Source organism: Candidatus Zixiibacteriota bacterium (assembly GCA_035574315.1).
Lineage (GTDB): Bacteria > Desulfobacterota > Binatia > UBA9968 > UBA9968 > DATLYW01.
Genome location: DATLYW010000030.1, coordinates 1 through 57671, shown reverse-complemented (window position 1 = coordinate 57671; position 57671 = coordinate 1). Strand labels below are relative to the sequence as shown.

General features: G+C 65.9%; 52 protein-coding genes (1 of these 52 running past the window's edge). 18 read left to right on the top strand and 34 right to left on the bottom strand.

The genetic code is table 11. The features are described 5' to 3' along the window. The 4 genes from VNN77_10115 to VNN77_10100 all read left to right on the top strand — a co-directional run. On the top strand, positions 1–580 hold the 3' portion of the coding sequence (locus VNN77_10115) for a tripartite tricarboxylate transporter substrate binding protein (protein HXG51747.1). The gene continues 407 nt to the left of window position 1, outside the view; the window shows 580 of its 987 coding nt (coding positions 408–987); the start codon falls outside the window, past its left edge; the stop codon is at positions 578–580. A gap of 1 nt (position 581) precedes the next feature. Continuing rightward, complete coding sequence (locus VNN77_10110) at positions 582–1061, top strand: tripartite tricarboxylate transporter TctB family protein (GenBank protein ID HXG51746.1); 480 nt, start codon at positions 582–584, stop codon at positions 1059–1061. Between the two features lie 3 nt (positions 1062–1064). Beyond that, positions 1065–2582, top strand: a complete 1518-nt coding sequence (locus tag VNN77_10105) for a tripartite tricarboxylate transporter permease (GenBank protein HXG51745.1) — start codon at positions 1065–1067, stop codon at positions 2580–2582. 340 nt (positions 2583–2922) lie between these two features. Then, complete coding sequence (locus VNN77_10100) at positions 2923–3456, top strand: hypothetical protein (GenBank protein ID HXG51744.1); 534 nt, start codon at positions 2923–2925, stop codon at positions 3454–3456. A gap of 41 nt (positions 3457–3497) precedes the next feature. On the opposite strand, the gene VNN77_10095 is transcribed toward VNN77_10100, so the two are convergent. Further along, positions 3498–4346 (bottom strand): polysaccharide deacetylase family protein, encoded by an 849-nt coding sequence (locus tag VNN77_10095; protein HXG51743.1) that lies wholly within the window; start codon positions 4344–4346, stop codon positions 3498–3500. Between the two features lie 217 nt (positions 4347–4563). Between VNN77_10095 and VNN77_10090 the strand changes: the two genes are divergently transcribed. Both VNN77_10090 and VNN77_10085 read left to right on the top strand, forming a co-directional pair. Continuing rightward, entirely contained in the window at positions 4564–5784 is a 1221-nt protein-coding gene (locus VNN77_10090; GenBank protein ID HXG51742.1) for a VOC family protein, read from the top strand. Positions 5785–5827: 43 nt separating this feature from the next. Then, positions 5828–6649 (top strand): DUF3891 family protein, encoded by an 822-nt coding sequence (locus tag VNN77_10085; protein HXG51741.1) that lies wholly within the window; start codon positions 5828–5830, stop codon positions 6647–6649. Positions 6650–6659: 10 nt separating this feature from the next. Here VNN77_10085 and VNN77_10080 read toward each other — a convergent pair whose 3' ends face one another. Genes VNN77_10080 through VNN77_10070 form a run of 3 tightly spaced genes read right to left on the bottom strand, consistent with a single transcriptional unit; the run spans position 6660 to position 10778 of the window. Continuing rightward, positions 6660–7304: an urea carboxylase-associated family protein gene (locus VNN77_10080; protein HXG51740.1), complete on the bottom strand. Its 645-nt coding sequence runs from the start codon at positions 7302–7304 to the stop codon at positions 6660–6662. Between the two features lie 25 nt (positions 7305–7329). Continuing rightward, the gene (locus tag VNN77_10075; protein HXG51739.1) at positions 7330–9726 is read right to left on the bottom strand and encodes a CoA transferase; all 2397 of its coding nucleotides are present in this window, start codon (positions 9724–9726) and stop codon (positions 7330–7332) included. Between the two features lie 47 nt (positions 9727–9773). After that, positions 9774–10778 (bottom strand): YhdH/YhfP family quinone oxidoreductase, encoded by a 1005-nt coding sequence (locus tag VNN77_10070; GenBank protein ID HXG51738.1) that lies wholly within the window; start codon positions 10776–10778, stop codon positions 9774–9776. Between the two features lie 202 nt (positions 10779–10980). Here VNN77_10070 and prpC point away from each other — a divergent pair, with 202 nt between their 5' ends. The 5 genes from prpC (at position 10981) to VNN77_10045 (ending at position 17109) form a co-directional block, all read left to right on the top strand. Beyond that, entirely contained in the window at positions 10981–12105 is a 1125-nt protein-coding gene (gene prpC, locus VNN77_10065) for a 2-methylcitrate synthase (protein HXG51737.1), read from the top strand. Between the two features lie 33 nt (positions 12106–12138). Then, complete coding sequence (locus tag VNN77_10060) at positions 12139–13581, top strand: bifunctional 2-methylcitrate dehydratase/aconitate hydratase (protein HXG51736.1); 1443 nt, start codon at positions 12139–12141, stop codon at positions 13579–13581. A 22-nt stretch (positions 13582–13603) separates the two neighbouring features. Further along, positions 13604–14488: an isocitrate lyase/phosphoenolpyruvate mutase family protein gene (locus VNN77_10055; GenBank protein HXG51735.1), complete on the top strand. Its 885-nt coding sequence runs from the start codon at positions 13604–13606 to the stop codon at positions 14486–14488. A gap of 171 nt (positions 14489–14659) precedes the next feature. Then, complete coding sequence (locus VNN77_10050) at positions 14660–16147, top strand: amidase family protein (protein HXG51734.1); 1488 nt, start codon at positions 14660–14662, stop codon at positions 16145–16147. 35 nt (positions 16148–16182) lie between these two features. After that, a complete protein-coding gene (locus VNN77_10045) occupies positions 16183–17109 on the top strand; it encodes an aldo/keto reductase (GenBank protein ID HXG51733.1) in 927 nt (308 codons plus the stop codon). Positions 17110–17175: 66 nt separating this feature from the next. On the opposite strand, the gene VNN77_10040 is transcribed toward VNN77_10045, so the two are convergent. From VNN77_10040 to ilvC, 20 genes are all read right to left on the bottom strand, one after another. After that, positions 17176–20106, bottom strand: coding sequence for a GAF domain-containing protein (locus VNN77_10040; protein ID HXG51732.1), 2931 nt, complete (start codon positions 20104–20106; stop codon positions 17176–17178). Then, positions 20103–21065 (bottom strand): ABC transporter substrate-binding protein, encoded by a 963-nt coding sequence (locus VNN77_10035; protein ID HXG51731.1) that lies wholly within the window; start codon positions 21063–21065, stop codon positions 20103–20105. Before VNN77_10035 ends, VNN77_10040 begins: the two co-directional genes overlap by 4 nt. A 51-nt stretch (positions 21066–21116) precedes the next feature. Further along, positions 21117–21329: a helix-turn-helix domain-containing protein gene (locus VNN77_10030; protein HXG51730.1), complete on the bottom strand. Its 213-nt coding sequence runs from the start codon at positions 21327–21329 to the stop codon at positions 21117–21119. Between the two features lie 290 nt (positions 21330–21619). Next, positions 21620–22594 carry an ArsA family ATPase gene (locus VNN77_10025; GenBank protein HXG51729.1) on the bottom strand — a complete coding sequence of 325 codons (975 nt, stop codon included), beginning with the start codon at positions 22592–22594 and terminating at the stop codon, positions 21620–21622. Then, the gene (locus VNN77_10020) at positions 22591–23571 is read right to left on the bottom strand and encodes a TRC40/GET3/ArsA family transport-energizing ATPase (GenBank protein ID HXG51728.1); all 981 of its coding nucleotides are present in this window, start codon (positions 23569–23571) and stop codon (positions 22591–22593) included. Before VNN77_10020 ends, VNN77_10025 begins: the two co-directional genes overlap by 4 nt. An 8-nt stretch (positions 23572–23579) precedes the next feature. After that, the gene (locus VNN77_10015) at positions 23580–23849 is read right to left on the bottom strand and encodes a hypothetical protein (protein HXG51727.1); all 270 of its coding nucleotides are present in this window, start codon (positions 23847–23849) and stop codon (positions 23580–23582) included. Between the two features lie 19 nt (positions 23850–23868). Beyond that, complete coding sequence (locus VNN77_10010) at positions 23869–24159, bottom strand: hypothetical protein (protein ID HXG51726.1); 291 nt, start codon at positions 24157–24159, stop codon at positions 23869–23871. Between the two features lie 14 nt (positions 24160–24173). Next, a complete protein-coding gene (locus tag VNN77_10005; GenBank protein ID HXG51725.1) occupies positions 24174–25967 on the bottom strand; it encodes a carbon starvation CstA family protein in 1794 nt (597 codons plus the stop codon). A 36-nt stretch (positions 25968–26003) separates the two neighbouring features. Continuing rightward, the gene (locus tag VNN77_10000) at positions 26004–26609 is read right to left on the bottom strand and encodes a methyltransferase domain-containing protein (GenBank protein ID HXG51724.1); all 606 of its coding nucleotides are present in this window, start codon (positions 26607–26609) and stop codon (positions 26004–26006) included. Between the two features lie 31 nt (positions 26610–26640). Next, positions 26641–26943 carry a zf-TFIIB domain-containing protein gene (locus tag VNN77_09995; GenBank protein ID HXG51723.1) on the bottom strand — a complete coding sequence of 101 codons (303 nt, stop codon included), beginning with the start codon at positions 26941–26943 and terminating at the stop codon, positions 26641–26643. Positions 26944–27065: 122 nt separating this feature from the next. Continuing rightward, positions 27066–27680 carry a 3-isopropylmalate dehydratase small subunit gene (leuD, locus tag VNN77_09990; GenBank protein ID HXG51722.1) on the bottom strand — a complete coding sequence of 205 codons (615 nt, stop codon included), beginning with the start codon at positions 27678–27680 and terminating at the stop codon, positions 27066–27068. A gap of 13 nt (positions 27681–27693) precedes the next feature. After that, complete coding sequence (gene leuC, locus VNN77_09985) at positions 27694–29100, bottom strand: 3-isopropylmalate dehydratase large subunit (protein HXG51721.1); 1407 nt, start codon at positions 29098–29100, stop codon at positions 27694–27696. A 121-nt stretch (positions 29101–29221) separates the two neighbouring features. After that, entirely contained in the window at positions 29222–30133 is a 912-nt protein-coding gene (locus VNN77_09980) for a polysaccharide deacetylase family protein (GenBank protein HXG51720.1), read from the bottom strand. Between the two features lie 79 nt (positions 30134–30212). Beyond that, positions 30213–30944, bottom strand: a complete 732-nt coding sequence (gene truA / locus VNN77_09975; GenBank protein ID HXG51719.1) for a tRNA pseudouridine(38-40) synthase TruA — start codon at positions 30942–30944, stop codon at positions 30213–30215. Positions 30945–30972: 28 nt separating this feature from the next. Continuing rightward, positions 30973–31995: an aspartate-semialdehyde dehydrogenase gene (locus VNN77_09970; GenBank protein HXG51718.1), complete on the bottom strand. Its 1023-nt coding sequence runs from the start codon at positions 31993–31995 to the stop codon at positions 30973–30975. 4 nt (positions 31996–31999) lie between these two features. After that, positions 32000–33091: a 3-isopropylmalate dehydrogenase gene (gene leuB, locus VNN77_09965; GenBank protein HXG51717.1), complete on the bottom strand. Its 1092-nt coding sequence runs from the start codon at positions 33089–33091 to the stop codon at positions 32000–32002. Beyond that, a complete protein-coding gene (locus VNN77_09960; GenBank protein HXG51716.1) occupies positions 33088–34656 on the bottom strand; it encodes a 2-isopropylmalate synthase in 1569 nt (522 codons plus the stop codon). The genes leuB and VNN77_09960 overlap by 4 nt, the downstream gene beginning before the upstream one ends. 97 nt (positions 34657–34753) lie before the next feature. Next, a complete protein-coding gene (pssA, locus tag VNN77_09955) occupies positions 34754–35599 on the bottom strand; it encodes a CDP-diacylglycerol--serine O-phosphatidyltransferase (protein ID HXG51715.1) in 846 nt (281 codons plus the stop codon). Next, positions 35596–36225 (bottom strand): phosphatidylserine decarboxylase family protein, encoded by a 630-nt coding sequence (locus VNN77_09950; GenBank protein ID HXG51714.1) that lies wholly within the window; start codon positions 36223–36225, stop codon positions 35596–35598. The genes pssA and VNN77_09950 overlap by 4 nt, the downstream gene beginning before the upstream one ends. Before the next feature lie 43 nt (positions 36226–36268). Next, positions 36269–37285, bottom strand: coding sequence for a ketol-acid reductoisomerase (gene ilvC / locus VNN77_09945; protein HXG51713.1), 1017 nt, complete (start codon positions 37283–37285; stop codon positions 36269–36271). Between the two features lie 205 nt (positions 37286–37490). Between ilvC and VNN77_09940 the strand changes: the two genes are divergently transcribed. Both VNN77_09940 and VNN77_09935 read left to right on the top strand, forming a co-directional pair. Then, positions 37491–38348: a Ku protein gene (locus VNN77_09940; GenBank protein ID HXG51712.1), complete on the top strand. Its 858-nt coding sequence runs from the start codon at positions 37491–37493 to the stop codon at positions 38346–38348. Further along, positions 38345–39175: a tetratricopeptide repeat protein gene (locus VNN77_09935; GenBank protein ID HXG51711.1), complete on the top strand. Its 831-nt coding sequence runs from the start codon at positions 38345–38347 to the stop codon at positions 39173–39175. Before VNN77_09940 ends, VNN77_09935 begins: the two co-directional genes overlap by 4 nt. A 51-nt stretch (positions 39176–39226) precedes the next feature. On the opposite strand, the gene VNN77_09930 is transcribed toward VNN77_09935, so the two are convergent. Further along, positions 39227–40327: an ornithine cyclodeaminase family protein gene (locus VNN77_09930; GenBank protein HXG51710.1), complete on the bottom strand. Its 1101-nt coding sequence runs from the start codon at positions 40325–40327 to the stop codon at positions 39227–39229. A 127-nt stretch (positions 40328–40454) separates the two neighbouring features. On the opposite strand from VNN77_09930, the gene VNN77_09925 reads away from it, so the two are divergent. The 3 genes from VNN77_09925 to VNN77_09915 all read left to right on the top strand — a co-directional run bounded on the left by VNN77_09925 (position 40455) and on the right by VNN77_09915 (position 44800). After that, positions 40455–40796: a hypothetical protein gene (locus VNN77_09925; GenBank protein ID HXG51709.1), complete on the top strand. Its 342-nt coding sequence runs from the start codon at positions 40455–40457 to the stop codon at positions 40794–40796. A 286-nt stretch (positions 40797–41082) separates the two neighbouring features. Beyond that, complete coding sequence (locus VNN77_09920; GenBank protein HXG51708.1) at positions 41083–43680, top strand: hypothetical protein; 2598 nt, start codon at positions 41083–41085, stop codon at positions 43678–43680. A 46-nt stretch (positions 43681–43726) separates the two neighbouring features. Then, complete coding sequence (locus tag VNN77_09915) at positions 43727–44800, top strand: alpha-hydroxy acid oxidase (protein ID HXG51707.1); 1074 nt, start codon at positions 43727–43729, stop codon at positions 44798–44800. 14 nt (positions 44801–44814) lie between these two features. Here VNN77_09915 and VNN77_09910 read toward each other — a convergent pair whose 3' ends face one another. The 3 genes from VNN77_09910 to VNN77_09900 are packed head-to-tail and all read right to left on the bottom strand — an operon-like array spanning position 44815 to position 48448. Then, positions 44815–47100 (bottom strand): xanthine dehydrogenase family protein molybdopterin-binding subunit, encoded by a 2286-nt coding sequence (locus tag VNN77_09910; GenBank protein ID HXG51706.1) that lies wholly within the window; start codon positions 47098–47100, stop codon positions 44815–44817. Positions 47101–47102: 2 nt separating this feature from the next. Beyond that, a complete protein-coding gene (locus VNN77_09905; protein ID HXG51705.1) occupies positions 47103–47579 on the bottom strand; it encodes a (2Fe-2S)-binding protein in 477 nt (158 codons plus the stop codon). Beyond that, positions 47576–48448, bottom strand: coding sequence for a xanthine dehydrogenase family protein subunit M (locus tag VNN77_09900; GenBank protein ID HXG51704.1), 873 nt, complete (start codon positions 48446–48448; stop codon positions 47576–47578). The genes VNN77_09905 and VNN77_09900 overlap by 4 nt, the downstream gene beginning before the upstream one ends. A gap of 96 nt (positions 48449–48544) precedes the next feature. On the opposite strand from VNN77_09900, the gene VNN77_09895 reads away from it, so the two are divergent. After that, the gene (locus VNN77_09895) at positions 48545–49141 is read left to right on the top strand and encodes a membrane-associated protein (protein ID HXG51703.1); all 597 of its coding nucleotides are present in this window, start codon (positions 48545–48547) and stop codon (positions 49139–49141) included. Between the two features lie 30 nt (positions 49142–49171). Here VNN77_09895 and VNN77_09890 read toward each other — a convergent pair whose 3' ends face one another. Then, positions 49172–49555 carry a hypothetical protein gene (locus tag VNN77_09890; protein ID HXG51702.1) on the bottom strand — a complete coding sequence of 128 codons (384 nt, stop codon included), beginning with the start codon at positions 49553–49555 and terminating at the stop codon, positions 49172–49174. A 225-nt stretch (positions 49556–49780) separates the two neighbouring features. Further along, the gene (locus VNN77_09885; protein HXG51701.1) at positions 49781–50884 is read right to left on the bottom strand and encodes a glycosyltransferase family 4 protein; all 1104 of its coding nucleotides are present in this window, start codon (positions 50882–50884) and stop codon (positions 49781–49783) included. Between the two features lie 191 nt (positions 50885–51075). Between VNN77_09885 and VNN77_09880 the strand changes: the two genes are divergently transcribed. Further along, positions 51076–52119, top strand: coding sequence for an LLM class flavin-dependent oxidoreductase (locus tag VNN77_09880; protein HXG51700.1), 1044 nt, complete (start codon positions 51076–51078; stop codon positions 52117–52119). Between the two features lie 472 nt (positions 52120–52591). Here the strand turns inward: VNN77_09880 and VNN77_09875 are convergent, their stop codons facing one another. The 4 genes from VNN77_09875 to VNN77_09860 all read right to left on the bottom strand — a co-directional run. Next, the gene (locus VNN77_09875; GenBank protein HXG51699.1) at positions 52592–53317 is read right to left on the bottom strand and encodes a glutathione S-transferase family protein; all 726 of its coding nucleotides are present in this window, start codon (positions 53315–53317) and stop codon (positions 52592–52594) included. Positions 53318–53353: 36 nt separating this feature from the next. Then, the gene (locus VNN77_09870) at positions 53354–55528 is read right to left on the bottom strand and encodes a xanthine dehydrogenase family protein molybdopterin-binding subunit (protein HXG51698.1); all 2175 of its coding nucleotides are present in this window, start codon (positions 55526–55528) and stop codon (positions 53354–53356) included. 225 nt (positions 55529–55753) lie between these two features. Beyond that, a complete protein-coding gene (locus tag VNN77_09865; protein ID HXG51697.1) occupies positions 55754–56770 on the bottom strand; it encodes an ABC transporter substrate-binding protein in 1017 nt (338 codons plus the stop codon). A gap of 228 nt (positions 56771–56998) precedes the next feature. Beyond that, on the bottom strand, positions 56999–57671 hold a 673-nt coding region (locus tag VNN77_09860), incomplete at its 5' end, for an insulinase family protein (GenBank protein HXG51696.1).

Genomic DNA, 57671 nt, shown 5'->3' with positions numbered 1-57671 from the left:
CGAGACCCCGTACAAGACCGCCAGGGAGTACATCGCCGCGGTGAAGCAGAAGCCGGGCATGAAGATGGGGGGGACCGGCTCGAAGCAGGAGGACCAGATCATCACGGTCCTGCTCGAGCAGAGCCAGGGCGTGAAGTTCACCTACGTGCCGTTCAAGGGCGGCGGCGAGGTCTGCACCAATCTGGTGGGAAAGCACGTCGATTCGACGGTCAACAACCCCGCGGAATGCGTGAGCAACTGGAAAGCCGGCCGCGTCCGGCCGCTGGCGGTATTCGATCCCGAGCGCATTCCCGACAAGGAATGGCACGACATTCCGACGATCAAGGAAGCGCTCGGCGCGGATATCTCGTACAACATGCTGCGCGGTATCTTCGGGCCGCCGGGGATGCCCAAAGAAGCGGTGGAGTGGTACATCGGTTTCCTGCGCAAGGCATATGACACGCCGGATTTCAAGGGATATCTCAGCAAGGGCGCGCTCAAGCCCGCTTTTGCCACCGGCGCCGAGTATGTCAAGTGGGTCGAAGCGAACGAAAAGCTCCACAGGGAGCTGATGGAAAAGGGAGGACTGCTGCACAAGTAGCATGCGCACCGCCGATCTCGTCACTTCGGCCCTGCTGATCCTGCTCAGCGTTGTCGTGATGTACGATGCTCTCCGCCTGGGCATCGGCTGGGGCGACGAAGGGCCGTTGAGCGGCTTTTTCCCCTTCTGGCTTGCGGCGCTCCTGGCCGCCGTGAGCGCCGCGCTGTTCCTGCAGGCGCTCTTTCGTCGAGCGACGAAGCCGTTCGTCAGCCGCGAGCGGTTCATTCCCGTGCTCAAGGTCCTCGGACCGCTCGCGGCCTTTATCGTGGTTACCGACCCTCCCGGGCCCTGGAGCGGCCTCGGACTGTACGTCGCCGGGGGACTCTACCTCGGCTTTTATATGCGCTGGGTCGGCGGCCACGGCTGGCGGGCGGTCGTTGCGCTCTCCCTTACGATTCCGTTCATCACATTTCTCATCTTCGAGACATGGTTCCTCGTCCCCATGCCCAAGGGACCCGTGGAAGCGTGGTTCGGATACTGACCCGTGGGACTCGACAACCTGCTTCTCGGCTTCCAGATCGCGATTACGCCGACCAATATCCTGATCGCGGTGATCGGCATCCTGCTGGGCACGATCATCGGCGTTCTTCCGGGTCTCGGGGGAGCCAACGGAGTGGCAATCCTCCTCCCGCTCACGTTCACCATGCCCCCGACCTCCGCCATCATCCTGCTCACCTGCATCTACTGGGGAGCGCTCTTCGGCGGCGCCATCACCTCGGTGCTGTTCAACATTCCCGGCGAGCCGTGGTCCGTGGCGACGACCTTCGACGGGTATCCGATGGCAAAGGCCGGCCATGGCGACCAGGCGCTGACCGCCGCGTTCACCTCTTCGTTCGTCGGCGCTCTGTTCTCCATCGTCCTGATCACCTTCTTCGCCCCGCTCCTGGCCGAGGTGGCGCTCAAGTTCGGGCCGCCCGAATTCTTCGCCATCCAGCTGCTCACCTTCTCGAGCTTCGTCGGCCTCGGCGGCGAGAACCCGCTCAAGTCCCTGGCATCGATCCTGATCGGCTTCATCCTTTCGACTGTCGGCCTGGACATCGTCACGGGACAGCTCCGGCTCACCTTCGGCTTCACCGATCTGATGAAAGGTTTCGACTTCATCGTTGCCGTGATCGGACTGTTCGGCATCGGGGAGATCCTCCTCAGCGTCGAGGAAGGCCTTCGCTTCCAGGGCGCCAGGACCACGATGAACCCGCGCGCGGTGCTCGAAACCTGGAAGGTGTTGCCGCGATACTATCGCACGTTCGTGCGCGGCTCGATCATCGGCTTCTGGATGGGCTTCAAGCCGGGAGGCGCCACTCCGGCCTCGTTCATGAGCTATGCCTTCGCGAAGCGCTTTTCCAGGAACCCCGAGCGCTTCGGCAAGGGGGAGATCGAGGGAATCGTGGCGCCCGAGACCGCCGCCCACGCGGCCGGCGTGGCCGCCATCCTGCCGATGATCACGCTCGGCATCCCCGGCTCGCCGACGGCCGCGGTCATGCTGGGAGGGCTCATTATCTGGGGCCTCCAGCCCGGTCCTATGCTCTTCATCGACAATCCCGACTTCGTCTGGGGCCTGATCGCCAGCATGTACACCGGAAACGTGATCGGCGTCATCATGGTGCTCGCCTTCGTGCCGTTTTTCGCCGCAATCCTGCGCATCCCGTTCGCCATCCTGACACCGCTCATCATCGTCGTTTGCGCCATCGGCTCGTACGCGGTCCATAACAGCATGATCGACATCTGGTACATGCTCATCTTCGGCGTCATGGGCTACGTCTTCAAGAAGCTCGATTATCCGCTCGCTCCGCTGGTGCTGGCCCTGGTGCTCGGAGACATGTCCGAGAACGCGCTGCGCCAGAGCCTGATCATGTCGCAGGGCTCGCTGGCGATCTTCTTCGTCCGGCCGATCGCCGGAGCGATCACGGCCCTCGCACTGTTCTTCTTCGTGCTGCCCGTCCTGACCCGCTGGCGCCGCCGCGCGAGAGCGCGGGCCATCTCCCCGGTGCCCACTCGCAACTGAGACGGCGAGAACCCCTTTCGCCCTTGCCGGCGGCAGAACGGGCGGAATCGCCCGTTTATCCTCGAATTCGGTTCGCCTTGCGGTCGGCATTATGCTAACTGTTGGGGAACTCCGGTCGAAGCACTGGAGGAGTTTGGTGAAAAGGATCGTCGTTGCCCGTTCGGGACGCAGCCTCGGCCACAGGAGCGAGAGGTGGCCCGACCGGCCCGATTCCGGCGATGCCTGCCGCGGTCTCGGGTCGGCGGGCAAACCCGCCGAGGCACGGACCACGGAACCCTAATCCCCGTCCGAAACTCGCAACAAGGAGGACTGGCTTATCTCGTCGATTGTCATCCTGGCCATGCCCTATGGCTGCCTCAACGGCCAAAAACTCTCGCGCGCCTCGCTGCTCGGCCTCGAAAAAGCGCTCGACTGGTGGCAGAAATCCATGCACACGTCCAAGCACAAGACCTACTTCGTCGTCGCGGCCTACGAAGATGACGCCCAGGAGGTCGACCTGCGCCGCGAGCTCGTGACGCAACGGCTCGCGGACCCCGAGCTGCTGGCCAATACCGTTACCGTCGTCGCCCGCAACGAGGAAGCGCTGGCGCAAAAGATCTCGCGGATGCGCGATCTGCTGCCGATCGAGACGATCACCGTCTTCGTCGAATCGCGCAACGCCCTGAGCGTCAAGGCGATCTTCAAACGAAAATTCGGCAAGACCCTGCAGATCAGGAAGTACCGGTCGGATTTCGAGTTCAACCACCGCTGGATCAGCACCTCGACCCCGTTCGCCTGGCTGTCGCGCAACCTGCTCTTGCGCTTCTGGTTCGAGGCGAAAAAGAGAATGGGCCGCGGGCTGCGAAAGAAGCTCCGCTTTCTTTTCCGGAGTTGACTTCCCGGCGTTTCCGCGAGGGCGCCCCCCGCCTGGCCTTCCTACGCGACTTTGGTGACGCGCTTCTCCGAAAAGCCCTGCTCGAGCCACCAGTTCGCGATCTCGCTTCCGGTCGCGAACCACACGCCCGCGTGCGCCTTCATGTAGCCGATCAATTCGCTCAGCGCCCGGGCGCGGCCGGGCCGGCTCGAGATGTAAGGGTGGAACTGGAACGGGCAGAACGTCGGAGCGAGAGCGGACTCATCGTAGAACTGATCGAACATCGCCTTCCACACCGCCAGCGCGTCGGCGGGATTCCCCGAATCCCTGTGGCCGTAGAGGCGGCCGTCGCCGAAGGGCTGCCGCGGCAGCTCGACGAGCTTCTTGCCGTCGCCCTCCCACACGAACGGAAGATCGTAGGAGAAGGAATTGCTGTTCCACAGGTAGCCGTGCTCCATCAACAGCTCGATGCTGTTCGGGCTCTGTGTGCATGAGCGCCATCCGACCGGACGCTTCCCCGCGCGGCTGGCGTTCATCTCCGTCGTGCGCCGGATGACCTCGCGCTCCTCTTCCTTGCTGAGATCGCGCGCCACCTCGTGATGGTAGCCGTGGCCGCCCACCTCGTGCCCATCGGCGGCGATCGCCGCCACGGCCTCGGGATACCGCTCCGCGATGCCGCCGCAGGTCAGGAAGGTCGCCCTGACCCGGTGCGTCGCCAGAATCCGCAACACGCGCCAGATGCCGGTCTTGGGTCCGTATTCCGCCTGGGTGTATTCCTCGTGATTGATCTTGCCGTCGCGATCGGGGCGGACGTCCTCGCCGCCCTGGAAGTCGAAGGTCAGAAACACCGCTACGCGCGCGCCGCCCGGCCAGAAGATTTCCCGCTGAGCATGAAAGTCCCGAATTTCCATGATTCGCCTCCCGCTTCAACGCAGTTCGCCCCGCTTCCGCGCCGGGGCGGCCCCCTCCTTTTATCCCTTCCGGCCCCCCGCTGCAACCGCGATCCGCCCGGCGCGGTTGTCGCTCCGGGACAAACGGTGTATACGGGAAAGACGGACGGCGGCTCTCGCCTGTTCTTTTCCTCCAGCGCTGCCGCCGGATGCGGAGCGAGCCTCTCTCGGAGGTCACATGCACTCGGCCGGCGAAAGGTTCAACGTCGGAGGCGTTCTTCTCGACAGGCCGTTCAAGATCCGGCGCCTCGGTCACTTCGGCTTCAATCTCACCCGCATGGACGAGGGCGTCGACTTCTACGTCAACCTGCTGGGATTTCGGGTTTCGGACGTGATCGACTATACCGGCCGCGCCGCGCGCTCCGGCCAGCTCGACGGCCTCGGAGATCCGCGAGGCTATTTCACTCGCTACGGCACGGACCATCACGCACTCGTCCTCTTCAACCAGCGCGTGCGCGAGGCTCTCGGGCGCGGCGGCAAGCCGGGCGTCACCGTCAACCAGATCACCTGGCAGGTCGGAAGCCTGCGGGAGGTCGTGGACGGCGCCGGCTGGCTCGCACGCAACGGCTTTGCCGTGGACCGGTCCGGACGCGACATGCCGGGCTCGAACTGGCATGTGTACGCCTACGATCCCGAAGGCCACCTGAACGAGCTGTACTACGGCATCGAGCAGATCGGCTGGAGCGGCCACAGCAAGCCGCGTGCCCTTTACCACCGCGGCTTCCGCGAGGCGCCGGCGCTGCCGCAGCCGGGCGAGCAGCAGGAAGTTCAGGAGGCGCTGGCGAACGGAGTCGACCTTTTTTCCGGGCAGCGCCACGTGGAGGCGCTGCCCCCACGCTACGACGTCGACGGCGTCCTTTTGCCGCGCCCCTTCAAGGTCGTCAGGATCGGACCCGTGACCTTGTTCGTATCGAACCTCGACGCGGCCGAAGCCTTCTACCGACGAACGCTCGGTTTCACTCTCACCGAAGAGACGACGTTTCAGGGCAACCGGTGTCTCTTCCTCCGGTGCAACACCGAGCATCACTCGCTCGCCCTCCTTCCCCTGGACCTGCGGGCCCGGCTCGGGCTCTCCGCGCACTCGACCTGTGCGGCGCTCGGGCTACAGCTGGCCAGCTACCGGCAGCTCCGCCACGCCGTAATGTTCCTGAAGGAGCACGGGGTTGAGGTGCTCGACATCTTTCCGCCGGAGCTTCATCCCGGAATCGACTACGCCCACGTACTCGATCCCGACGGCCATTGCATCCGGCTCTACTACGCGATGGAGCAGATCGGCTGGGACGGTAGACCCCGGCCCGTCCGGCGGCGCGAGCCGCTCCCGTTCGAAAAATGGCCCGAGGTCCTGGAGAACGACCCGGACGCTTATGTCGGTGAACCGTTTCTCGGCCCCTGGGGTTGAGGGCGAGGCGTAAAGCGGCTCGAGCCACGAAAAGGAGCAAACGATGGTCGTACGCGAGCTGAAAGACGGAAGCGTGATCGTGAGCACCCAGGAGGATCACGCCGAGCTGGCGGCGCAATTCGCCGCTCACTGGGGAAACGAGCGCTTCTCCCGGCTGAGACCTTACTCGACCATGATCCTCGCCACGCTCTATCACGACAGCGGCTACCGGGAGTGGGAAGGCAACCCTCCGGTCCATGTCGAGAAAGGCCGGCCCTACGCTTTTCGTGAAGACAACCCGCTCTTCGAGCCGGTGGAGCTCAAGGGTTACATGAAGAACGTCGAATGGGTCGGCTCCCGCGACCCGTATGCCGGCCTCCTGGTTTCCATGCACCGCAGCGGCCTGTGGGAAAACCGCTACAACGTCTTCACCAGGCCGGCCGGCCGCGTTCGGGAGCGAAGCCCCGCCGTGCTGGCGGCCAAGAAGGAACTCGAGTCCCGCCAGGAGCAGATCCGGCGCGGGCTCGCCGCGGGCAGGGCCGCCTTCGACGACGAGCTCGCGTACAATTATCGCGCCCTCCAGATCTTCGATCTGCTGTCCCTCTACTTTTGCTGCGACGGTCGCGACGCCGACGGCCGATTCAAGGAATACGCCATCGCTCCCGTTCGCGTGGCGTACGAGACCCGGGAAGAGGTCGAGCTCCGGCTGATTCCCCACGGCCCCGACGCGGTCCGTGTCGACCCTTATCCGTTCGACCTCTCGCCGCTCCGCGTCGCCGCGCGCGCCCGGCTGATCCTCCCGGTTCCGGAGAAAACCGAAGAGGCGGCGCTCGAGGCCTACCATAAAGCGCCGCGCCGCCTGCTGGAATTCGAGGTCAGGAGCTGAGGCAGGGGGGTTAAGGCTCGCCGTCGTGGATCTCGATCCGGATTGCACCTCCGCGCCCGGATTCGGGGCAGGCGCTGACGGCGACCAGGCAATCCATCTCCGCCCGAAAATCGACGCATGCTTCCTCTTTCGGGCGCACGAGCGTGTCGTACATGGCTCCGGTGTCGGGATCGATGCGCATGCATTGAAACAGATTGAACGGGCTCGGCACGTCGTCGGGATCGATGTTCCAAGGCCTCAGCGCTTCGCTCAGGTTCTCCCAGCATCCGTGATCCGGGAGCTCCTCCGGGGCTTTGGGGTTGATGTCGACTCCCTCCGCGAACACCCTCAGCGACGCGCCGCTGGCGACCATCTCGAAGCGCCTGCGGCTGCACATGCCTTTTTGCAGATCGTGTCGACCCCCGGTAAAGGTGTCCCGCACGATCCTCAGCATCGGGTTGTTTCGTTTCGAATAGAGCACATCCCCGGTGCTGATGAAGATCTTCGCCTGGTTGGTCTTGGTCCTCGCCTGATCGAAGCGCTCGCGGACATCGTGCAGGTTGAAAGCCACGAGGTCGACGATGCTTCGGCCCGCAACGCGCAGCAGCTGTCCCTTCCTGACGGCAAACGCCGCCCCCGAGTTCTTCGCCACCACCTTGCTTTGCGCCAGCGCCATTCCTCCATCCCTCAGCCGCCGAGGCTCACCGGATCGCTCCGGCCTCCGTGAGCTCGGCGATCCTTTCATGCCCCAAACCCAGAACGACGCCGAAGACGTAGTCGTTGTCGGCTCCGATCCACGGCGCGGGTCGCGCCGCGTCGGCGCGCGACAGCGACGGAATTCCGGGAAGGCCATGGTGCACGATCTTTCCCCAGGGTCGAGCCTCCGTCTCGACGATGTGGCCTCTCGCCCGCAGGTGGATGTCGTAGAAGAGATCCTCGCCGGACATCGGTATGCCGGCCGCGACGCCGGCTTCCTGCAGCAGGCGGAACGCCTGCCGCGGCGTCAGCCGCCGGGTCCAACGCGACAGCTCGCGGTCCAGCTCGTCGCGAAGCTCCTTCCGCCCCGCATGAGTCGCCAGCTTCTCGCTCGCCGCCCACGGCTCGCCGATCAATCGCGCCATGCTTTGCCATTCCCGGTCGCCGGCGCAGGCGATGATGATCCACTGGTCCTCGCCCCTGCAGGGATAGCAGCCGTAGGGCGCATACGGTTCCCCGAGAACCTCGCCATAGCCGGCGGCCTCCCACTCCCGGCCGTTGACCGTGTAGTCGAGAACCGCGGGCCCGAGCATCGCCCCCTGCGCTTCCAGCATCGCCGCCTCCACGAACTGGCCCCGGCCCGTTCGGTCGCGATACTCGAGCGCCGCGAGCACTCCGAGCATCATCGTCGCGGCGGCGACCCGGTCGGGCCAGGCGATCTTGCAGCGGCTCTCCATCGGCGAGTCGGGGTACCCCCACAGCCGCATCACTCCGGTGTAGGCCAGCAGCTGCCATCCCCACGCGACCCAGGACCTGAGCGGGCCCTCGAGGCCCCAGCCCGGCATCACCGCCTGCACGATTCCCGGGTTGATCCTCTGCAGCTCCTCGAATCCGAAGCCCAGCCGCTCGAGCACCCCCGCGCTGAAGTTGTCCACCACCGCGTCCGACCGGGCGATCAGACTGCGGAACAGCTCCTTGCCCTCCGGGTGACGCAGGTTGATCGTGCAGCCGAGCTTGCAACGGTTCATATCGGCGTGCACCGCCGCCTCGCGGTCCTTGCTCGGGACGACCGCCGATTCAATCTTGATCACCTCCATGCCGTAGTACGCCAGCATCTCCGTGCCGAGCGGGCCGGCATACTGTTGCGTGAGATCGGCCATCCGCAGACCCTCGAGCATCGGCCGCCGCGCCCCCTCCGCGTGGGCGGCCCGCGGCGGCCGGCCGGACAGCCGACCTTCGAGCTCCCCGGCGATCTCGGCGCGGTGCTGGTCGAGAAGGGGCGCCGGGCGGCGGATCCGCATCGGCGTGAGGGAAAGCCTCATGGGAAATCCCGGCGCGGTGTAGCGGCCGATCACCGGGTGCTCGATCTCCTGCAGCCAGCCGCGCGCCCGCAGTTGCTCGCACGCCACGAACTCTCCCACGGTGTTGAGCGGGGCCGCCGCCAGGTGGCGCCGCTGCGCCTCGTTGCAGAATTCCTCCGCCGTGAAGCGCGCGATGAATTCGGCGAACGCCCGCCCCACCCTCTCCGCATGGGCCTCGCGGTGGCGCGCGCTCTCCCACTCCGGCCGCGCCAGCTCCGGATCGCCCAGCCAGTTCTGCGCGAACTCGCGCCACATGTGCGGCATGTTGGTCGTGAAATGGACGTAGCGTCCGTCCTTGCAGCGATAGATGTTGGTCCCCGCGCCGCCGTAGTGTCTGCTCCCCGGCCGCCGTTCCAGGCGGTTCTCGCGGCTGTAGCGAGCCACCGAGCTGCTGTTCGTGAAGGTCAGCGCTTCCTGCAACGAGACGTCGATCCGCTGCCCCGCTCCGCTCCGCCGCGCGTGCCGCACTCCCGCGAGAGCCAGAGCGGCCGCCACGCACGCCGCGAGCTGGTAGGCCAGATGGCAGGGCGCGGTGCACTGCCCTTTCGTGTCGTCCCCCTGGCCGAACAGGAAACCGCCGCTGGCGTTGGCGATTGCGTCGCTCCCTTTGTAGGTGCGGTAAGGACCGGTGCGGCCGAACGGGCTGATGGAAACCGTCACCAGCGCCGGCGCGATCTCGCCGAGGCGCTCGTCCGTCAGGCCGAAGCTTTCCAGAAAACCCGCGGGCGTCGCTTCGATGAAGACGTGCGCCGACGCAAGCAGCAGCTCCAGCAGCTCGCGGTCCCGCGCCGCTCCCGCGGGGTCGAGAACGATGCTGCGCTTATTGGTATTCGCGTTGATGAAAGCGAGGCTGCGCTCCGGATGCTCGATCCCGCCGGCGAACGGCGGCAGGCGGCGGCTCGGGTCGCCGCCCGGGGGCTCGACTTTGACGACGTCCGCCCCGAGGTCGCCGAGAAGCCGCGTCGCGTACGCAGCGGGAAGATCGCCGATCTCGACCACGCGCAGGTGGTCCAGCGCGCCTTCCTTCGCCTCCGCTGCCATGGCCGGCCTCCACTCGCGACCCGCGTCGATCGGGTCGTTCCCCGGGGTCACGCTCCCACGCGCACCACCACCCGTCCCTGCATCTCGCCCTTCAGGATCCGGTCGATCTCGGGGCTGAGCTCCTCGAGCGAGCGCTCGGAGATCAGGGGAGTGGACAGATCCAGCTTCCACTCGCCCGCGAGCTTCTGCCAGACGCGCTGGCGCGTGCTCATCGGGATCTGGACCGAATCGACTCCCAGCAGGCTCACACCCCTGAGGATGAAAGGATAGACGGTCAGGCTCAGCTCGGCCGACATCGCGTTGCCGCACGCCGCCACCAGCCCGCCGTAACGCGTCGACTTGACGGCCGTGGCGAGAATGTTGCCGCCGACCGTGTCGACCACGCCCGCCCAGCGTTCTTTTTGCAGCGGCCTGCCCGAGCGGTCGTCGACCTCTTCCCGCGAAACGACCGCCCTGGCGCCGAGGGAGGCGAGGAAATCTTTCGCGTCGGCTTTGCCGGTCGCGGCGACGACGTTGAACCCGAGCTTGCCGAGAATCCCGACGGCCATGCTCCCGACCCCTCCCGTCGCCCCGGTGACGAGAACCTCGCCCGCGTCCCTGGCCAATCCGGACGCCGTCAATCGTATGACGCAGAGCGCCGCGGTCAGCCCGGCGGTGCCGTAGGCCATGCTGTCGCGCAGGCTCAATCCGCGCGGCGACCTCACCGCCCAGGCGGCGGGGACGCTGATGTACTGCCCGAAGCCGCCGGGCGTGTTCATCCCGAGGTCGTAACCGGTCACGATCACTTCGTCCCCGGGCGCGAACTCCCGGGTGGACGAGCGAACGACGACGCCGGCCGCATCGATTCCCGGGGTGTGCGGATAGTTTTTCGTCACGCCGCGGTTGCCGGTGGCTGATAGCGCGTCCTTGTAGTTGAGCGAGGAGTAGCGCACCTCGATCAGCAGCTCTCCGGCCGGAAGGTCGTCGATAGCGCGTTCCTTGATCTCCCGCACGAACCTCTTGTCGGCGGTCTCCGAGACCACCATCGCCTTGAAACTCTGCGGCAACGCCATTTTCGAAGCTCCTGTTGTTGTTTTCCTCCGGCGCGTCCGCGGACAGCCGCCGCTTCGGGCCGCGGGCGTAAGCTGCACTTCCCAAATTCATCGAACTATGTCAAGAGTAGATGGTGTTTCGGAGGCGTCGGCGTCGCCCGGTCCCGGCACGAGGACGCGCGACGCTTCCAGGCGTGCTGCGCGGCAAGCCGCGGAGGGTTCCATGGCAAGCCAGAAAAGCGGAGGGCTGGAGGGCGTGATCGCGGGGCGGACGGCGGTCGCCACCGTGGAGAAGGAAGGAACGGGGCTGAGCTACCGCGGCTACTCGATCTACGACCTCGCGGAGCACGCCAGCTTCGAGGAGGTCGCCTATCTTCTGATCTACGGCAGGCTGCCCGACGCGCGTGCGCTCGCCGAGTACCAAAAAAACCTGATCGCGCTGCGCGCCCTTCCCGCGCCGCTCAAGACCGTGCTCGAGCAGATTCCCGCCTCGGCCCACCCGATGGACGTGATGCGCACCGGTTGCTCGGCGCTCGGCGCGATGGAGCCCGAAGGCCCCGACCGCGACCAGATCGCGATTGCCAACCGCCTGACCGCCTGCTTCTCTTCCATGCTCCTTTACTGGCATCACTTCGCCGTCCGCGGCGAGCGCATCGAAACGGAAACCGACGACGACAGCACCGCGGGCCACTTCCTCCATCTGCTCCACCGCCGAAAGCCCGACGAGCTCACCCGGCGCGCCGTGGACGTCTCGCTGATCCTCTACGCCGAGCACGAGTTCAACGCTTCGACCTTCACGGCCCGCACGATCACCTCCACGCTCGCCGACTTTTACTCCGCGGTCACCGGCGCGATCGGCGCTCTGCGGGGTCCGCTGCACGGGGGCGCCAACGAAGCCGCGATGGAGCTGATCGAACGCTTCTCGTCGCCCGACGAGGCGGAGCGCGCGGTGCTCCAGATGATCCGGGAGAAAAAGCTGGTCATGGGCTTCGGACATCGCGTTTACAAGGTCCGCGATCCCCGTTCCGACGTGATCAAGCGCTGGGCGCAACGGCTGGCGAGCGCGTGCGGCGACGAACGGCTCTATCCCGTGTCGGAGCGGATCGAACAGGTGATGCGTCGGGAGAAGAACCTGTTTCCCAATCTCGACTTCTACAGTGCCTCGGCTTACCGCTTCTGCGGCATCCCGACGCAGTTCTTCACGCCGCTTTTCGTGATCGCGCGTATCACCGGCTGGGCCGCGCACATCTTCGAGCAGCGCGCGGACAATCGGCTGATCCGGCCCAATGCCGAGTACATCGGGCCCGAATCCAGGCCGTTCGTCCCGCTTTCCCGCCGCGGCGCGTGAAAGGAACGCCGGCCGCGCCGCTTCGTCAGGCCCATGAACGACGCCGCTCCCGAGAGCCGCCCCGCTCCCGATCCGCTGATGGTCGAGATCGCCGACTACGCGGCCGGTTACGTGCCCGAGAGCCGCGAGGCTTACGAGACCGCACGCTACTGCCTGATGGACTCGCTCGGCTGCGCCCTGCTGGCGCTTCGCTATCCCGAGTGCACGAAGCATCTCGGGCCGGTCGTTCCGGGCGCGTTTCTGCCGAACGGAGCTCGCGTTCCGGGCACCCCCTGGCGCCTCGACCCGGTTCAAGCCGCTTTCAATCTCGGCACGATGATCCGCTGGCTCGATTTCAACGACACCTGGCTCGCGGCCGAGTGGGGCCATCCGTCCGACAACCTCGGCGGCATCCTCATGGTCGCCGACTACCTCAACCGGGCGCGCGGCGGCCGGCTGGTGGTGCGCGACGTCCTCCGGGCGATGATCAAGGCGCACGAGATCCAGGGCGTCCTGGCGCTCGAGAACAGCTTCAACCGCGTCGGGCTGGACCACGTTCTCCTGGTGCGGCTGGCGACGACGGCCGTCGCGACCGCACTGCTCGGCGGCACTCGCGACCAGATCGTGAGCGCGGTCTCCAACGCGTGGGCCGACGGCGGCAGCCTGCGGCTCTACCGCCACGCCCCCAATACCGGACCGCGCAAGTCCTGGGCCGCGGGCGACGCGACGTCGCGCGGCGTCCGCCTGGCGCTCCTCGCGCTCCAGGGCGAGATCGGCTACCCCTCGGCGCTGTCGGCGCGGACCTGGGGCTTCTACGACGTCCTGTTCCGCGGCAAGAGCTTCGTCCTTCCCCGCCCGTTCGGCTCCTACGTGATGGAAAACGTGCTCTTCAAGATCTCCTTCCCCGCCGAATTCCACGCGCAAACCGCCGTCGAATGCGCGCTCCAGCTCCACGGCGAGGTGAGCCATCGCCTCGACGAGGTCGAGCGCGTCGTGATCACGACCCAGGAGTCCGCAATCCGGATCATCGACAAGCCCGGACCGCTCCACAATCCCGCCGATCGCGATCATTGCCTGCAGTACATGACGGCGGTGGGCCTGATCTTCGGCGAGCTGACCGCGGACCACTACCAGGACCGCGTCGCGGCCGACCCGCGCATCGACGCCTTGCGGGCGAAGATGGTCGTCGTCGAGGAGCCGCGCTACTCGCGCGACTATCTCGATCCCGACAAGCGCTCGATCGCCAACGCGGTCCAGGTCTTCTTCAAGGACGGCTCGAAAACCGCCAACGTCGTCGTCGAGTATCCGATCGGCCACCGCCGGCGCCGTAGCGAAGGCATCCCTCTGCTGCTGCGGAAATTCGCGGCCAATCTGGAATCCCGGCTTCCGCGGGAACGATGCGGGGCGATCCTGGAGCTCTGCGCGGCCTCCGACAGGCTAGAGGAAACGCCGGTCGATCGCTTCGTGGATCTCTTCGCGCTCGACGGACCGCCATGAACCGCTCGAGAAGAGGTGGACGATGAACCCACGCCAGACTTTGCGCAATCTCCTTCGCCGCAACCGGCTGCTCGTGGCGCCCGGCTGCTTCGACGGCCTTTCCGCCCGTCTCGTTCAGCAAGCCGGCTTCGAGGCCGTCTACTTCAGCGGCGGCGCGGTGGCCAGGAGCATGGGGTTTCCGGACATCGGCCTGATCACGATGTCCGAGATAATCGAGCGCGCCGCCCTGGTGGCCGCCTCGGTCGACCTCCCGGTCATCGCCGATGCGGACACGGGCTACGGCAACGCGGTCAATCTCGTCCGCACCGTCCGCGAATACGAGCGGGCGGGAGTGGCCGCCATCCACATCGAGGATCAGATCACGCCCAAGCGCTGCGGCCATCTGGAGGGCAAGGAAGTCGTTTCGCTCGCCGAAATGCGCAAGAAGGTGGAAGCGGCGCTGGCCGCGCGCAGCGACCCCGATTTTTGCATCATCGCCCGCACCGACGCGCGGGCCGTGCACGGGTTCGAGGATGCGATCGCGCGTGCGCGGGCCTTTGCGGAAGCCGGTGCCGACGCGATCTTCGTCGAGGCGCCGCAATCGGAGCAGGAGCTGGAGGAGATTCCCCGGCGGCTTCCCGGCATCCCCCTGCTGGTCAACGTCTTCAAAGGCGGGAAGACCCCGATGCTGCCCGCCCGGCGGCTGGAAGCGATGGGTTACCGGATCGCCATCTACCCGTCCGAAACACAACGCGCGGCCATCCACGCGATGCGGCGGGTGCTCGAGCTGCTCAGGCGGGAAGGCACCACCGAATCGATGGACGATGCGCTTGCCTCGTTCAAGGAGCGCGACCGGATCGTCGGGCTCGAGGACTGGCAAAAGCTCGAACGCGCGTACCTGCCGGAGAAGCAGGGGGCCCCGTCGTGATTCGCGCCCGCCCGCCGGGCGGAACCGCGGCCGGCCCAGGGGCGGCCTTGACGGGCGCTTTCGCCTGCCATAGGCTCGCCAGCAAAGGCCGCGGCGCCGGCGGTTTTCCGGTGCGGTGCCTGCGCCGGCTCTTTCGTTCGGCCGGACCGGCTGCTGCGCGACGAGAGGCACATGGCTGACTTCAACGTTCTCGAGACCACCATCGACGACATCCACGCGGCGTACCGCTCGGGCGCACTCACCGCCAAGCGCCTGGTGGAGCTCTACCTCGACCGCATCGACCGCTACGACAAACAGGGGCCGGCGCTCAACGCGATCATCACGATCAACCCCGGAGCGCTCGCAGAGGCGGAGCGTCTCGATACCGCTTTTCGAGCTTCCGGATTCGTCGGGCCGCTGCATGGCATCCCGATCGTCGTCAAGGACCAGGCCGATGTCCGTGGCCTGCCCACCACGTTGGGATCGGTCCTCTTCAAGGACTATTTCCCGGACCGCGACTGTTTCGTCGTGGACAGGCTCAAACGGGCCGGAGCCGTCATTCTCGCCAAGGCGACGCTCGGAGAGCTCGGCGGCGGCGACACGCACGGCTCGCTGTTCGGCTCGACACGCAACCCCTACGACCTCGAGCGCACCGCCGGAGGCTCGTCCGGCGGCTCGGCGGTGAGCGTCTCGGCGAATTACTGCACCGTTGCGGTCGGCCAGGAGGGCTTCGCCTCGATCCGCCGGCCCGCGATCTGGAACTGCGTTGCCGGCATGAGGCCCACCGCCGGGCTGGTCAGCCGCTCCGGCGTCTTCGCGGGCTGGCCGTCGGTCAACGGCTCGCTCGGCCCGATGGCGCGCACCGTAGCCGACCTGGCGAAGCTGCTCGACGCGATGGTCGGCTATGACCCCGAGGATCCGCTCACTGCCCGCGGCGCCGCCCACGTCCCCGAAACCTTCGCGCAATTCCTCGACCCGGCCGGCCTGAAGGGCGCCCGGATCGGAATCCTGCGCGAGCCGATGGGCTTCCACACCGAGCCGCAGTCGGAGGATTTCGCCAGGGTGGACGAAGTCTTCGCGCGCGCCGTGGGCGAGCTCCGGGAGGCCGGAGCCGAGATCGTCGACCCGATCTCGATTCCGAGGCTCAACGAGCTGCTGGCGAAACGCGCCGTCAGCTTCGCCGAGGAGGAAGAGTCCTTCAAGACCTATTTCGGCAGAAGCGGCCGCTCGCCCTACCCGTCGCGCGAAGCGGTGGCGCAATCGCCGGAGTTCTCGAAAGTGGTCAAAGGATCGCAGGAGCGCTGGAAACGAAAACCCGATCCCGCCGCGCACTACGAGTACCTCAAGGCGCGCGAAGAGCTGCTGACCAGCCTGCTGAAGGCGATGGCCGATCACCGCCTCGACGCGATCGTGCACAAGGCGGTGGAGCATCAGCCCACGCTGATCCGCGACGGCGTCAATCCCCCGTTCGTCGACCAGAAGGGCGCGCCGCACCTCAACACCTTTCTGGTCTTCGTCCCTTCGGTGGTCGTGCCGGCGGGTTTCACGAGCGACCGCCTGCCGGCCGGCATCACTTTTCTCGGCCGCCCGTACGACGACGGCCGGATGATCCGCCTGGCTTACAGCTACGAGCAGGCCACGCGCCACCGCCGGCCCCCCGCGAGCACCACCCCGATGTAGCGCGTCCCAGGGCGCGGGCGCCCGCGCAGGCGAGCATGAGCTGTCGGGGAACGGACCCTCCCGCGATGTCGCGCCGGAATTTCATTCGCTTCGCCTCGGCTGCCGCTCTCGCGGCGTTCGGAGGCGACGCGAGCCCGATCGTGATGCGTCCGGTACCGCGGACGGGCGAACGCTTGCCGGTCATCGGCCTCGGCACCTGGCAGACCTTCGACGTCGGAGCCGCCGAGGCGGAACGTGGCCCTCTGCGGGAGGTGCTCCGCCTCTTCGTGGAGCACGGGGGCGCCGTGGTCGATTCCTCCCCCATGTACGGGCGTGCGGAAACCGTCCTGGGAGCGCTTGCGGCGGAGCTGGCCGTCCGCCCCCGACTGTTCATCGCGACGAAAGTGTGGACGAGCGGCCGCGAGGCGGGGATCCGCCAGATGGAGGAATCCCTGCGCCGGTTGCGAGTCGGGACGGTCGATCTGATGCAGGTGCACAACCTGGTCGACTGGCGCACTCACCTCGCGACCCTCCGGCGCTGGAAAGAGCAGGGCCGGGTCCGCTACATCGGCGTGACGCACTACAGCGAGAGCGCTTATGGAGAACTCGAGCGCGTGCTGCGCGCCGAGGAGCTGGATTTCTTGCAGGTCAACTACTCGGTCGCCGAACGCGCCGCCGAGCGCCGTTTGCTCCCTCTTGCCGTGGATCGCGCCGTGGCGGTGCTGGTCAACCGCCCTTTCGCCCAGGCGGCCCTGTTCGACCGCGTGCGCGGAGTGCCGCTGCCCCCCTGGACGGCCGAGTACGGTTGCAGGACCTGGGCGCAGCTGTTTCTCAAGTTCGTGGTCTCCCACCCCGCGGTCACCTGCGCCATCCCGGCGACTCGAAGAAGCGATCACCTGCTCGAGAACCTGCGCGCCGGGACACCGCCGCTCCCGGATGCACGCGGGCGTAACCGCATCGCCCGCGCTCTCGCGGAACTTTGATCGGCCGCCTGCCGCGCCGCTCCCGGCCCCCGGGACCGGGCCGCCGTCCGGGACCGGCGCGTCGCGTCACGAATGGAGCGGGAGATTGCGGGGGATCCAGAAGGTGAAGGTGGAGCCCTGCCCCGGATGGCTTTGCACGCGAATCTCTCCCTGCATGAGGTCGAGGTATTTTTTCACGATGCTCAGACCGAGGCCGACGCCGTTGAAATCGCCCGTGTGCGCCTCCTTGATCTGCTCGAACTCGTTGAAGATGCGGCCTAGGTCCTCCTCGCCGATGCCGATTCCGGTATCCGCCACCGCGAACTGCACCCGGTCCGTGCCGTCGAGATGCCGCACCTGAACCTCCACCCGCCCTGCCGGAGTGAACTTGAAGGCGTTACCGATCAGATTTTGCAATATCTCTTCCAGCTTGAGAGCGTCGGAGACGACCGGCGGGATATCCGCGTCGACGTCCCACAACACCTCGAGCCGCTTGTCCCGGTTGATCTGCTCGACATAGGTGCGCGCGTGGGCGATGACCTCCCTGACGTCGAAGGTCGAAACGTCCAGCGTCATTTTTTTCGCCTCGATCCGGGACAGGGTGAGCAGATCGTTGATCATCTTCAGCAGCACCCTGGCGTTGCGCGACACTTTCTGCAGAGCATCCTTCTGCTCCGCGTTGATCTCGCCGAAAAAGCCGTCTCGCGTCAGGTCGGTGCTCCCGATGATGATGTTGAGCGGCGTGCGCAGCTCGTGCGACATCGCGGCGATGAACTCCGACTTGGCGCGGGTCGCCTCCGTGAGCTCCCGGTTCGCCTGGAGGAGCTCGGAGCTCTTGCGGTTGACCTCGGCGAACAGCTCGGCATTCTCCACCGCGACGCCGATCACCTGGGCGATGGATTCGATCAGCCGCACCTCGTCCTCCGGAAACCGCCGTTTGGAGCGGTTGGCGACGTGCAGCGTCCCGATGGTTCGCTCCTTGGTCGAGATCGGGAACGCCGCCGCCGTCTCGAAACCCAGCGAGACGACCTTCCCGGCCCGCGACAGCTCGTGGTAGTGCTGGTCGCCTTTGATATCCTCGAAAATCATCGGCCGCCCGCGCCTGATCACCTCGCCGCTGATGCCGATGCTCACCGGTCGCACCGCCAGCTCGGCCGCCATGGAATCGCTCAGACCCTTGTGCGCCCGCAGGTGCAACTGCCCGTCCGCCGCCCCCAGCCGATAGATCCATACGGCGTCGAAACCCAGGCGCGTGGCGATGTTGGTCACGGCCTCGTCGAAGACGACGTTGAGGTCGAGAGAGCGGCTCAACGCTCCGCCGATGCCGTTCAGCAGCGCCAGATGCTGCGATCGTTTCTCGGCTTCCCGGAACAGCCGGACCTTCTCGACGGCGACGCCCAGATGCTCGGTCATGGAGGTAAGCATCCTCACCTCGTCGTCGCCGAGCTTGCGAGGCGCCGCTCCGGTGAAGGTGATCACCCCGACGACCCGAGTCCGGGTCTTGATCGGGAAGACCGCGAAAAACCGGTGCCGCAGGACGTGGGCGGTTCGGCTGGTGCTGAGCGCCTGATAGCGCGGATCCGTCTCGACGTCCTCGAAAATCAGCGGCTCGGCGGTGGCCCCGACCCTGCCGACGATCCCCTGCCCGCGGCTGAACCGCCGTACTCCCCGCGACGCTTCCGGCTTTTGTTCGAAAGAGGCCTGCAGCTCGAGGTACTGGTTGCTCTCGTCGAAGAGGAAGATGCGCGTCGATTCGAAGCGGAACATCTCGGTGATCTTGGCGATGACCGCGTCGAGGATGCTCGGCAGCTCGAGCGTCTGATTGACCGCCGTGGTCACCTCGTACAGCGCGGCGAGCTCCCGCGTCCGCAGCTCCACGTTGCGCTCGAGGGACGAGTACGAGTTCTTCAGCTCCAGCGCCATCTTGTTGAACTCGTCCGCCAGCTCCTCGATCTCGTCGCCGCTCTTCACGTCGACCCGGTAATCGAGGTCGCCCGCCGCGATCCTCTGCGCTCCGCCGTGCAGGGTGCGGATCGGGTTGGTGATTCGGTTGCTGACCCACACGATCACGAGCGCGCCGACGCCGAGCCCCACGGCCACCAGCAGCGCCGCGTATTGCGCCATGGTGGTGATCTCGGCGAGCGCGGTCTCGAAGGGCTCCGCCAGGACCACCGCCCATCCCAGACTTTTCACCGGCGCGTACGTGCTCAGAACGCTTTCACCCGTGATGCCGCGGCCCAGCTTTGCGGGATGCTCGTCGCGTGAAAACGGGCTGTTCAGGAACTCCAGGACCTCGGGGACGTGCGCGAGATTGAGCCGCCTGAGCACGAGCGATGAATCGGGGTGCGCGATCAGGTTCCCTTTCCGGTCGACCAGGTAGGCGTAGCCGGCGCCGCCGAACCGGATGTTGCGCACCACGTCCCACAGCGCCTTGAGGTTCGTCTCCGCGACGACGACCCCGATGATCTCGCGCGGGCTCAGCCGGATGGGCACCGCCAGGGTCACGTAAGGCTCGGCCCGGTCCGACGTGTAGACCGGGCTGACGTAGGTCTCGCCGGAAAACGCCTGGTCGAATTCCTCGGCGCGGCTGCGGTCGCGCAGCTCGCCCGGCAGGTTCAGGCGCGTTTCCGAAACCTTCAGGATCTCCCTGCCGCTCCCGTCCACAATCGCCAGCTCCTTGAACGCAGGATCGTTCTTCAACAACAAGAGCGCGAGCATCTTCTGCCGCTCGCTGGCGGGCCCGTGGAGGCTCGCCGAGGCGGCGAAATCGACGAGCCGCGTGAGCTTTCCGTCCATGAACTCCTCGATCTCGAAGGCCACCCGTGCGGCCAGCTCCGCCTGAAGCTCGCCGCTGCCCTTGAGGATCAAGCGCCGCGTATAATAGGAGCCGGCGATGGTATTGACGACCAGGGTTACCCCGAGCAGGCCGAGCCCCAGGAAAAGCAGGCGCCGCCGGAGGGCGCCCTGGAAAAACGGAAGTGCCGGCCGGGATGGCCCGGCGGACGTCGCCGCGATCATTCGATCACTTCATCCGCCCTCAGAAGAATCTCCCGCGGAACCGTCAGCCCGATGGCTTTGGCCGCCTTGAGGTTGAGCGCCAGATGAAATTTCATCGGCTGCTCGATCGGAAGATCCGAGGGTTTTGCTCCTTTGAGGATCTTGTGGGCGATCCCCGCTCCCTGTTCGCCCAGCGCGAAGTAGTTGGCTCCATAGGTCGCCAGACAGCCTCTTCTCACGTTTGCCAGCAGGGAAGTCATCAGCGGGAGCTTCTCCCGGTAGGACTGCTCCACGATGATCTCGATCGCTTCGGTCACCATGACGTCGGGCGGCGTGAAGATCGCGTCGAACTTCCGGCGCGTCACCGTCGGCGCCTGCAGCCCGATCTCGCTCCGGCTGGTCACCGGAATGTCGAAGAGAAGGAAGCCGAGCTTCCTGGCCGCCTCGCGAACCTCCGCCGTGCTCGACTGGTGATTGACCCCCCGGGGGTTGGTGAAATTGGCGACGCGCTTCGCTCCCGGCACCAGGTCTCTGAGCAGCTCGAAGCGCTTGCCGGTGATCTCCAGCGTCCCGGAGCTGATGCCGGCGAGATTGGTGCCGGAACCGGCGAAGCTCTTGACCAGCTTTTGCGGGTTGCCCGCGCTGAGGAAGATCACCGGGATGTGCGTGCCGGCGGTCGCCTTGGCGACGGCCACGGTCGAGGTCGTCGACGAGGTGAGGATCATGTCGACCTTTTCCTCCACCAGCCGCCGGGCCACTTCGTGAACCACCCCCTCGCCGCCCCGGGCCGCCCGCAGCTCATAAACCACCTCCCGGCCTTCGCGGTACCCGAGCTCTTCCATTCTTTTCTTAAACCCGCTGAACGCGTCGTTGAACTGATCGGACGTGCTGACCGACACGATACGAACCGTCTTTTGAGCGGCCGCCGGGACCGCCTGCAGAAGCAGCAGCCCGGAGAGCGCAACGATGTGGAACTTCACGGCTTTCCCCTCCTTACGTCGAAACGTGGCGGCGAGCCGACCCCGCCGCGCTTACCCGGCCGGTTTTGCTTCCCCGTGCTGCCCGAGCCCGGTCTTTTTCCCGTGGTCCGACGACAGCAGGCTGACGATGTCGTTGCGGCTGAAGCGCCACCCGCCGCCGAACTTTCTACCCGGGATCACGCCCTGCCGGACCAGTTTGTAGACCGTGCGCGGGTGGATCTGCAGCAGCTTGGCCACCTGCGACGCAGTCAATATATCGTCCATAAAAAGCACCTCCTAAGCGTTTGGCGCTCGCGCATGGCAGAAAACGTGCCAGAGAGCCCGGAGGCGGAAACGACCCAATCCGGGAGCTATCGGGATTATTGGAGCGAACCGGGAAGCGAGGGCAGTGGGCCGGGGTTTACCGAAAAGTAGCGAATCAGCCGCCCGCTGACCAAAATTGTCACGCCCGGCATCGGTTTTCACAAAGCCCGGTCGCTGGCCAGCGCGGGCGGGATTGAAGACGGAGATCGGGCGATTTTCCGGGGGGTGACCTCAAGCCGTCCGCGAAAGGGTCAGGCCATCAACCGGCGGGCCGCTTCGTCGAGCATCGCGATGCCGCGGAGCTCTCGATCGAAGAGCGGGAGCACCGCGCGCACCTCGCCGTCGAACTTCCGCCAGATGGTTGCGAGGTAGTCTTCCTGCATCTGGACGCGATTGAGGACGAACTCAGGAACGTCGTCGCCGAGGGCGCTGCGGTCGAGCAGCATGTTGACGATCACGCCGCCGACCGGGATCCCGAAATCCCGAAACCATCCGATAAACCTGGAGATCACGGCGATCGGCAGCGCCTCGGCGAGCGTGACGAAGAAGAACGCGGTCTTCTGCGGATCGGCGAGACGCTCCCGCGCCTGCGCCATCCGGTCGCGGAACCGCAGCAGATAGCTCATGAGCGGATCTTCTTCCTTCTTCTTGCTGAACGACAGCATCTCGCGCAGCGTGCGAGCCTCCTCCCTCGACTTCAGCATCTTGTCGACCCAGAGCGAGTAGACCTTCGACATGCCGAGGAGTCGGCGCGCGTTGGCGGTGGGCGCGGTGTCGAAGACGTAGACGTCGTAGTCGTCCTTCAGCATCAGGTCCACCATGTTCTCGAACATGGCGGATTCCTCGAAGGCGGGGTTCATCGTCGCGGATTCCACGAACTCGTCCGCCTTGACGCTGATGTCGGCGAACTTGAGGAACCACTGGATCTTTTCCCGGATCTCCTTTTTCGACCGCTCGATGGTCTCCCGGGTGTCGATCTCGTAGGCCCAGAAGTTGTCCGCCACCGCGGTGGGGGCACCGAAGACGGGCCGGTCGAGCAGCCCGGACAGGCTGTGGACGGGATTGGTCGAGGCGAGCAGCGTCCGCCTCCCCTGCCGCGCGAGCCAGAGCGCCGCCGACCCGGCGAGCGAGGTCTTGCCGACGCCGCCCTTGCCTCCGAAAAACACGTACTTGAGCCCGGGGTGGGCGCGGACGTAGTCGGACATCGATACCGTGATCGGATTCACTTCCCCGCCTCGAAAAGCCGCTCCGCCAGCCGCTCGATCATCGGCAGTCCCGCGATGTCCCGTTCCATCTCGGGAACGTAGGCGAGAATCTGCTTCCCCAGGGTCGAGCGGATCTCTCCGAGATACTTTTCCTGCAGCTCGATGCGGTTCCTGAGATAGGCGGGAATCTTCCCGTCACGCAGATGGGGAGGTAGAACGCGGTTCACGATGTATCCGGCGATCGGCACGTCGAAGCGCGCGAACAGCTCCGCGGCCTTGCGCGTGTCCAGGATGATCATCTCCTCGGGCACCAGCACGAAGAAGAACGCGGTCCGCTCCCGGTCCGTGAGGATGCTCGACGAGACGTTGATCCGCCCTTTGATATAGCGGAGCTCGGCGAGAACCCGATCCTCCTCGGAGGTTTCCTGGCGCCGAAGCGTCGCGGCCACCCGGTCGTACTCGCCCATCTCCTCCCGTAGCTTGGTGATCTTGTTGATCCACTCGTCGTAGACCTTCGCCATCGAGAGGTAATAGAGCGCGTGTCCCAGGGGAACGAGATCGTAGATGTAGTAGTCGTAATCGCCCTCAACGATGATGTCGACCACCGCGTCGAAAATCGCGCTCTCCTCCATCGCCGGCTCCGCCGACGCCGACGCGATGTAGCTGTCGATCTCTTCGGGCACCCGCTCGAAGCCGTACATGTCGAGGATCTTCTGCCGGATCTCGTCCTGATAGGCCTGGATGCGCTTGTCGGCGTCGACCTCCTGCGCCCAGAGGTTCTCCATGATCCGCACCGGGCCCTGGCCGAAGATGTCCCGCTGAAAGATGTCCGAGAGGCTCGCCTGCGGATCCACCGAGAACACGAGCACCCGTTTGCCCTGGCGCGCCAGCCAGTAGGCGCATGCGGCCGACAGCGTGGTCTTCCCCAACCCGCCTTTTCCGCCGAACATGATGTAGCGGCGCTCGGGATGGCGCGTGAACAGGTCGCGAAGGGACATAAACGCCGCTATCCGAGGGTGTCGGTGATGTCCCGCTCCCTGAGCATGCGCCGCTTCCAGGTGCTGATCTGCGGCGTCACGTACGGAAGCAAGCGCAGCGAATAATAGGGCGGGAGGATCGGCACGCCGAGCAGATCCCCCATGGTGATGAGGATGAAGAGATGTTCCATGCTCGCCCGGCTGCGCACCGCATGCCGGGTCATCTCGTGCGAGGACATTCCGTAAACGATGTCCTTGAGCGCCTGAAAAAAACCGCCCTTCTTCTCGTGCTCGGGCATTCCGCCTCCCTCCGCCGTCCTAAACGCCGTGTAGATCGTATTCGTCCCGCTCCCAGAACTCCGTCGGGCGCGCCATCTGCCGCTTCCAGACGGCGATCCTCGGGACGATGTAGGGCAGCAGGCGCAGCGAATAGACCGGTGGCACCACCGGCAGGCCGATCCAGTCTCCCACGGTGAGAACGAAGAACACGGATTCCGCGTCGTGCTTCATGCGCAGCGCGTGCCGCGCGAACTCGTAGCCGCAAAGGCCGTACACGAAATCCTTGAGCCCCCGCCAGCGCTCCGCGTCCTTCCGTTTTCCGTCCGCCATCGGCGCTCTCCGCCTCACGACCTCGCCGCCACGGGTTCGGCCGAAGGCGCCGGCCTCTTGAAGTGGCGCACGAAGGCTCTGGCGCCGTCCAAGCCGATCAGCAGCGCCGCCGCTATCAGCAACACGGCCACCACGATCATCAGGCCCGACCCGACGGCCGGCAACGCCCGCCCCGCCTCCATGTTCGGCCGGTAGACGTTGAAATAGAGGTTGTACGCCGTCACCCCGATCGAGGCGACCGTGGTCACGTACATCGCGATCATCGGCAGCCCGGCGTACAGCCATTGCTTGCCGACCGAAACCAGCCATACGGTCACGAGCAGGAGCGAGAGCGCCGCCATCAGCTGATTGGCCGCACCGAAGAGCTGCCATAGGTAGATCCAGGTCCCCGTCAGCACGAGCACGATGGCGAGCGCGATCGACAGCAGCGAGGCGACGTGCTGGTTGCGCAGCGGCGGCAGGATCTCCCCGAGCCACTCCGTGAGCGTCACGCGCATCACCCGGAACAGGAGCTGCGTCACCACCAGCACGATGACGATGAAGGCCGCAAAGGCGAGCGAGACCGCGTAATCGCGCGGCACGCCCCAGACGCTGATGAACCCCCCGAGCCCGTCGGCGAAAGCGGCGTCCGGCGACCCCTTGGAGCCCACCGATACGGCGAGGAGCGCCAGCAGACCCAGGAGAAACTCGGCCAGCATAGAGCCGGCGCCCACCGGGAGCATGTCCGCCTCGTTCTCGATCTGCCGCGCCGTGCCGACCGTGCCGAACAGAGCATGCCACCCCGAGATCGCGCCGCAAGCGATCGTCACGAACAGCATCGGCCAGAGCGGCATCACGCCGGCGGGTCCCAGCTGCGGGCTCCAGCCCTTGAACGCGGGAATGGCAAAGTAGGCGGCCTCCGGCCGGGTGAAGGTCCCCACGGCGGCGCCGCCGAGCCCGAGCAGCATCGCCATCGCCGTGATCCAGAAGCCCACGTACACGACCGGCTGCGCCAGCCGCCAGATGGGCAGGATCGATCCGGCATAGCAGAAGGCGGAGATCGCGAGGGCCCAGAACAGCAGGCTCGGCTTGATGGCGGCCTCCCCTCCCTTGAAACCGGCCCGCATCGGATCGAAGTAGGTCACCAGGGGCGCCCCGCCGGTAAGCGCGTTGAGTCCTTCGTTCAGACCTCGAAACGCCCCCTCGCTGTACTGGCCGGTCAGGATCGCCAGCAGCGTCACCCCCACCGTCACGAGCGTCGCGGGCAACAAGCCCACCCTCCAGCGGTAGAGCATCTGCCCCAGCAACAGCCCCATCGCCACGAGCAGGATCATTCCGAGATGCGTGCGCGGCTGCGACTCCATGACCGCCGCCATGATCCCGACGAAAGCCCCCGCCACCAGCAGCAGATAGAAAAAGATGAACAGGAAAAGCACCGTGCGCGTGCGCGGCGAGATCAGCCGATGGGCCACGGCGGAGAGGCTGTGGCCTTCGTTGCGGACCGAGAGCACGATCGCGCTGTAATCGCTCACCCAGCCCATGAACGCCACACCCAGGATCAACCACACCATCGCCGGCAGCCAGCCCCACAGCGTCGCCGCCACGATCGCCCCGACGATCGGCCCCGCCGCCGCGATCGACTTGAAGTGGTACCCGAACAGGATGTTACGGTTGGTCGGCATGAAGTCGACTCCGTCCATGTAGAGGACCGCCGGCGTGGCCCTCTTCGGATCGGAGCGGATCACGTTGCGGTCGATCCGGCGGGCGTACCGGGTATAGGTAAGGTAGACCGTCAGGATCCCCAAAACGACCGCGATCAGCGCATTCATGATCGTTTCCTCGAGCCGCAAACGGCGAACGGGCCGCTAGCGGGGGTCGCGCGTTTTGTCACTCTCCGCGACATGCCAGAGATAGAGCGTGTGGTCCCAACCCGATCGGTCCTTGATGTGCTCCGTCTTCAGCGGCTTCCAGTCCCCCATGTCGAAGTCGTGCGACACCACGCGCGACCCGGGCTTCATCTGCTTCCAGATGTTGGGCCGGATCATCAGGTTCACTTCGGGCAGCAGATACATCGTCAACACCGAGGCCTGCGAAAGGTCGACGGTCCTGATGTCCTGCCGGCGGATCTCGACGAGATGACCGACCCCCGCCTTCCTGATGTTCTCCTGCGACTCCTTGATCCGTTCCGGGTCGATCTCGAAGCCGACCGCTCTCACCCCGTATTTCTTGGCCGCGGTGACCACGATCCTGCCGTCGCCCGACCCGAGATCGTAAACCACGTCGCCCTTCTTGACTCCCGCCAGCTCCAGCATGCGCTCGACGACTTCTTGAGGAGTGGGGACGTAAGGGACGATTTTTCCTTCCTGATCCCCGCTCTGAGCGCGTACCGGCAATGTGGCCGTGAGAGCGAAGCTCCCGGCCAGGAAAAGACCCAGCACCCCGGCGGATACAAGACGGTAAAAGCGGTTCATCTTTGCAGCCTCCTCGCCGCGCTCGGGCGGATCACCGACTCCTTTTCCAGAACTTGCCCAGCCAACTCTCTTCCTCGCGACCGGCCACCTGCTCCAGCTCTCCGGCATCGAGCCAGATGCCGCCGCAGCCCGAGCACTGATCGATCAGGATTTTTTGAAAGCTTCGCTCCTTCAACCGCTCGCCGCATTTCGGACAGCGCATCCGGCCTGGCGGGTCGGCTTCCGCCTTCGTTTGCGCCTGCTTCTGTTTCAGCTTTTCGAGCAGCTCTCGCTCTTTCTTGATGAAGTACTCGTCTTCCTTGGCTTTTTTCCGCTCGTCCCACTTGTCGGCCACGCTTTTCCTCCTCGATACCGTCCTTGCAGTACCGCCCCGCGCACCGCCTCGACCTCCGCTCCCGGGTGATCCGGGCGTCCCACGAGGTCAGCGAGCCCTGGAGAATCAGGGTCGAAGGCGTCTCACGCCGTGAATCCGGTCAGGTACGGAAGCTTCGACGCGGTCTTCCTCACCGCTTCGAGATTGGCGCGCAGCAAAGCCGTCGAATCCCAGGAACCGCTCGTGAGCGCTCTGCGAAAGGTCTCCGGCAGATCAAGCGCGACCCGCTGCTCTCCGAAAAGGACGACCTTGGACTCGAGGTCGACCGTGAACCGCGTTTGCGGGTTCCGCTCCGCCGCCGCCATCATCCGCTCGATCTCGTCGTGCGACACGGTCACGGTAGGCACGCCGATCATCGTGCAGTTGCCCGCAAAAATCGCGGCGAACGACTCCCCGACGATCGCCTGGATGCCGAACCGATGCAGGGCCTGCGGCGCGTGCTCGCGCGACGAGCCGCAGCCGAAGTTCTTGTTCACCAGCAGGATCGAGGCGCCCTTGTGCCGGGGATCGTTGAACGGGTGAGGCTTGGGACGTCCGTCGGCGTCGAAACGCTCGTCGAAGAACGGGTACTCGCCCATCCGCGCGAACGTCACTTCCTTGAGATACCGGGCCGGAATGATCCGGTCGGTGTCGATGTCGTTGCCCCGCACCGCGACGGCCGTCCCCTCGATCCGCGTGACCTTGACGATGCCGCTCATTCCTCCGGCCTCTCTAGACATAATCCCGGACGTCAACCACTTTGCCGTTCAACGCCGCCGCCGCCACCATCGCCGGGCTCATGAGCAAGGTGCGCCCGCCGGGACTTCCCTGGCGACCGATGAAGTTGCGGTTGGACGACGACGCGCAGACCTCGCGGCCGTTCAGCCGGTCGGGGTTCATCGCCAGGCACATCGAGCAACCCGCCTCGCGCCATTCGAAGCCAGCCTCGCGAAAGATCTCGTGCAGCCCCTCCTGCTCCGCCAGCTTCTTGACCTCCGCCGATCCAGGAACTACCAGCGCCCGAACACCTGGTTTGACCTTTCGCCCGCGGGCGACGCGCGCGGCGGCGCGCAGGTCCGCCAACCGGGAATTGGTGCACGAGCCGATGAAAGCCACGTCGATCGGCGTCCCCAGGATCGCGGTTCCCGGCCGCCATCCCATATGCTCGTAGGCCTTCCGCGCCCCGTCGGGATCCGCCAACGATTCCGGCTCCGGAAGCTTCTCCGAGATCCCCACCGCCTGCCCGGGATTGATCCCCCACGTCACGGTCGGCTCGATCTCCGCTCCGGCAAAGGTCACGACGTCGTCGTAATGCGCATCGGGGTCGGAAGCGATCGACTGCCAGTAGCGCACCGCCCTCACGAACGCCTCGCCCGTGGGGACGTAGCGCCGCCCCTTGAGGAAATCAAAGGTCGTTTGATCGGGGTTGACGTAGCCCACCAGCGCTCCGCCCTCGATGCTCATGTTGCACACGGTCATCCGCTCTTCCATCGTCATGCGGTCGATCACCTCGCCGCCGTACTCGTAGGCGAAGCCCTTGCCGCCGCTTACCCCCAGGCGGCGAATGATGTTGAGGATCACGTCCTTGGCGTAAACGCCGTGTCCCAGCGACCCGGTGACGTTGATGCGGCGCACCTTGAGCCGGTCCATCGCCAGCGTTTGCGTCGCCAGCACGTCGCGCACCTGGCTCGTGCCGATGCCGAACGCCAGCGTTCCGAAGGCGCCATGGGTGCTCGTGTGGCTGTCGCCGCAGGCGAGCGTCATTCCGGGTTGCGTGAGCCCCAGCTGGGGACCGATGACGTGGACGATTCCCTGGTGCGGGCTGTCGAGGCCGAAAAATTCGACGCCGAACTCGCGCACGTTCCGCTCCAGGGCCCGCGTGAGCTCTTCGGCCTCGGCGTCGGCGAAGGGGCGGCGCCGGACGTCGGTCGGAACGATGTGGTCGACGGTGGCGAAGGTCCGCTCGGGAAACGCCACGTCCATCCCTCGTTCCCGGAGCATGTCGAACGCCGGCGCGGTCGTGATCTCGTGAATCAGATGAAGACCGATGAAGAGCTGCGTCTGCCCGGTGGGCAGAATGCCGACGGTGTGCGATTCCCAGATCTTGTCGTAGAGCGTCTTGCCCGAGCTGTCCGCCATCGAAGAAACTCCCAGCGGGATCATATCGGCCCGCACCCGCAACTTCAAGAGGCGTCCGGGCCGGAACCCTCTCCAAATCGCACGCTTACGCGCCCCCCGGCGCCCCGGCGCGAGCCCGCCCTCACAGGCACTCGGCCATCACCCAGCGGGCGATTTCGTCCCGGCGCGCGAACCAGACGCCGGGAAAGCTCTTGGCGTACTGGATCGCCTCGTCGTAGACCTTCCCGGTGGCCGGAAACGCCATCTGGCAGTGCATCGCCATCGTCAACATCTTCGGCTCCGTCGCCGATTCTTCGTACAGCAGATCGAACTCGTCTTTGAACGAGTTGAACAGGTCCCGCGCCGTGAGCCCTCGCCGGTACATGCCGGTGTCGTTCAGGCCGCTGATCGCGTTCTTGTAGGGGATCACGAGCATCGTCTTGCCGGCGATCTCGACCGGATAGGGATTGTCGTCGTTCACCGCGTCGCCATGCCAGAGAAATCCCTCGTCGGCCAGAATGGCCAGCGTGCGCTCCGTATGGCGCATCCCGGACGTCAGCCAGCCCGTGATCCGCACGCCCAGGAAGTCCTGAAACATCTTGACGCACGTGCGGATCTCTTCGCGCTCCTCCTCCGGCGAGAGGTGAACGAGCTGAACGTCCTCGGCGTAGGAGTGGCCGACAATCTCGTGGCCTCGCTCGTGAACCGCCTTGACCGCCTCCGGGTAGCGCAGGACGCAAAGCGCGTTGACGTTGAACGAAGCCTTGACTCCATGCTTGTCCAGGATACGCAAGATGCGCCAGACGCCGGTTCGACCGCCGTAGTCATTTTCGCTCGCCGTGCGGCAGTCGTACGGCGACTTGACGTCGTCTTCCTTGATGGGATTGGATCCCCCGACGTGCCGCGTCCGGCGGTGTTTCGGATCGGGGGTCTCCGTCCACGCCTCCAGGTTGCCCGCGAGAGCGACCGCCATCCGCGCGCCGTTCGGCCAGCGGATCTTGAGCTTTCTCGCCTTGGAGTAGATGTCGTAAAAATTGTCGTGCGCCGGTATCATCTCGCCTGCCCTCCTGTCGTTGCATCGTCGCGTTCGGGGAGGGATGGAGCGCCCGCCCCTTTCCGCGGTCCGGCCCGGTTCAGTAACGGACGCTGGTCAGGAACAGACCATGCGCCGGCGCCGTCCGCCCCGCCTTCCTCCTGTCGCGCGCCTCCAGCAGCCGAACGAATTCCGCCGGCGTGCGTTCTCCTCGCCCCACCTCGACAAGGGTGCCCACGATGTTGCGGACCATGTGCCGGAGAAAGGCGGTCGCCTCGACCCTGTAAACCACAACCCCGTCCTCCCGCTCCAGGGAATTGGAGAAGATGCGCCGCACCGCATGCGCCGCCTCGCAGCCCGCCGCCTGGAAGGAAGAGAAATCGTGCTCCCCCTCGAGCGCCGCAATCGCCTCGCGCATCGGCTCGAGGTCGAGCGGGTCGTGCACGTGCCAGGCGTAGCGGCACTCGAAGGGCGACGGCCACGGGCGGTTCCAGATCCGGTAGCGGTACTCGCGGCTCCGGGCGTCGCGCCGGGCGTCGAACGAGTCCGGGACGTGCTCCACCTCGCGAATCACGATGTCGCGCGGGGTGAGGGCGTTCAGGCCCTTCTGCAGCTTGCCGAGATCGGGATTGCGGTCGGTTACGAAATTGGCGACCTGACCGAGCGCGTGCACGCCCGCGTCGGTCCGCCCCGCGGCCGTGACCCGCGCCGGGGCCCCGAGGAAGGTCGCGACGGCCTTCTCCACGACCGCCTGGACGCTGACTCCATTGGGTTGCAATTGCCAGCCGTGGTAGTTGGTCCCGTCGTACTCCAGCGTCAACTTGATGTTCACGGCGCCGCCGGCCGCCCCGCCGGAAAATCTAGAGGTAGTCGCGAATCAGGATCTCGGCGATCTGAACGGCGTTCAACGCCGCCCCCTTGCGCAGGTTGTCGGCGACGATCCACAGATTGATGCCGTTGGGAACCGAATTGTCCTCGCGGATCCGCCCGACGAAGGTCGCGTCCTTGCCGGTCGCGTCGATCGGCATCGGGTAAACGCTCCGATCGGGCTCGTCGCAGACGATGATCCCCGGAGCCTCCCGCAGCAGCGCGCGCACGTCGCCGGCGGTGAGCTTCCTTTCGGTCTCCACGTTGACCGACTCCGAATGGCCGCAGAACACCGGCACCCGCACCGCCGTGGCGGTCACCGGCAGCGACGGCTCGCCGAGGATCTTCCGGGTCTCGTTGATGAGCTTCATCTCTTCCTTGGTATAGCCGCCGGGGAGAAAGACGTCGATCTGCGGAATGCAGTTGAAGGCGATCTGGTGGGGAAACTTCTCCTTGGTCAGCTCCCGTCCGTTGTAGAGCGCCGTGACCTGTCCGCTCAGCTCCTCCATCGCCCTGCGGCCCGCGCCCGAGACCGACTGATAGGTCGACACCACGACCCTCTTGATCCGCGCCGCCTCGTGAATCGGCTTGAGCGCGACGACCATCTGGATCGTCGAGCAATTCGGGTTGGCGATAATGCCACGGGCCCTGTAGCGGGCGATCTCGGCCGCGTTCACCTCAGGCACCACCAGCGGAATGTCGGGCTCCATCCTGAAGAAAGCGGTGTTGTCGATGACCACGCTGCCCGCCGCCACCGCCGCGGGCGCGAACCTGGCGCTCACGCTGCCGCCGGCCGAGAACAGGGCGATGTCGATCCCCTCGAAGGAGCTCTCCTGCAGGACCTCCACCGTCACCTTGCTCCCGCCGAACTCGAGCTTCTGCCCGGCCGACCGCTCCGAGGCCAGCAGGCGCAAACGCCCCACCGGGAACTGACGCTCCTCGAGGACCTCGCGCATCTGCTCGCCCACGGCCCCCGTCGCCCCCACCACCGCCACGTTGTAGCTTTGCTTCTTCACGCCTCTATCCTTCGAGCCGCGCGATGCGCTCCCGCACCAGGCGGCCCATCTCCCGGCAGCCGACCGGCCGGCAGTCCTTTTCCTGGATGTCCAGGGTCCGATAGCCCGCGTCGAGCACCGCCTCCACGGCGCGCTCGACTCGCTCGGCCGCCTGGGTCTGGCCGAGAGAGTGGCGCAACATGAGGGCTACCGACAGGATCGTCGCCAGCGGATTCGCCTTGTCCTGGCCGGCGATGTCCGGTGCGGTCCCGTGCACCGGCTCGTACATTCCGACGCTGCCTCCGACACTGGCCGACGGCAGCATGCCGATCGAGCCGGTGAGCATCGCCGCCTCGTCGCTCAGAATATCCCCGAACATGTTGGTCGTCACCAGCACGTCGAACTGTCGCGGGTCGCGAATCAGCTGCATCGCGCAATTGTCCACCAGCATGTGCTCGAGCCGCACGTCGCCGTAACCGCCCTCCGCGTGAACGCGCGTCACGACCTTGCGCCACAACTCGGTCGCCTCGAGAACGTTCGCCTTGTCGACCGAGGTCACCTTGCCGCGCCGCTTCCGCGCGGCCTCGAAAGCCACCCGCGCGATCCTCTCGATCTCCGGAGTCGTGTAGACCTCTGTGTTCACGCCGCGCTCAGTGCCGTCCGGCAGGCGGGTGATCCCCTTGGGCTGCCCGAAATAGATTCCTCCGGTGAGCTCGCGCACCACCAGAAGATCGGTTCCTTCGACGACCTCACGCTTCAACGTCGACGCCGCCGCCAGGGCGGAAAAGAGCTTCACCGGCCGCAGATTGGCGAACAGGCCGAGCTCCTGGCGCAGGGCCAGCAGCGCCCGTTCGGGGCGCACGGAGTAGTCCAGGCCGTCCCACTTGGGCCCTCCCATGGCGCCCAGCAGGACCGCGTCGCTCTGCTTCGCCAGCCGCAGCACGGAATCCGTGAGCGGCTTGCCGAAGGCGTCGATCGAGGCCCCGCCCACGATCCCCTCCTCCAGCGAAACGGTGAAGCCGTAGAGATCGGCCGTCTGCCTGAGCACTTCGGTCCCCTCGCGCATGACCTCGGGGCCGATGCCGTCTCCGGGCAGCACCGCGATCTTGTAGTTCATGGTCCCTCTCTCTCCACCAGCTGCCGGTAGCGCCGTCGGCCCTCCAGCTTGTTGAGCGCGTTGATGTACGCCAGGGCGCTGGCCATGATGATGTCGGTGTGGGCCCCCTGCCCGGAGACCCGCATCCCGTCGTCCTCGATGATGCAGGAAACCCCTCCCTGGGCGTCGGCTCCCCCGGTAATCGCGTTGACGCTGTAGCGCACCAGCTGCGAGTTCGAGCCGGTGATCTTGGCGATCGCCTTGTAGCAGGCGTCCACCAGGCCGTCGCCGGAAGCGTAGTCCATGCGCTCCTCGCCGGCGACGCGCAGCTTCACGGTCGCCGACGGCACGCCGTCGGAGCTGGAGTGGACGTTCAGGTACAAGAGCTCGTAACGGTCAGGCTGCCCGGGAACCCGCAGGATCTCCTCGGCGATGATCGCCTCGATGTCCTCGTCGTAGACGTGCTTCTTCTTGTCGGCGAGCTGCTTGAACCGCACGAACGCCCGGTTCATGTCGTCCTTGCTCAGGTGAAACCCCAGGTGCTTCAGCCGCTCGTCGAAGGCATGCCGTCCGGAATGCTTGCCCATCACCAGACGGTTACCGGGAATGCCGATCGACTCGGGCGTCATGATCTCGTAGGTCTGCTTGTGCTTCAGCACCCCGTCCTGATGGATGCCGGCCTCGTGCGCGAAAGCGTTGTCGCCCACGATGGGCTTGTTGATGGGAATCGGGATTCCGGTCACCTGCGAGACCAGCCGCGACGTCGGATAGATCTGCTCGGTGACGATCCTCGTATCGACGTTGAGGTAGTTCTTCCGCGTCCTCAGCGCCATCACCACTTCCTCCAGGGAAGTGTTGCCGGCGCGCTCCCCGATCCCGTTGATCGTGCATTCGACCTGCCGGGCTCCGGCAGCGACCGCCGCGAGCGAGTTGGCAACGGCCAGGCCGAGATCGTTGTGGCAGTGCGCGCTCCACGTCACCCGTTCCGCCCCCGCCGTCCGCTCGATCAGGTTGCCCACCAGAGCGCCGAATTCCGCCGGGATCGCGTAGCCCGTGGTGTCGGGGACGTTGATCGTGCTTGCGCCCGCGCGGATCACCTCCCGGAACACCTGAATCAGGAACTCGAGATCGCTGCGCGACGCGTCCTCGGCCGAAAATTCGATGTAGTCGAGGTGCTGCCTGGCGTAGCTCACCGCCTTCACCGCCGCTTCGAGCACCTGCTCCCGCGTCATCCGGAGCTTGTGCTTGAGATGGATGTCGGAGGTGGCGATGAAGACGTGGATGCCGGGAACCCTGGCGTGCTCGACCGACTGGAGCGCGCGCTGGATGTCGCCCTCCTGGGCCCGAGCCAGGCTCAGTATCCGCGGCCGCTTGACCTCCCTGCAAATCCTCTGGATCGCCTCGAAGTCTCCCTCCGAGGAAGCGGCGAACCCCGCCTCGATCACGTCGACGCCCAGCTTCTCGAGCTGGCGCGCGATCACCAGCTTCTGCTCCACCGTCATGCTGGCGCCCGGCGACTGCTCGCCGTCGCGCAGCGTCGTATCGAAGATCCTTACGTAGTCGTTGCCTCCCGTCTCAGGTGCCATGATCGGGTCCTCCATTGAATCGTATCCCTTGTCTCAAAAATAAAAACTCCCGCGGCCGGGCCAACGGGAGTCTTTGCATGATTCGCGAGACGGGGAGTTAAGGCATCGCACCTGCCGTTTCCCCTCTCTTTTCCCGTCGACGCCTGAAGGCCGTCCAACACCATAAGAGAGGACCGGATAACATATATAACAAGAAGGTCGTGAAATACATGACCTGGGGCAACTCGAAGAACAGTATAATCAAGAAAACCCCGGAAACCAACATCCAGATGGGAAACCGCTTCTGAAGATGCGCCTGCTTCAGGCTGAAGAAATGGAGGTTGCTCACCATCAGCGCCGCCAGAACGTAGATCGTGACCAGGAGGATCGGCGCCTTGCCCGGCGCCCCCTCCCCGCCGAGAAAGTAGTACATCACCACGGTCGCGCCCACCATCTCGGCCGCCGCAGGGATCGGCAAGCCGACGAAATGGCTCTTTTCCACCCCGCGGGCCTGGACATTGAAGCGCGACAGGCGAAGCGCCCCGCAGACCACGTAAAGGCAGGCCCCGAACCAGCCCAGCGCGCCCCACGGCACCAGAGCCCAGAAATAAAAAAGCACCGCCGGGGCGACCCCGAAAGAAACCAGGTCGGCGAGCGAGTCGAACTCGATGCCGAACTGGCTGGAAGTCTTCGTCATGCGGGCCGCCAGCCCGTCCACCCCGTCGAGCAGGTGCGCCGCGATCATGTACAGCGTTGCCTGCAGATACTCGCCCTTGAACGTGGCGAGAATCGAGAAAAAGCCGCAGATCAGGTTGCCCGCGGTGAACAGGTTCGGGATCAGATAAACACCGCGCTTGAGCTTCTCGGCCGGCATCCTCTGCTTGAGAGGAACCCGCGGCCGGGGCCGGCGCTGCAGCAGCCGTACCTTGCCCGTCGGAATCGGCTCGCCGCCGGGCGTGTTCATACGAACCTCCCGATGATTGTTTCTCCGCCTTTTACCCGCGCGCCCTCAGCGACCTCGACCGCGGAGCCGCGGGGCAGATAGAGATCGGTGCGCGAGCCGAACATGATCAGGCCGAACCGTTCACCGCGCTCGAGCGTGTCGCCCGGCCGCACCCGGCACACGATCCGCCGGGCCACCAGCCCGGCGACCTGCACCACCCCGACCTTCCGTCCCGAGCGGCTGACGACCGTCATCGCGTTCTGCTCGTTCTCCTCCACCGCGCTGTCCCGGTAGGCGGCGAGAAATTTCCCGGGCCTGTAGCGCACCTCTTCAACCGTCCCGGCTACCGGCATCCGGTTCACGTGCACGTCCAGAGGCGACATAAAAATGCTCACCCGCCGCCCGGCCTCCTCCAGAAACGGCATCTCACGCACCTCGACCACGCTCACCACCCGGCCGTCCGCCGGCGCCACGATCAGGTCATCGCCCGGCGGCGTCACCCGTTCCGGATCACGAAAAAACCAGGCAAAGAACAGCGCTGCGACGGCCGCGGTTCCGGCGGCGAACGGCCAGCCGGCCCAGGCCGCAACCAGCGCCGCCGCGGCGGCCGCCACGACGAAACGGTAACCTTCCCTGACGATCTTCACAGTCCGCCCCTCGGAGAGCCTGCCGTCTCCGAGGCCGGAGCGATCAGTTCCTGCTCTTGTCAACCAGCCGATTCTGCGCGAGCCAGGGCATCATGGCGCGCAGCTTCTCGCCCACCTTTTCGAGCGGGTGGTTGGCTGCTTCCTTTCTCAGCTCGGAAAAATGCGGCATGCCCGCCTTGTATTCGTTGATCCACTCCTCGGCGAACCTGCCCGACTGGATGTCGGCCAGCAGCTCCTTCATGGCCTTTCGCACCTCGGGTCCGATCACGCGCTTGCCCCGGGTAAGATCCCCGTATTCGGCCGTATTGCTGATCGAGTACCGCATGTTCGTCAGGCCGCCCTCGTAGATCAGGTCGACGATCAGCTTCACCTCGTGGACGCACTCGAAGTAGGCCATCTCGGGCGGATACCCCGCCTCGACGAGGGTCTCGAACCCCGCCTGAATCAACGCGGTGAGCCCGCCGCACAACACCGCCTGTTCGCCGAACAGATCGGTCTCGGTTTCGTCTTTGAAGGTCGTCTCGATCACCGCCGCCCGCGCTCCGCCGATGGCGCTCGCGTAAGCCAGCCCGACCTGCCGGGTGTCCCCGGACGGGTCCTGGTGAACCGCAAGCAGGCACGGGACGCCGCGGCCCTTCTCGTACTCGCTGCGAACGAGATGACCGGGCCCTTTCGGTGCCACCATGAAGACGTTGACTCCCGGTGGGGGAACGATCCGCTTGAAATGGATGTTGAAACCGTGTCCGAACGCCAGGTAGTTACCGGATTTCAGACCGGGTCTGATTTCCTTTTCGAACGCCTCGGCCTGCAGCTCGTCGGGGAGAAGCACCATCACGATATCCGCGCGCGCCGCCGCTTCCGCCGTCTCCGCCACCTTCAATCCGGCATGCTCCGCCTTCTCCCAGGACCGGCTGGACCTTCTCAGGCCGACGACCACGTCGACCCCGGAATCGCGGAGGTTGTTGGCGTGAGCGTGCCCCTGGCTGCCGTACCCCAGCACCGCCACCTTTTTCCCGGCGAGATATTTCAGATCTGCGTCTCTGTCGTAGTAAACCTGCATCTTGCCCTCCCGGTCACATGCTACCACTATGCCCGCAGCCTCCCGGCATGTCAAACCGGGAAGCTTCCTCCAAAGTTGAAGGATTCCGCGGTGCTGGCCGGATTTCTTCAACAATTCCGGCGAGCGCGCCTGGTCTCCGGCGTTGAAGCCCGGAGAGCCCATCTGATATGGTGACTTCGGGCGCGAAGACTCGAGAGGAGGCCTCATGGCGGCACGGCCCATCGGCTCGGGAACCATTTCCTTCGGTCTGGTCTCCATTCCCGTAAGGCTTTACCCCGCGACCTCGTCTCAGGCCGTGAGCTTCCACATGCTGCACGCGAAATGCGGCAGCCGGATCCGACAGCAGCGCTATTGCCCGGTCTGCGAGCAGGTGGTCGAGCGCGAGGAGCTGGTGCGCGGCTATGAATTCGCCAGGGACCAGTACGTCCGCGTCACGGAGGAGGAGCTGAAATCGCTGGAGGGCGAGGCATCGCAAACGATCGAGATCGCCGAGTTCGTGCCCCTTTCCAGGGTCGATCCCGTTTACTTCGAGAAAAGCTACTATCTGGGCCCCGACAAGGGCGGCGAGAAGGCCTACCGCCTGCTCACCGAGGCGATGGCGCGAGCCGGGAAGGTGGCGGTGGCCAAGTTCATCCTGCACGGCAAGGAAAACATCGTGTTGCTCCGCCCTGCCCGGAACGGGCTCATGCTGCACACCATGTACTTCGCCGACGAGGTGCGCGATTTCGGCGAGGTCGAGAAGGGCGATTCGGTCAAGATCAAGGAAGCGGAAGTCGAGCTCGCGTTGCGTCTGATCCACGAGCTCTCCAGCGACGACTTCACCCCGGAGAGATACGAGGACGAATACCGCAAGCGGGTGCTCGACCTCGTGACCAAGAAAGCCGAAGGGCGGGAGATAACGCTCGCCGCTCCCCGGCCGCAGCGCGCGCAGGTCATCGACCTCATGGCGGCCCTGAAGGAAAGCCTGGCAAGAACGCCGGCCGGGCCGAAAAAAGCCGTGCGCGCCGAGCCGGCCGAGGCCGGAAAAGGCCGGAAGAAGCGGGCTCAGGCCGGCAAGAAATGAAGCTCTTCAGCACCGGGGACGCGGCTCGGATTCTCAACCTCCCGGGCAGCCGCATCCGGTCCTGGGTCCACCGCGGTTTTCTCTCTCCCGGGCGCGGGCCCGGAAGGCGGTTCCGCTTCACGTTCCAAGACCTGCTTCTCCTGAAGACCACCAAGGAGCTTCAGTCGCAGGTGCCCGCGCGGACACTCGTTCGGATGCTCGCCTCGCTCAAGCGCCAGCTTCCTGAAGCTCGTCACCTCTCCCGGCTGAAGATCGTCGCCGACGGGCGCCGGATCGTGGTTTCCGACGGCGGCTCCCGCTGGCAGCCGGATTCCGGCCAGCTGCTGTTGAACTTCGACGTCCAGAGCGTGGCGAAAAAGCTCAGCCTGGCCCGCCCGGGCCCGGGGGGCGTCCGAAGGACGCTCGATGCCGACGATTGGTTCCGTCTCGGCGTCGAGCTGGAGGCGACCTCGGCTGCGGAGGCGCGCCGGGCCTACCGGCGGGCCCTGGATATCGATCCCGAGATGGCCGAGGCCCACCTGAATCTCGGCAAGCTGTATCACGACTCCGGAGAGTGGCGGAAGGCAGAGACGCACTACGGCGCGGCGGCCCGGTGCGCGCCGGACGATCCGGTCCCGCGGTTCAATCTCGGCGTGCTCTTCGAGGACATGCGCCGACCGAACGACGCGGCCGCGGCCTACCGTGAGGCGATCCGTCTCGACCCGCGTTTCGCCGACGCGCACTACAACCTCGGCCTCCTGCTCGAGTCGCTCGGGAAAAAAGCCGACGCCATCGCCCACCTTCGCAGCGCCCGCAAGCTCTACCGCGGCAAGCCCCGCCAGGAATAGCTTTCGGTTTGACCCGCGAAGCGGCGGATTGAAAGTTCCGGTGGGCTCGCGTCAAGGGTGAACGCTTTCGAGGAACCAGTCGGTCGGTATCTCGTGTCCGATGCCTCTCGCCTTCGCCTCGGCCAGGACCGCTGCGCCCACGGCCGCGAATTGCAGGCCCATGCCGATGTTGTTCAAGAAACAGGTCGATTCGCTGGCGCGCTCCCGCCCGGCCACCCGCCCGGCCACGAGATCCTTGAGCTCGGGCGCCGACAGCCAGAACGGCCGCTCTGCGGCCGCCGTGGCGGCGGCCGGCCCTTTCTCGATTATGTCGATCGCGTCGTGGGCTTCGATTCCTTCGTCGCCGAAACCGGCGACATAGTTGGTCGGAGCGTATCTGCGCGAGTGGATCACCAGCCGGTCCACCCTTCGGATGACTTCGTCCCCCAGCTCGGGCACGCGCACGCAGGTGAGATGAATTCCCGGGCGAACCCAGTCCGGGCTGGCGACTCGTGTCAAGGAATTGGTGGTGCACGCGATGATGTCCGCATCGCGGACCGCCTCCTGGGGGCTCTCCGCTGGCCGCACCTCGGCGGAGACCTTGGCCGCCATCTCCGCTACGAACGCTTCGCGGTGGCTTTTCGTGGGGCTGTAGACGCGAACCGTCGAGAGCGGCCGGACGGCGCACAGGGCGGGAAGATGGCTTCCCGCCTGCCACCCCGAGCCGAAGAGCGCGAGCGTCCGGGCGTCGGCGGGGGCGAGATAGCGCGCGGCGAGCGCGCTGCTCGCCGCCACCCGCATCCTCTGCACCACGCCGTCGGGGAACATCGCCAGCGGTTCCCCGGTTACCGTCGAGAAGAGGATCACCAGGCCCACGTAACGATCGCCCGGGGCCGCGGGAATCTTGGTTTTTACCACCCGGTCTCCCTGCTTCCGCCAGCGGATGATGTCGGAGTTGACACGCAGCGCGACGATCGGCGGGTCGTCCAGCCCGGCCTCCATCGACTTGAAAGCGTAGACCCCGGACTCCGTCGCGGCCGGCAGGACGAGGTCTGTCCGGGGCCGGTTGGCGGCTTTGCCCTGATCCCAGCTCCGGTAGGCCTTCTCCAGCGCCTCGATGCAAGCGTGAATGGAGAGAAAAGAATCGATCTCCTCGTTGCTCAGTATCAACATAGCCGCTGCCATATCAACGGCAGCGGCTTCCCGTCAAGCCGCCCGCGCGTTTGACCCGCCCGGCCGATTCTGTTTATGCTCGCGGCGGGCAAGCCGTCCGCGGCAAGAGAGCGGACGGAGAAACCAGATGAGCGAGTCCCGGGAGCGCGGCACAGTCGGCGGCTCGACGATGCGGGTCGACACAGGCCTGCCCGGCCGTCTCCCTCCGGCCCCGGCCGTGATCGTGGCTCAGGGCCAGAGCGCAGCGGACGAGTTCCTGCAGATCGCTCGGATGATCTCCCCCGAGGGTTACGCCGCCGCCCCTGACCTCTTTCATCCCGACCCCCTGGATGCACCGACGACGGGCCGACTCACCGCGCCCGTTTGCGGGACCCGCTCGCCCGAGTATCGCCCGCAGGACGCGGCCGCGCCGCAGGCCAGAACCTTTGATTTCTTCGCCGGGCATCCGGGACAACCCTGCGGCGCGTGAAGGCGCCGGCGATGCCGCCGCAGAGGGTCGGAAAAGTACCGCGCGGAGCGGGAAGCGGGATGGAAAAGAGGGATCGTGCGGGCCCGAGAGAGAACGGCTACGAAATCGCGGGAAACCCGGCGACGCCTCGGCGCCGGGCCCTTGAGCGCCGTTTGCGGGCTGCGACGGCAGCCGATTTTCCTGCGATTCGGGCGGGAAGAACAGTTTCTTGAACCGTCGGCCGACAACTCTTTTTGGCAAATTCTCGATTTTGTCGTAGAATAATGCGATTTCCCTGAGATTTGCTATGCCGGCGAGACACAAATTCCTGATCCTCATGCTCGTCGCGACGCTCGGTCTGGGCGCCGTGATTTTCATCTACGGGCGCGACGACGAATCCCTGCGGCGCTTTCAGATCCTGCTCTCCAAGAAGCCCACGCAAATCTTCGCCGAGAGCACCGAGACCTTCGCCGACGCGAACAGCCTGTGGTACGGCGCGATCTCGATCCTCGCCATCATCATGATGGGAGTCGTTTTCAGGTCGCTCACCAACGCGGAGCTGAGGGCGTTTCGAGAGCGCCTGGTCCAGATGGAGGTTGCGCGTGCCGAGCTGGAATCTTCGCTTCAGGACGCGCTCTGGAAGGAAAAACACGCCCGCCAGGCCAAGGAAGCCGCAGTGAAGGATCTCGAAGCCGGCCTGAGCCGCCTGTTGATCCTCGAACGTCAGCTGGCCGAAAGCGACAAGCTCCTCAAGGCGCGGGAACGCGAGCTGAAGAGCCTACGCGCCCAGTCCCCGGGCGTGCCGGCGGCGCCGGGACAGGTGTCTGGCGCCACCGCTCAGGAGACAGCGGCCCTCCGCGAAGAGATCCGCAAGAAGACCGAGCTGCTCCAGAGCAAGGATTCCGCCATCGCCCAGATCGAGCGCAACCTCAGCGGCAGGATTCGCGCCCTGGAGGCGCAGCTCGGCGTCAAGGACAAACTCCTGCTCGAGCGCGATCGCGAACTCGAGACGGTGAAAGCGCGGCTCGCCAATCTCGACGCTGCGAGAACCCAGGCGGAAAGCTCGCTGGCCGAAGAGCTGCGCCGGGAGAGGGAAGCCTCGCTTGCCAAGGACGCCGCGTTGAGAGAGCTCGAGCAGCGGCTCACCGCGGAGATCGAAAGCCTCCGAACCGAGGCCAGGGAAAAGGACGATCTCCTGGCCGCGCGCGGCGGGGAGCTCGAGGCGCTGAGCGCTGAAATGAACTCGCTCAAGCGGCGCCTCGACGAAACCGACCGGGCCAGAGAGCGCGCCGAGCGCTCGCTCGAGGAGCAGCTCAGAACCCAGGCCGAGCTCCTCCACGCGAAGGATTCGACGATCAGGGAGCTGGAGAAGAGCCTCGCCGGAACGGTCCGTGCTCTCGAAAGCCAGTTATCCGACAAGGACAAGCTGCTCCATACCCGGACGGCGGAAACGGAATCGTTGCGCCGCCGCCTCGACGAGATCGAGATCGCGAAGGCAAGCGTGGAAACCGCGCTTCACGAGGAGCGGAGCAAGAACGCCAGCCTGCTCAGGGCGAGGGACACGGCGATCAAGGAGCTGGAGAAGCAGCTTGATCTGGCGACGCGCGATTTCGAGCAACGCCTGAGCGAAAAAGACGATGCGCTGGAGCGGCGGACCGCGGAGCTGCAATCGCTTCGGTCCCAGGTGCGGAACCTGACCGAGCAGCTCAACGAGACTGGATCGGCGCGGCAGCAGAGCGAGATTCAGCTGCGCGAGGAGCTGCGGAGCCGGACCGAGGCGCTTCAGGCGCGCGACAGCGAGCTGAAGCAGCTCGGCCACCGCCTGCAGGCGCTCGAACGCCAGCTCGGCGACAAGCAGGAGCTGCTCCGGCTGCGCGACGCCGAGGTCGAAGCGCTGCAGGCCAAGGTGAGCAGCCTGGCGGAGGCGCAGGCGGCGCGGGAGCGGGCCGAGCAAACCATGGCCGAGGCCCTGCGCAAGGAACGGGAAGCGCTGGCAGCCAAGGGACACGCCGTCAGGGAGCTGGAGGCGGATTACACCGCGAGGCTGAGCGCCCTGGAAAGCCAGCTGGCCGAGAAACAGGAACTTTTGCAAGCCCGCAGCGCCGAGCTCGAGGCGCTCCGTTCCGAGGTCGACCACCTGACCCGCCGGCTTTCGGAAATCTCCTCGGGGAGCGAGCAGGCTGAAACCGTGCTGAGGCAGGAGCTGCAGAAGAAAAGCACGGCGCTTCAGGCCCGCGAGACTGCGCTCAAGGAGCTGCAGGAAAGCCTCACGTCCAGGCTCCGTGAGCTCGAGCACCGGCTCGACGAAAAAGACGCGCATCTGCGCGACCGCGACGCGGAGCTGGAGGCGCTCAAATCGCAGTTGAGCAAGATGGGATCGGCAAAGGAGGAGATCGAGACCTGGCTCGGCGAAGAGCTTGCCAAGACCAAGCAGCTTCTCCAGGCCAAGGATTCGACCATCCGTGAGCTGCAAGCCAGCCTCAACCGGACCGTCGAGGCTCTCGAGCAGCGGTCGGGCGAGCAGCAAAGCCTGCTCCGGGACCGCGACAACGAGGTCGAGCGGTTGCGCTCCGAGGTCGACTCGCTTCGAGCCGAGCTGGCCCGGATGGATCGCACTCCTGCGCCGACGGACGGTGTCGGTCGGGCCGATCTGCCGGAGCAGCACGGCGAGATGGCCCAAGAGCTGGAGGAGAGTCTGGCCAAGATCCGGGGTCTGGAGAACGCGCTGCGGAAGATGGAAGAGCAGCTCAAAACCCGGGACGGCAAGATCGAGCGGCTCGAAGCCGAGCTCAAACAGAAGCGGACGGAGCTCGCCAGGCACGAGATCACGGTCTGGCAGGGTATCGAAAGACGCGCCCAGTGGAAGCGGCGGCTGCGCAAGGTCGGGATCATCCTGAAGGACTAGAGTTCCGGGAGCACCGCCCTTGCAGGCGTCGCGGGGGGAGGGGCAAATGACGAACGGCGGCGGACCGGTCAATCTCTTCGAATTCGAAGCGCTCGCCAAGGAGCGGCTGCCCCGCGAGGAGTTCGACTACATCGCCGGCGGCGCAACCGACGAGCTCAGCGTCGAGCGCAACCGCCGGGCCTATCAATCCTGGGCGTTGCGGCCGCGCGTCCTTCGCGACGTGAGCGCCCTCGATCTCTCCACCACCGTTCTCGGAACCCGCGTCGAGATCCCCGTGTTGATCGCTCCCTGCGGAGCGCACAGGAGAGCCCACCCCGAGGGGGAGATCGCCACCTACCGTGCGGCCGCCGCGGCCGGAACCATCTTCGTAATGAGCGCCAACGCCAGCATCAGCTTCGAAGAGGTCGCCCGCGCCGCCTCCGGCCACCTCTGGATGCAGCTTTACCCGTTTCGAGACCGAAGGCTGACCGAGGAATGGATCGAGCGGGCAAGCCGGGCCGGCTACGAGGCCATCGTCGTCACCCTTGATTCACAGTGGCCGCCAAAACGCGAGCGCGACCTCCGCAACGGCTACCGCAGAACGCGCGGCGTCAACTACCCGAAAGTCGATCCGTCACAGGCCTCGCACGCAGGCCGCCGGGGCTCGGGAGAAGGAGCCGACCCGGCGGCCACCTGGAAAGACCTGGAATGGATCAAGTCGATCGCCAGGCTGCCGGTGGTGGCCAAGGGGATCATGACGGCAGAGGACGCGGCGCTTTGCGCCGAGGCCGGCGCCGACGCCGTGATCGTCTCCAACCACGGCGGCCGTCACCTCGACAACACGCTGGCGACGATCGAGGTGCTTTCGGAGGCCGTTGCCGCGTCGGCCGGGCGGACCGAAATCCTCCTCGACGGCGGAATCCGCCGCGGCGGCGACGTCGTCAAGGCGCTGGCGCTCGGGGCAAAGGCGGTTCTGATCGGCCGACCGCTCTTCTGGGGCCTGGCGGCCGGCGGCGAGCACGGCGTTCGCCGGGTTCTGGAAATCCTGCGCGAGGAAATCGAGATTACGATGGCGAAATGCGGCTGCCCCAGCATCGCCGCCATCGACTCGCGGGTGGTCGTGAAGGCGCCGCCCCTCTGAACCTCCGCCCCGCGTCAGGGCCGGGCCTGCCGCAGCGCCCGCAGCACGTTTTCCGGACTCAAGGGAACCTTCCGGATGCGCACGCCGGTGGCGTTGTAGATGGCGTTGGCTATGGCGGCCATCGGCGGAACGCAACCGATTTCCCCGGCCCCCTTGGCCCCGTATGGCCCGGCCCCGGGATAGCCGGGCACGAGCACCGTCTCGATGCGCGGCATCATGTTGATGGTCGGCATGAGATAATCGACGAACGAGGGGTTGAGAGTCCTGCCGTTTTCGTCGAACACCACCTGCTCGCAAAGCGCCTGTCCGATCCCCATCGCCGCCGCGCCCTCGATTTGCCCTTCGACCGCAGCCGGGTGGATGGGAAAACCGATATCGTGCACGGCCACGTATCTCAGGATCTTCACCTTCCCCGTCTCCGGGTCGACCTCGACGATACAGGCATGCGTGGTAAACGGCTGCGAGCTGCCCCGCTCCTTTTCCGCCGCCTCCATCGCCTTGTTGTCGAAATAGCCCCGCCCGATCACCTCCCCGATGACGTTGTGCGCGGCGGTGACCACCGCCGCGAGCGAAACGGACTTGGTCGGGGTTCCCTTGACGCGGATCTGCTTGTCCTTGATTTCCAGATCTTCCGGATTCGCTTCGAGCTGAGTCGCGGCCAGTCTCAGGAGCTGGTTGCGGGCGTCGATGGCGGCAAGCCGCGCCGCTGTTCCCGAAACCAGGATGGCCCGGCTTCCCACGGTGCCGGCGTCCCACGGGCTCGCGTCCGTATCGACGTTGACTACCGTGACGTCCTCGACCGGCACCCCCAGCTCTTCGGCCACGATCAGCGGGATGCCGAATCGCGGCGCGGTTCCCATGTCGATCTTGCCGATGTGAACGGTGACCGATCCATCCTCGTTCACCTTGACCACGGCGCCCCCACCGGGCCCCGCGCTCTCGATCCAGGAGCCCGTGGCGATCCCGATGCCCTGGTTCTTCTCGAGCTTGACCTTGCCCCATCCGATTCGTTCCGCCGCCAGGCGGATCGTTTCGCCCAGAGAGACGTCGCGCAGCTTCGGCACTCCCACGATCCCGTCGCCCGGCTCGGGGCAGTTTTTCAGGCGGAACTCGACCGGATCCATTCCGAGCCGCGCGGCGATCGAGTCCATGTGCGATTCGACGGCGAATGCAGCCTGCGGGCCTCCGGGCCCGCGGACCGGACCGCAGACCTGTTTGTTCGTGTACACGACGTAGCCGTCGATGCGGCAGTTCGGCATGAGGTACCACCCGCCGAGCATGCTCGTGCAACGCGCCCCCGCCATGGCTCCGAACCCTGAATACGCGCCCGCGTCGAAAATCACCTTCCCGATGCGCGCCACGATCGTCCCGTCTTTCTTCACGCCGGTCTTGAGATACATCCGCGCCGCCGAACGGATCGTCGTGGAGACCGTTTCCTCCGCTTTGTCGAGGACGATCATCACTGGACGCTTCGACTTGACCGCGAGCAGCGCGCAGATCGGCTCGATCGCCGCCCCCGAAGTGATCCCGCTCGCCTTGCCGCCGAAGCCGCCGCCGAGCTCGGTCGAGAGAATCCGCACCCGGTTGAGCGGGACTGCCAGCAGCCGGGCGACGTCGCTGCGCACGCTGAACGGCGCCTGAGCGTTCGCCCAAACCGTGATTCTCCCGTCGGGCTCCACCTGCGCCGCCGCGATCCGCGGCTCGAGGTACTGCGGGTGGATCATCTGCGTCTCGTAGGCTTCTTCGACCACCACGTCCGCTTCCGCCATCGCCTTATCCGGGTCGCCCACGAGCACCCTGGAAAAACTGCACACGTTCTTCACTCCGGCGTCCGGCGGGAGATTCTTGGGCAGCGGCATGTCCTCGTGCAGCGTGGGCGCTTCCGGCCGCATTGCTTCCTCCGGATCGAGCACCACGGGAAGCGGCTCGTAAACGACCTCGATCTTCTTGAGCGCTTCCCTGACGGCCGCCGGGCTCTCGGCGGCGACGGCGGCCACCGGGTCTCCCATGTAACGGACCTTGTGCCTGGCAAGCATGTAGCGATCGATGTACGTGCGCCCGTAGCGCACGTCCGGCGCATCCGCGCCCGTGACCACGGCATGCACTCCCGGAACCGCTTTGGCCGCCCGGGTGTCAATGGAGAGGATCTTCGCGTGGGCGTAACGGCTGCGCAGGATGCCGCCGTGAAGCGCATTCCTGAGCTCCAGATCGATGCCGTAGATTCCCGCGCCGGTGACCCGCTCGACGCCCCCGAAGCGCGGGATGTTTCTTCCCAGCACGCTGTATTCCGCCTTCGCCATGGTCAGCCCCTTTCTTCCATCCGCCGGGCCGCGAGAACAATCGCGTCCACGATCTTCGCGTAGCCGGTGCAGCGGCAAATGTTGCCGGAAACCGCTTCCTCGATCTCTTCCATCGTCGGTTTTCTGGTGCGGTCGAGCAGCGCTTTGACCGACAGGATGAAGCCGGGCGTGCAGTAGCCGCATTGCACGGCGGCGGTATCGATGAAGGCCTGCTGGATCGGGTGGAGCCGGTCGCCGTCCGCCAGCCCCTCGATCGTGGTGACCTCCGCGCCGGCCGCGTCGGCCGCCAGGGTGACGCACGAATTCACGGGCTTCCCGTCGAGGAGCACCGTGCACGCGCCGCATTCTCCGGTGTTGCAGCAGAGCTTCGTTCCCTTGAGTCCGAGCCCGTCGCGCAGCAGCTCGAGCAGGGACGCCGCCGGCTCGATCTCCGCGGTTTCGCTCTTGCCGTTCACCGTCAAGCCGACCGTGAGCTTCATCGCGCCACCTCCTTGCCCGTCGCTTTCCGCCAGGCCTGCTCCAGGCCCCGGCGCACCAGTGTCTCCACGATCCAACGGCGATACTCCGCGCTGGCACGCTGATCGCTGATCGGGCTCGCCTCGGCGGCGGCCATGCCCGCCGCCTCCGCGGCGAGCGCAGCGGTCAGCGGCCTGCCGCGCAGCGCCTCTTCCGCCCCACTCGCGCGAATCGGGGTCGGTGCCACCGCTCCCAACCCGATCCGCGCTTCCGCCACCGTGTCCCCGGCCTCGTCCGGAACCAGCAGCACCGCGACCCCGACGACGGCGATGTCCATCGGGCCGCGCACCGCGTGCTTCAGGTAAACGCCCGCGCTGCCGTCTTTCGGATACGGAATCTCGATTTTAGTGAGCAAGCCGCTGCCGCCGAGGCTCGTCCGCCCCGGCCCGTGAAAGAATCCTCTCAATGGCTCTCTCCTCTCCCCCTCGGGAAACGCGAGCGTGCCCAGCGCCTCGAGGACCAGCAGGGGCGCCAGCGTCTCGCCCGAAGGCGACGCTCTACAGACATTGCCCCCGATCGTGGCGGTGTTGCGAATCTGCAGCGAGGCGAACTGCCGGCACGCGTCCCACAGCACCGGCAGCCGAGCTCGCACCGACGGGTTGGCCTCCAGCTGCCGGATCGTCGCCAGCGGCCCCACGCTCACGCTGCCTCCGTTTTCCCGAATCTCACGGAGTCCCGAGATCCGCTTGATGTTCACCAGGCATTCGGGCTCTTCCTTGTACTTCATATCGACCATGACGTCGGTCCCGCCCGCGATCACCCGGGCCCGCTCGCCGTAACGTGCGAGCACCGCCAGCGCGTCACCGATCGTTCTGGGCTCGAAATATTCCATGCCGCCCCCTTCTCCCTGTGGCGATTGCATTCCGTTCGAAAACCGTCATAGCCTAAGTCGATCTTCGATGGCAAGAGTGCGGGCTGGACGTCGTCGATGGCTTTTCTTCTGTTGAAGATTTTCTATTCGCTGTTCGTGTGCGTCCTGGTGCCCGCCTATTGGACGCGCTACGGTCCGTCGAATTTCCTCTGGTTTTCCGACCTTGCGCTGTTGCTCGGCCTCGCGGCGTTGTGGCTGGAGAGCCCGCTGCTGGCGAGCACCCAGGCGTTGTCGGTTGTCGTGTTCGAGCTGATCTGGATCGCGGATTTCCTCGTCCGGGCCGTCAGCGGCAAGAGCCCGATCGGTATTGCCGCGTACATGTTCGATCCGGCCGAACCGCGTTTCTTCCGCGGCCTGTCGTTGTTTCACGTCCCGCTCCCCTTCGTGCTTCTGGGGGCGGTTTATCGTTGGGGATATGACGCCCGCGCCTTGATCGCGCAGACCCTGCTCTTCTGGCTGGTAATGATCGTCTGTTACTTCTTCACGAGCCCGTCGAAGAACATCAACTGGGCCTTCGGGCCGGGAAATCCTCCGAGGAAACTCATGCCTGCGCCCTTGTACTTGGTCTTCCTGCTGATCGGCGTTCCGCTGCTCGTCTACCTCCCGACGCACCTCTTGCTCGAGGCCGTCGCTCCGCCTGCGGGTTCCTTCTGACTGCGGATTTCCGGGCCGGCTCCCGGCGGGTCAGCGGCCGGGATATCGCCTCCACGTGGTGCCGTTCGCCCACACGATACGGTTGCCTCGAACCCTGCCGCGCAATCCCCCTTCCCAATCGACCGCGTGGACGAGGTTCGGCCCGTTCATGGCCAGCAGGCTCACGTCACCGCGCTCGTTGCGCGCCTGCAGCCCGTCCCGCGTCATGAAAATCACGCACGGCTTGTCGCGCCGTCCTTCCAGGTACCATCGTCCCACAAGGCGGCGCCTTTCCTCGTGCCACTCCCGCCACTCCTCGCGCCACGCATCCCGGCGCTCCAGCCGCCAGTACGGGCGATAGTCATCCGCGAACACGCTGAGCGAACCCCCGAGCAGTACCGCCGCCAGGCTCGCAAACCGTACGACACGCCTCATCGTCTTTCTCCTTCTCTCCTTTGCGGCCGCCTTCTCGGGTCGGTCGCCGGTGATTTGGACGCGGGGCTGCGTCCCGCGCATCACCGGATGCGGAACGCAACGATCGTGCCAACGGGAAGGCCGCGGAAGTCGAGGAAAAAAAGGGAATTCTCGGCAAACCCGGCGCCGGACAGCAACGAAACCTGCCCGCTGGCTTCGCCCTTGCGCCTGCGGCACGTAAAATTTTCACGCCGCCAGCTGGGGGGATGCCGTTCCCGGGCTCTTACGCTCGCCGCTCGAGATTCCCGCCGGCCGTATCGAGGGTCGCGGCTGTAGTGACAGGATGCGCTCGTAGGCTGCCGCGTATGCGGCGGCCATCTGCGGCGCGTCGAAGTGTGCTTGTACGTGGGCGCGGCACCTTTCCGGAGCGATCTCCGGGACCCGATCGATCGCACGCGCCATCGCGTCGAGATCGTCCACGATGAACCCGGTTTCCCCGTCCCGCACCACCTCGGGAGCCGCGCCGCGGCGAAAGGCGATCACCGGTGTTCCGCACGCCATCGCTTCGATCATGAACAAGCCGAACGGCTCGGGCCACGTGATCGGAGCGAGCAGACAGCACGCCTCCGCCATTAGCTCGCGCTTGCGCGCGTAGTCGGCCTCGCCGACGTAGCGGATCTGGTCGCCGTCGACCCGAGGCATCACCTCGCGCTTGAAGAACTCCTCGTCGACGGTGTCGACGTTGCCCGCGAGAACGAGCCTGCGACCGGTGCGCCGGGCGATCTCGATCGCGAGGTGCGGTCCTTTTTCGACGCTCATCCGGCTGAGGAAAAGCAGATGATCGGCCCGCCGCGCCCCGTTGAAGGGGTACGACGGAACGTCGATCGCGTTGTAGATCACCCCCGCGAACCTTTCCTTGTGCGGCAGCCGGGCCTTGCAGGCATGGCTGATCGTGTTGTACCAGCCCGCGTAGCGCTCGAACAGCAGCAGGCCGTCGCCGTTGAGATTGCCGTGCAGCGTCGTCAGCACCGGCGTCTTCACCAGCCCGGCCGTCGCCATGCCTTCGACGAACGTGTGATTGTGAATGATGTCGAATTCCCGCGCCCGCTCCAGGCAGGACGCGACGTTGAGCAGGTTCAGGATCGCTTTGTCCCTGCCGGAGCCGCGCAGGAAGGCCGGACAGACCGATTCGAGCTTCGCCCGGGTAACGGAGTCACCGCTTGCGAACAGGGTGACCTGATGACCGTTCTTCACCAGCTCTTCGGTGAGCAGGCTGACCACCAGCTCGGTTCCGCCGTACCCCACCGGCGGCACTCGCATTTCGAGAGGCGCGATGATTCCGATCCGCATACCGTCCTCCAACCTCTTCCCGATTTTCAAACAATCGCGTCGGCGCACCGACCCGGCGGAGCGGAACGTGCAGCGAAAAAAAATTTAACAACGGCCCGGGAGATGTCAAGCCGACAGCGTCCGGCTGGCGCTCCGGCGAGCGTTTGTGCTAAGCTCGCTCGGCTCGTGATGTGCGATTTGGCGGACGAACGATGAGATTCGGCACGTTCAGCTATAATCAGGCGCGGCCGTGGGTGCCCGAGGCCCGCAGCTTCGAAGAGCTGCTCGAGCAAATCGAGCTGAGCGAACGGTTGGGCTTCGACGAAGCCTGGTTTGCCGAGCATCACCATTCGGACTACGGACAGATTGCGTCCCCCAATCTCATCATCGCGGCCCTGGCCCACCGCACGCGTCGACTCCGAATGGGCGCGCTGGTCAATGTGCTTCCGCTCTGCGATCCGATGCGCCTCGCGGAAGAGTGCGCGATTCTGGATATCCTGACCGGGGGGAGATTGAATGTCGGCGTCGGCCGCGGCGTCCCCCGCGACGATCTAAAGCACGGGCTCGACCGCGAAACCGCGCAGGCGCGTTTCGAGGAAGGCGTCGAGATCCTGTTGCGGGCCTGGAGGGAAGAATCGTTCACGCACGAAGGCTCGGCCTGGAGATACATCGACGCCTCCTGCCGCCCCCGCCCGATCCAGCGGCCGCATCCGCCCGTCTATTACGGCGCCACCTCTCCGGACAGCCCGGCCATGGTCGCGCGCCGCGGCTGGAACCTCGCGCTCTCGCGCCAGCCGCTCGCCAACTGTGCGCGCGCCATCGCAGCTTACCGGGCCGAGCGCGCGGCGCTCGGCAATCCTCCCGGGGGCGGCGACGCCGTTCTCGTCCGCGACATCTACGTCGCCGAAACCGACGAGCAGGCCTGGGCCGAGGCTCTTCCCGAAATCGTTCGGTTCTGGCAGCTGGCCACGGACAACCTCTGGAGCCGCGACCCGGTGGAGGCCGCCGACCTGCCTCGCTTTACGGAGCGTTTTCCCTATTATCCCGGCGGTCTTACCGCGGCGAGACTCGACGAATGGGGTGTGTCCCTGATCGGCAGCCCGAAAACGGTGGCGGAAAAGGCGCGCGCGATGATCGAGACCGCGCGGCCGGACAGCCTGGTGGGAATTTTCAGTTTCGGCGGGCTCGGCCACGCGCAGGTGATCCGCTCGCTCGAGCTATTCGCAACACGCGTGATGCCCCTCCTGAAGTCCTAGCAGGATCGAACGCTCGGCCTTTCAGCCTCGCCTGACTGCGCGGCGAAACCATCTTTGCCCGCGCGCCCGCGGGCTTCCGGTTTCTCTCGAAGCCGGGCGATAGGAAATCGCGAAATAGATCATTACAAACGCAAGCAGTAGGAACTCGTTCATGGCGGTCGCCCTGCCTCTCCAGTGATCTCGCAGCGGCCCGAATCTACCCGTTGGAGACGCAACACCCGTGCCATGTGGCTTTCTGCGCTCGCGTCCGAAAAACCCGGCGTAGGTAAAGCACAAATTTTGCCGCCTTCGCGTGCTTCTCTCCGCCCGGGGGCGATTGCGGGACGAATCGTGCACGGAACATGACGAAATTTGATACCCGCGCGCACAGTGCGGCGCTCGCGGAAAGGCCTTGCCGTCTTGCGAAGGGCTCATCGGCGGGTGGAGGTGGTTCGTCGAAACTGGCCCGGGACTTTGAACTGCTTCGCGGGCTTCAACCATCGAGTTCGGGGTAGTACCGGAAGATGTCTTCCTGATTGAAAGGCAGGCGCCGCGGCGAGAAAAGGTAGGCCGAAAGTCGCGGGCGCCCCGCCACCCGGTCGTGAAGCGCCACAAGCCTCGGGTGGGTACCTTCGAGTCGTTTCATTGCGCGCGGAAACGCATAGCGCAGTCCCGCGATCATCTGGAACAGCGAAAGATCGACGTACGAGGCCGGCCGCCCGAAAAGATAAGCGCTTCCCTTCGGGCCTCGCCGCAGGATCTCATCGAAATAGCGAAGAAATTTGGGCAGTCGTTCCGCCCTGAAATACTCCGCTCGGCGTTTCGCCTCGCGTTTCTGATCCTCGTAGTAAAGCCCGCCGGAAACCGGATGGTGCGTGCTGTGGATCTCCTCGATCCAGTCGGCGATCGTGAGCTGCAGCTGGTGCGCCCACAGCCGGCCGGCTTCGCTCGTTGGCGCAAGGCCGAGCCTCGGCCCGAGATAGAACAAAATATTCGCGGTCTGGGCGATCAACAACCGGCCCGCCCTGAGAAACGGCGGCGCGAACGGCGGATGCTTTACGGAGCGACCCTCGAGAAAGCGCATCAACGCCGCAACCCCACGGCCGCGCCCCGAAAGACGGGCGACATCGACGTAGTCCGCACCCGCGTCCTCGAGCGCCAGCCTGACGAACTCGCCCCGTCCCTGGATCTCCGGCCAGTAGTAGAGCTCGTAGCGCATTTCGCCTCCCCGCCCCCGGCCTGCGCGACGGGCTTTTCAGAGCCCTTTTCGCAGCGCCCGGTAGATTTTCTCCGCGGCGAGCGGCAGCTCGAAAAGACGCACGCCGACCGCATCGGCGACCGCGTTGGCCAGCGCCGCGGGAGGGCCGTTGTTGGCAAACTCGCCGATCGGTTTCGCCTCGAAGGGTCCCACGCCCCCCGGTGATTCGACCAGAACGGTCTTCAGCACGGGGATATCCGCGATCGTCGGCAGCTTGTAGTCGCCGAGATTGGCGTTGGCGACCCTTCCGTCGGAGATCTTCAGCTCCTCCATCAGGCCCTGCCCCAGGCCCATGACTGCGGCCCCGTCGATCTGACCCTGGTGCGTCACCGGATTGATCACGGTCCCGACATCGTGGGCGCTCACGATCCGCGCGGCGCGCACGGCGCCGGTTTCCCCATCGACTTCGACCTCGGCCACCTGCGCGCAGACGTAGCTTACGTCGTCCGGATAAGGGTAGTCCCGGTGAGCCGACGCGCTGAGAGGCCCCCCGCTGCGCGCGACGAGGCGGCGCAACGTGACTCGCTGTCCGGGATCCTGGCGCAGCCGGAACTCCCCGTCCACCATCTCGAGATCGCCGACGGCGCACTCGAGCGTATCGGCCGCCCGGCGGAGGAGCTCTTCGCGAAGGCGAGCGCACGCTTCCAGCACCGCCTGTCCGGCCACGTAAGTCACCCGGCTCGCCCTGACCCCGCTGTCCCGCGGACTTGCGTCGGTATCCTCGACGACCACCCGGACGCGATCGACGGCCACATGCATCGCTTCCGCAACCAGCTGGCGCAGAACGGTGTGCGTCCCCGCGCCCTGATCGATGGTCGGGCTCACGACCGTCAGCGTCCCGTCGCTCTCCGCGGTAAGGACCACGCCGGTGTCGCCGCCGCCGATGTGACGGCCGGAGATCGCGATGCCTCGTCCCCAATGGGGACCCGGTTTCGGCGCACTCCACCCGGCCGCATCCAGGGCGGCCCGGAGAACTTCGCGGAAGCGCACGTTGCACAGCCGGTGGCCGACGGCGTCTTCCTCACCCTCGCCGAGCAGATTTCGAAGACGAAATTCCGCCGGGTCGATTCCCAGTTCGCGAGCGATCAAGTCCGTGTGGCTTTCGATCGCAAATACGGTCGCCACGGCTCCCGGGCTCCGGTAATAGCCTCCGGGCACCGTGTTGGTGTAGACCTGGAGAAACTCGAACGAGGAGTGCTCCACACGATACGGCACGCCGACGTAGTGCCACGTAGCGAGCGACGCGTTCGCCTTCAGCGCACCGTAGGCGCCGCTCGCGTGCACCGCGCGCAACGACCGCGCCAGGATGCGGCCGTCCCGGGTCACCCCGCTCCGCACGGTGACGAACGTAGGATGCGCCGGATTGCCTGCGGCGAGCTCCTCGGCGTAGCTCACCACGATCTTGACCGGGCGGCCCGCACGCAGCGAAAGATGGTAGGCGATCGGCAGGTCGACCGCGTCGCCCTTTCCTCCGAAATCTCCGCCGACCGCCACCGGATGGACGACGATCCGCTCTTCGGGAACGCTCACCGCCTTCGCGAGCTGCGAGCGGACGCCGAAAGGATTTTTCGCCGACGTCCACACCTGGATCCGTTTCCCTCCCGCCGCCACCAGGCAGGCGTGCGGCTCGATGTAGCCCTGGTGGCGCGCCGGGATAGAAAAGGAGTGCTCCAGGACGAGATCGGCGCGGCGGAATCCTTCCTCGACGTCACCCTTGCGCCACGCGAGCCGGGTGAGCCCGTTGCGAACGTCGTCCGCCAGCTTGTCCCGCGGCACACCCTCGTACCTCCCCGCGCTCTCGTGAATCCGCGGCGCACCGTCCTTCATCGCCTCCAGGGGATCGAACACCGCGGGCAGCTCTTCGTAATCGACCTCGATAAGACGCAACGCTTCTTCCGCCGCATCCGCGCTTTCCGCCGCGACGGCGGCCACCCGGTCGCCGACGAAGCGAACGACATCCCAGCAGAGGACAGGCATGTCGCGGATCTGCTTGCCGACGTAAGAACCCTTGACGTCGGCTCCGGTCACGACGGCACGCACGCCCCGCGCGCGCGCCGCCTTGCTCACGTCGATCCGCGCGATCCGCGCGTGCGCATGGGGGGAACGCAGAATTTTGGCCCACAGCATTCCCGGCAAGCTTACGTCCGCCGCGTACACAGCCCGTCCCGACACCTTGTCCGCTCCGTCGGCACGATGAACGGGCGATCCGACTACCCGGAAATCCGTCATGGCGCTCTTTTCCCAAAATATCGTCCGCCGCGCAACCGTCCGCGCAAGCGCGGGGTGCAACGAATGCCGCCGCGGGGCGGCCGGCCGGAGATGGCGAGGCCTGGCAACCCTGAACGCCGGGCCAGACCGGCAAGTCCTGAATTGCGTAAAAAAGCCGGTGAGCTTCGGTCAATTGCCCCGATAGACCTTGTCGAAAAATCCTTCCGCCTCGAGCTTCTTGAGCCAGCTCGGATCGACGATCTGCTCCGGCTTCACGGAGGCGACCTTCGGGTTCTGCTCGGCGACGTACTTGATCACCGTGCGGGTACCTTCGAGCGTCGGGTACGGCTTGCGGTCCATCTCGTCGAGGGCCTCGAGGTAGAAATCCTCCGCGGCGTCCGCGTTCGGCAGCCTGAGATTTTTGGCCAGCACCTCTTTGACCGCCTGCTTGTTTTCCTTGTTGAAGACGTACGCGTAACCCTCGACCAGCGCCCGCAGAAAGCCGTCGAAAACCTGCGCGTGGCTCGCCATGTAGTCGCGCCGGGCGGCGAGCACGGTGTTCTGGTACGGAATTTTCGCCTGCGTCAGGTTGAGCAGCTGCGTATAGCCCTTGGCGAGCATCGTCTTCGTCGCCAGCCGCTGCAGCATCGCCGCGTCGAGACCCTTTTGCTCCAGCGCGGCCACGCGCTCGGGATCGAGCCCGGTCTGGAGCAAGACGATCTTGTCGCGTTTGAGATCGAGGCCCAGATGGTCCAGAGCGATCAACGCCGAGATATGCGACGAGCCGCCGAACCGAGCCGTGCCGATGCGCTTTCCCTTGAGAGCGGCGGCCGTCTTGATGTGCGGCTGGCTCACGAGCGTGAAGGGGGAGGTGTTGCTGATCCCGAGGAACATCGAGATCTTCTCGCCGCCGGCAACGAGGCCGAGCAACGCCGCGGGGGCGTTCGCCGCGACCTGGATCTCGCCGGAGGCGAGCATCTGGCTCACCAGGGTGCCTCCCATGACGAAAATCATCTGGACGTCCACGCCGTATTTTTCAAAGATTCTCCTGTCCTTCGCCACCCAAAGCGGCGTGTTGTGCGGCGTTGCCGTGGAAACCGCCAGACGGAGACGCGACAGCCTGGAAGGCTGAGCCGGCGAGGAGGCGGCGCTCCCCAGCGCCGCCAGGTACGTGATCAGGAACCAGAATCGCAACGTGCCGCGCATGGCTTTAACCTCGCTGTTCGTGATGGCCGCGCGCCGGACAGTCCGTCGGGCTCTGTTTTACGCGGCTCTGTAGCTGTTACTAGAAAAACGTCGCTGCGTAAAGGACCGCTGTCGCGGTACCACGCCGAGGGCCCAAAGGGTCGGGGGAGCGCAATTTCCCCGGGCCAATGGAACCGGCGGCGCTCCCTCCGCTTGCGCTCGCCTCCGCCGGCTCGCGGAGTCTCGAGCTCAGCGTGTCCGCGAGCCGTTGCTGTCGTAAACCTCCACCGGCCCGAACTTCTCCAGCACTTCCTTGATCTTTTCCCCGTCGCCGACGGCCACGACCTGGAGCGCGTTCGGGTCCAGGTACCGGCGCGCCACCCGCTGGACATCGTCCGCGGTCACAGCCGCGATCAGCTCGGGATAGCGCTCCCAGTAGTCCTCGGGAAGGCCGTACAGATGGCGGGCCACCGCAAAACCGAGGACTCGGGCCGGCTGCTCCAGCGCCAGCGCGAAACCTGCGGTCAGCGTTCGCTTGGCGGCGGCCAGCTCCGCTTCGCTCACGCGGGCTTCCCGCATCCGCTCGATCTCCTTCAGGATCTCTCCAAGCGCGCCGCCGGTGACCTCGGTCCTGACGTCCGCGGCCACGCTCCACGGGCCCGGATATTCCAGCGCCGCCAGGCTGCTGTAGGCGCCGTAGGTGTAGCCTTTTTCCTCGCGCAGGTTGAGAAACAATCGTCCCGCCGGTCCGCCGCCGATGATCTGATTCATCACCAGCAGCGGAATGTAATCATCGCTGCGTCGATCGACGGCGATGTTCCCCGCCATCAGAGTCGTTTGCACCGAGCCCGGACGGTCCACCAGGTAGATCTTCCGCTCCGCGCGCGGCGGGGCGGGCGGCGGCAGCTCGAAAGCCGCCCGC

Excerpts from the sequence above, each read along its gene's own strand:
- VNN77_10110 (HXG51746.1), top strand. The coding sequence starts at position 582 with ATGCGCACCGCCGATCTCGTCACTTCGGCCCTGCTGATCCTGCTCAGC.
- VNN77_10100 (HXG51744.1), top strand. The coding sequence starts at position 2,923 with ATGCCCTATGGCTGCCTCAACGGCCAAAAACTCTCGCGCGCCTCGCTG.
- VNN77_10095 (HXG51743.1), bottom strand. The coding sequence starts at position 4,346 with ATGGAAATTCGGGACTTTCATGCTCAGCGGGAAATCTTCTGGCCGGGC.
- VNN77_10090 (HXG51742.1), top strand. The coding sequence starts at position 4,564 with ATGCACTCGGCCGGCGAAAGGTTCAACGTCGGAGGCGTTCTTCTCGAC.
- VNN77_10085 (HXG51741.1), top strand. The coding sequence starts at position 5,828 with ATGGTCGTACGCGAGCTGAAAGACGGAAGCGTGATCGTGAGCACCCAG.
- VNN77_10080 (HXG51740.1), bottom strand. The coding sequence starts at position 7,304 with ATGGCGCTGGCGCAAAGCAAGGTGGTGGCGAAGAACTCGGGGGCGGCG.
- VNN77_10075 (HXG51739.1), bottom strand. The coding sequence starts at position 9,726 with ATGGCAGCGGAGGCGAAGGAAGGCGCGCTGGACCACCTGCGCGTGGTC.
- VNN77_10070 (HXG51738.1), bottom strand. The coding sequence starts at position 10,778 with ATGGCGTTGCCGCAGAGTTTCAAGGCGATGGTGGTCTCGGAGACCGCC.
- prpC (HXG51737.1), top strand. The coding sequence starts at position 10,981 with ATGGCAAGCCAGAAAAGCGGAGGGCTGGAGGGCGTGATCGCGGGGCGG.
- VNN77_10060 (HXG51736.1), top strand. The coding sequence starts at position 12,139 with ATGAACGACGCCGCTCCCGAGAGCCGCCCCGCTCCCGATCCGCTGATG.
- VNN77_10055 (HXG51735.1), top strand. The coding sequence starts at position 13,604 with ATGAACCCACGCCAGACTTTGCGCAATCTCCTTCGCCGCAACCGGCTG.
- VNN77_10050 (HXG51734.1), top strand. The coding sequence starts at position 14,660 with ATGGCTGACTTCAACGTTCTCGAGACCACCATCGACGACATCCACGCG.
- VNN77_10045 (HXG51733.1), top strand. The coding sequence starts at position 16,183 with ATGAGCTGTCGGGGAACGGACCCTCCCGCGATGTCGCGCCGGAATTTC.
- VNN77_10040 (HXG51732.1), bottom strand. The coding sequence starts at position 20,106 with ATGATCGCGGCGACGTCCGCCGGGCCATCCCGGCCGGCACTTCCGTTT.
- VNN77_10030 (HXG51730.1), bottom strand. The coding sequence starts at position 21,329 with ATGGACGATATATTGACTGCGTCGCAGGTGGCCAAGCTGCTGCAGATC.
- VNN77_10020 (HXG51728.1), bottom strand. The coding sequence starts at position 23,571 with ATGTCCCTTCGCGACCTGTTCACGCGCCATCCCGAGCGCCGCTACATC.
- VNN77_10015 (HXG51727.1), bottom strand. The coding sequence starts at position 23,849 with ATGCCCGAGCACGAGAAGAAGGGCGGTTTTTTTCAGGCGCTCAAGGAC.
- VNN77_10010 (HXG51726.1), bottom strand. The coding sequence starts at position 24,159 with ATGGCGGACGGAAAACGGAAGGACGCGGAGCGCTGGCGGGGGCTCAAG.
- VNN77_10005 (HXG51725.1), bottom strand. The coding sequence starts at position 25,967 with ATGAATGCGCTGATCGCGGTCGTTTTGGGGATCCTGACGGTCTACCTT.
- VNN77_10000 (HXG51724.1), bottom strand. The coding sequence starts at position 26,609 with ATGAACCGCTTTTACCGTCTTGTATCCGCCGGGGTGCTGGGTCTTTTC.
- leuD (HXG51722.1), bottom strand. The coding sequence starts at position 27,680 with ATGAGCGGCATCGTCAAGGTCACGCGGATCGAGGGGACGGCCGTCGCG.
- leuC (HXG51721.1), bottom strand. The coding sequence starts at position 29,100 with ATGGCGGACAGCTCGGGCAAGACGCTCTACGACAAGATCTGGGAATCG.
- VNN77_09980 (HXG51720.1), bottom strand. The coding sequence starts at position 30,133 with ATGATACCGGCGCACGACAATTTTTACGACATCTACTCCAAGGCGAGA.
- leuB (HXG51717.1), bottom strand. The coding sequence starts at position 33,091 with ATGAACTACAAGATCGCGGTGCTGCCCGGAGACGGCATCGGCCCCGAG.
- VNN77_09960 (HXG51716.1), bottom strand. The coding sequence starts at position 34,656 with ATGGCACCTGAGACGGGAGGCAACGACTACGTAAGGATCTTCGATACG.
- pssA (HXG51715.1), bottom strand. The coding sequence starts at position 35,599 with ATGAACACGCCCGGCGGCGAGCCGATTCCGACGGGCAAGGTACGGCTG.
- ilvC (HXG51713.1), bottom strand. The coding sequence starts at position 37,285 with ATGCAGGTTTACTACGACAGAGACGCAGATCTGAAATATCTCGCCGGG.
- VNN77_09940 (HXG51712.1), top strand. The coding sequence starts at position 37,491 with ATGGCGGCACGGCCCATCGGCTCGGGAACCATTTCCTTCGGTCTGGTC.
- VNN77_09935 (HXG51711.1), top strand. The coding sequence starts at position 38,345 with ATGAAGCTCTTCAGCACCGGGGACGCGGCTCGGATTCTCAACCTCCCG.
- VNN77_09930 (HXG51710.1), bottom strand. The coding sequence starts at position 40,327 with ATGTTGATACTGAGCAACGAGGAGATCGATTCTTTTCTCTCCATTCAC.
- VNN77_09925 (HXG51709.1), top strand. The coding sequence starts at position 40,455 with ATGAGCGAGTCCCGGGAGCGCGGCACAGTCGGCGGCTCGACGATGCGG.
- VNN77_09920 (HXG51708.1), top strand. The coding sequence starts at position 41,083 with ATGCCGGCGAGACACAAATTCCTGATCCTCATGCTCGTCGCGACGCTC.
- VNN77_09915 (HXG51707.1), top strand. The coding sequence starts at position 43,727 with ATGACGAACGGCGGCGGACCGGTCAATCTCTTCGAATTCGAAGCGCTC.
- VNN77_09910 (HXG51706.1), bottom strand. The coding sequence starts at position 47,100 with ATGGCGAAGGCGGAATACAGCGTGCTGGGAAGAAACATCCCGCGCTTC.
- VNN77_09905 (HXG51705.1), bottom strand. The coding sequence starts at position 47,579 with ATGAAGCTCACGGTCGGCTTGACGGTGAACGGCAAGAGCGAAACCGCG.
- VNN77_09900 (HXG51704.1), bottom strand. The coding sequence starts at position 48,448 with ATGGAATATTTCGAGCCCAGAACGATCGGTGACGCGCTGGCGGTGCTC.
- VNN77_09895 (HXG51703.1), top strand. The coding sequence starts at position 48,545 with ATGGCTTTTCTTCTGTTGAAGATTTTCTATTCGCTGTTCGTGTGCGTC.
- VNN77_09890 (HXG51702.1), bottom strand. The coding sequence starts at position 49,555 with ATGAGGCGTGTCGTACGGTTTGCGAGCCTGGCGGCGGTACTGCTCGGG.
- VNN77_09885 (HXG51701.1), bottom strand. The coding sequence starts at position 50,884 with ATGCGGATCGGAATCATCGCGCCTCTCGAAATGCGAGTGCCGCCGGTG.
- VNN77_09880 (HXG51700.1), top strand. The coding sequence starts at position 51,076 with ATGAGATTCGGCACGTTCAGCTATAATCAGGCGCGGCCGTGGGTGCCC.
- VNN77_09875 (HXG51699.1), bottom strand. The coding sequence starts at position 53,317 with ATGCGCTACGAGCTCTACTACTGGCCGGAGATCCAGGGACGGGGCGAG.
- VNN77_09865 (HXG51697.1), bottom strand. The coding sequence starts at position 56,770 with ATGCGCGGCACGTTGCGATTCTGGTTCCTGATCACGTACCTGGCGGCG.